We start from the raw sequence: 57,671 nt of genomic DNA on the forward strand, positions 1-57,671 counted from the left end.
ATTGGCCCTTGTAAGTAATGTACTACCGCAGTTATTGGTAACTGTAACACTCGGTGGTGTGGATACTGTGGTCATAGTATAGGATACCGAGGATGAATTGGCGCTCCAACAACCCGTCGAAGTATTTCTAGACCTTAGGTAATAAACGGAACCACTTGTGAGCGTTATTGTTTCGTTCGAATTTGCAGTACTTGTTCCTGAAGCACTGCTCTGCCAATACCAAACATTACCGTTGCCTGAATATTGATCGTACAGAATTCTTTTCAAAGTGACGCTGTTACAGTTCTGGGAATCCACTGTGGGGGTCTGTGGAGTCCCGGGCAAATAATTAATAGTATAGGATACAGAAGTAGATGAACTCCATAATCCAGAACTATTATGTCTAGCTCGAACATAATAAGTACTTCCGCTTGTTCTGTCAATATAACTACCTGAATTGGAAGTTGAAGTTCCTGATGAACTACTTTGCCAATAATAGGTAATACCAGTTGGCGGATTATTCCGGGTAAGTCTCGTATAACCACAATAGTTAACTTTACTCGGCATTGGGGGTGCTGCTGGTGCTCCAGCGGCTTGGGAAACAGTAAATGTACCTATCTGTGATCCATTTTTTACCAACTGGACGCTTCCACTGCGTGATGAGCCAGTAGTGTTGTTGGAAACCGTGACTACAACAGAACTTCCAGAGCGGTAGGCGCTTAGCCAACTTGGTTTTGTGCCTACTTGCCAGTCGAATGAGGAGCCATCGTAACATCCACCCTGGATAGAGGAGCTTTGGGAACCACTTGGTGTAGCCGTGAATGATAAATTTGTACCAGCTGCATAACAACCTCCTTGTGCAGTACCTTCCCAAGAAAATGTTAAGGTTAGCGCAACAATTAAGATTCGAATTATATTTTGTATCCTATTCATCTTCTTAGTATTTATAGGTATAATTTATTTCACTTGATTTCTTAAAACCTCCCGATCCTGAATCGCCAACAAAATCAACAATTTCTGTCTCGGTGCTTTTTAGTCTTCCCATAGCATCATATAGATAATGCGTGGCTAGGTTATTAGCTCCTATTATATGGGAGAGTTCGCCCCATTCATTGTACACATAGGAGGTCATTGATGATTCAATAGGGTGTAGTCTGAAGTCATCAATTATGCCCCCCCCTCCTACAGCTGTTATATAAACATTCGCACCATTATTTATTGAAGTGTAAAAATTTAGTAACCACCAGTCCCCTGCACGAATCATTTCATCATTATTGGGTTGAACGTTTTGGGAGCCATTATAGAACGCTACATTACCTTCCTGTCCATTTTTCACCCAGACAGATATCTTGAATTTTTTGGAGTTACCATCTGACGTATTTACAGTGGATACAAAGGCATTTTGTCCAGATGCCAAGGAAAGTGCGTAGCTCCCTGTATGGGAATCATTGGACGGGGTTGCCGAACCTTTTTGTACTTCGCCTCCATAGGCTCCATTATTTTCATCCTCAGCTCCAGAATAGAAAATTTCATTGTATCCCGCATTCGAAGAAACAATAGGTTTTGAATCCCTATATCCCATTTTTGTACTGAGGTAATTACCATTAATATCTTTACTCTCAATGGCCATGGAATAATCATCATACCTAGTTATTTCGGTTAGCTGCTTCCATTTCGTCCCAGTTCCGGTATTCCAATCAAAGTTGTCCGAAGAACCAACATAGTTTTGGAAAAATCCATCTGTATCCTTAGTCCCGTTCCAGGTAAACGATTTATGCTTGCGCCATATATTATTGCCCCATGTATTGGCCCAGGTTGTTAGTCCTGCACCCACCTTTTTCCAAGAACTGTTTTCGTTGATTTCTGTAAAGGTCAAAGCTTCTTGAGCCAACATATTCACATTTGGCACAGAAGCCCCCAATGGCGTATCATGTACACTTCCCATGGCTGGATAGAATTCGTATGCAGGCATGATGGTTGTGCGAATTTCTCGATTCCTACTATCCTTTGTAGTGGATTGAAGTACTTGACCGCTTAGGAAGTCATAGGTGTCCAAACTTGTTTCCACTGTAATATCCCCTTGTATCGTGATCGTCTTCTCCAATACACTTGGGTAGGTAATTTTACTCGTTGAACTAACGAAATAGGACTCATTTCCATTGTTCAATACCCTTTTAAGACTTTTGTGGGATTCTTGGGTTACCCCAATTTCGCCTTGCCCATCTAAATTCGTTTTATAGGTATTTTCTTTTTTTACTAAAATTTGCGCATAGGGATTATAGCTAGTTACGGATTTTAGCCTACCAATATTCGCCAAGGCACTTTTAATGGTATATTTATTAGCCTTGACATTAGTTTCCAACTGAGAATTTTGTTCTTCCCAAACTTCAAAGGCGCTACCTAGATTAAATAAGGAGGCAGAAAATCTATCGTAAGGCTCCAACGTTTCAAATTCATAAGCAGTAGAGCCCATAATATTGCCATTGTAATCTTTATTGACCATCTTAACATGGCTATATAATACCCCCGGTGATGGAAGTTCTGAAAAGTAAGGCATGGCCCTAGGCTCATCTTTTGAAGGACTAAAAGAAGTTATACCAGAAATCTGACCTGTTACCGGATTAGTATAGTCGTATTCAGTAACGAGACTATTAATACCATCACTCACGGAAACGCTAGTTACACGAACGCCTCCTCCTTTACGTCCATTTAAATCGGTAAGGGCATAATTATTCTGCTCCCCAAAAACACTTAGATTGGTTAAACAGAAACCATTCGGTACTGGCGTACAATTATTATTGCTATTATAGAAGTCATACTGCCAAGATTCACTACCTGCATCAAATGTTACGGCAGATGATGATACAGAAAGTACTTTATATCTTCCATATTCCGTCGTATAAGTACTAGTGCAACAAGTATTATCAGGATACTGTTCGTATGTGGTTTTATTAAATTTGAAATCATAAAAACGATTTACTTCAAAATCACTGGCAATATTTGAAACGTTTCCATTAAAATTGACTGTTAAGGAAAGTCCATTCCTTGTTACCGATGAAATTAAATTATACGCAATTTTTTTTGTGTAGGCCGCTTCCGCGTAATACGAGTCTTCCTCATATTCTACATTAATTGTAGAACCTATAGGGGTTTGTATTTGATCTAAACTCCATACATCCGGGAAATTTTCGTAATGGCCCCAGTCATCAGTTTTATCATAATCATAGGCTACCGCACTGGATTTATAGGAAAATTTATAGGGTGGGATTAGGCTAGCCCCCCCTTTTCCCTTAAAACTAATACTATTCAAAGTAAGACGACCTTTATTTAGAACATCAGAACTAGGGCTAGCAGAAGCCAAAGAGTAGTCATGTCCAAGTACAATTACCTGTTGTGCAGAAGATTCTAGATTTAGCCCATTGAAATCATTTATATCAACAACTTTGTTCGAAGTATTTAGTTCAAAAACGTTTAAACTACTATTTGGAGGGCTTAGATAAAAATTATATCCCGGTCCCAATAGACAGGTGCCTTCCGGGCTGTCTGCATTTGTATTTTTAAAGTAGGTATTTTTATATAATATACCTGTCTTCTGAATACTAAAGGCATTTTCTGCTTGTTTACTGAAGCCATTTAAATCCTCATTTTTGAAAAGAAGTACTTTTTTCAATCGTAATGGATAACTTTTAGGTATATCGAAATAGCTCTGATCCTCCGTACTCTGGGCGGAATACCGATCTATATTGTGACAACCCTGTTGCCCTAAATCTGATTCAAAAAGAAAGGAAGTATCTTCATTATTGCTATTCAAATAATAAAATGTATCACCTGGATGACCGTAAACCTTATAGTTCTGTTGTGGTTCATAAATACTACTATAATTATCATCCCAAAAGCTTCCTCCATTCCATTTCTCAGCATATTTATATTTAGGAACAGAGGCATTATCTTTTCGCAAATCTTTTACAAAAAGAGCGGTATGGGTCCGCGTTTTAATAGCATCGAGATAATATAACTGTTTACGCCCCCAAGAATACGAATAATTAGTGGTTCCATCATTTCCAATCTCCTCATCATAACGACCATTTGGAGTTTGCCATATATATCCATCGCTCCATTTGCCATATTCTAAGTTGACCCAGTACCCGTAGTCATTTCCATTAGGAATGCCATCATTATTTTCATCGATATAATCGGGACCAGTCACTGCTGTTAATAGCCAGTGAGTAGCATAGGGCGTGGTCTTTTGTATTTCGAAGAAACTACTCTCTTTATCAGGAACACCAAATTCGTTTTCGCGGAATGACCTATAAAAAGTTTCAAAATTATAGACCGGAAGCGAATAATGATACGTCCTTCCGTCAACTGTAGTTATACGATACGCGCCAATTCCTTCACCTTCATAAGTGTCCAAATCCGAGCGATCGATTCCATCCGCTTCCAAAAAACCAAAAACGCCATTTCGAATTTCATCATTGGTAAAGGTCTTGATATAATTACCTTCCCTTTTTCTATTAAGCTCTCCGTTGACCAAACTGCTTTGATTATTATAATTCGTTAGGTTTTGTGTTTTATAATAATTCAGCAAATTTTCAGCATTTATAGGGTCATTGTTGTTGTTAGTATTAAGAACTTGTGAGGTTTGGGTTCTCAAAAAGGAAGAGTGTGCATTGCTCATGGTAAAATTGACTTTGCTTACGGCACTCTTGTTTGATTCCGAGTGATTAACATCAGCGTATTCCGACAAATCATTATTGATATATTGAGCATAAAGGTCATCATCGTTCTTTTCTTCGCGACCTCTACCTGAAAGGTTTAATTCCGAAGTAAAATAAGGACTCAATGTTCCTGATAATCCCTGTGCTGTAACTGAATAATTATCGTAACCTGGAAGCACTAGGTTATTATATTTCAATTGGGCATTCCTATCCAGCAGCACGTTCCCTACCGTCTCAGTGTCATATCTTGGAAGGATGGTTACATCCATAAAGTTATTTTCAATTACCTCATTTTTTTCATTTCCAGTCTTAGTTTTAATTGAATTCACTGGATAAAGCATACCTGATGTAAATAAATTATCATACTTGAAAAGACTATGTGTAACCTTGGTTTTGTTATACCCTATATAAAAATAATATAGCGGTAAATAGAAACCTGTTGAAGCGACATTTACATCATAGTCTCCCGAATTAACATCTTGACTAGACGTAGATATTCCCGCTCCAATACCGTTCACTTTACCATTGATGGATAACCCATCCGTACTAAAATTAATACCCATTCCCGATCTTTTATGAGATGCTATTTTACTACCATCAGATGATTCCATCTGAGTCACCGATACTCCTCCGGACAGACCAGAACTATAATTGTAGTTAAGATTTAATCCAACAGCATTATTACCCGCACCTGATGCAAATCCATATCCTACACCTACACCACTAGTAGAAATATTAGCACTATATCCAGCAAAACCTCCGTTTATTCCTACACCGTTAGTACCAATACTTCCCCCTATCGAAGCCACATTTTCACCACCTAATCCAGCACTTGCGGATACATATCCCCCCAAGGATTGGTTAGAACCCCAAGAAGCTCCAAGCCCTACACTAAATGCGTCACTAAAAGTCACTCCTGCACTTATACTATAGTAATTCTGGGTCGTTCCAGTATCGTAATAAAATTCATGAATACTAGTTTTTCCCCAGTCATCCGGGTAGCCATTAACACCACGGTTTATTGCGCCTGGGTTAAGGTTCCAGCCTAGTCCCACCCAAGAAGCTTCTTGCTCCATGGCAATGCCCGCATGATAGGCCAGGGAAATTGGATATCCGCCTTCTGGAGAAGGCACGTTTAACAGGGGAAGAACATAACTCATATCCCCGGTAACTAGGTTAACCATGTCAGTGGCATCAACTGGTTCAAAAGAGGCAGCTTCTGGGGCATTTGGGCCATTATTAGATGCCAATAAATAGTTAACAGGAAATAGGCTCGGCAAAAATGCCATTATAAAGAAAGTAGCCAATATCCTATGTGAAAATTTTGTCTTTGTCATGGTTTAGTTTTAACTAGTTAATCACATTTTTCGTTATAGAAGGTCACAATCTCTTTTATGTCCTTCTTATTAAACTCCTTCTTATGTAATTTTTCTACAAGTAGCGGGCAATCTGAAAAAAAATCGGAAGCAGCTTTTTTAAAGTTTTTTGAAAACAGCTCATTGCTGGCCAAATGTGTAGCAGACTTTTGATTGCCTCTTTTTACATAATAATCAATAATGTTATAGGATTGAATCATTGGGCCTCCTGCACCCATGGGGGTCGCTCCCATAACCATATTTGCCGTAAAATCTTTATACAAGGATATTTCTCCCTTTACCAATTCCTCTAAAAAGATTGAATTATCCCTTCCCTCCACAATAACTGAACGGTACATCTTATCCCCTTTTCTTTTTCCATACCTAAAATGAACAAACTCGATTTCACTTAAATCCAAATAATAGGCCTTTGGTTTGGTGCTTTCCCAAATTTTGATGCGGTTATCCTTCATTTTGCCAACAGCCGTAAATACAGACCCATCTCTCTTACCAACCTTTACCGGTGCTTTTTGGGAGTAACTAATCGAAAAAAGGAAAAAGGAAACCAGAAAAATCCTATAGTTTAGAAATTTCATATTTAAAGATTAAGTTTGGGTTCATGGATAAGCAAATTGGTAGGAATTTTAAAACCAACCTCTCCCGTTTTTAGTCCGATATCTTCAATTGTAAGATGGAAATAGTCATTTTTCAGAAACTCATCGTTTCGAGGATATACAAACATCATATTGGTAGCTTTGCCCATACCATACTCCCTTGGGTATATATAATCAAGTAATTCAAGGGTGTCCCTGGATTGACTAATTAGATGTACCTTTTGTCCCATCCCAAAAGCTAATTCATTCACCATACCTCCAAAGTCAGATTTCCTATTTATAACACTATTAAGAACTTCTTTACCGTTGTTCGATATTGAAATATTGAGGTACATGTACTTACCATATTTACTCCTAACACTATCCAGTTCCTTTTGTGTTGTTCTTTCGTTAATTACTTGCTGAACCAGCATATCTGTAGGTCTATAGGTTAGGGTAAAGTTCAATCCGTTAATTTCCTTTTTTTGAACATATCCATTATCTGGGTCTTGCAAATGAGCGAGTAGTTCTTTCTTAGAATCAAAGACATTTTGGTTACAGGATGACAACAATAAAACCACGAAAAAGGACAACAAGACTCTCTTGAAAAAAAATATTTGCCTATTTACCTTCATATTGTTCATTTAACCCAATTAGTATTTTATTAGTCAAATCAGAAGCCTCTTCCGCATACATGATATTCCCATTTCCGCCAGCTCCAAAAATCATAGGGTATCCATGTTGCTTACCATATTCTTGCACATAATCATTAATATCGTTTATGAGGGTCTGTGTCATTTTCTGGTCTTCTTCCTGGACCTGCTTTTGAACCGCTTGCTGGTAATTATTGATTTGCTGTTGTTTGTTTGCCAACAATTCCTGCTTTAATTCCATTTCCTTTTTGGTCATGGATGCCCTTTCTTTTTCGTAGGATTTTAGTTCCGTTTGCCAGCTGGTAACCAAGCTGTCCACATTACCTTTAATGACTTCCGTTTTTTTGGTAAATGCCTCTCGTTCTGCTTTGGTTCTTTTATAACCTTCAATCAATTTATTCACATCTACATAGACCAATTCATTTTTGGAACTATTGGCTACAAATGAGCTGATCAATACAACTGTTATTATGCTTACAATGGGGATGATTAGTTTTTTCATCTGTTTATTTGTTTGTTTTTAATAGGTTAGATGTAATTATTTAGGGTTAATTAATTCTTGGATTCTAATATTTTTATTCTTTCTTCCTGCCGAATTATATAAAGCGTCAGTTCTTCAATTTTCTCCAATAGCAATCGGTTCATTTCACCTAACTCCACTCCGTTGGTTTCAATTTCAGTGGCAGAGGGTATATTTGGCAAATGGCCATTTTTATCTATATGTTTTTGAACTTCTTCCAGTGACAGCAGTTTATAGTTTTTTGTAAAAACGTAATCAGGCCAGTTGGCTGTTTCTACCTTGATCTCTTTAGCCCTAATTTCTCCGTTTACGGCAAGTTCATAATTACCTGGCATGGTTGTACCAATACCAACTTTACCTGACATATAGTTTATATCCTGACCATTAGCAGACCAAAGTGTTCCACCTTGGTTACCAGGACCTGTACTTCCTCCATCTTCTCCATACAGAAGCGCGCTTAAAGACCATTCTTGCCCGTTAATTTCTTCAATTCTGGGCATGGCTATATGCATACTTTCACCAGCCCCACAAGCATACATAAATGCCCTTATTCTAGTTTTAATTTGTGAATAACCTGTAGGAAATATGTAATCCATGGTTTCATAAGATGCAGGTGGTATTGAAGATTCTGAACCATTTAAAGGGTCATATATACCAGAAGTACCTAAATCAACAGCACCATTTGGTCTAATATGCCCTACAATTAAATACCATTTATCATTGGGCATATCCATCGCTGAAAAATACGGCCAGCTTATTGGGTCTCCATCCTCTGTTTGAAAGTTTTGTAACAAGTTATCATTACTATCATAAGGTGTAAACCCTGTGTAATTTTGACAATTCATATTACCGTTAGACCTTACCCAGAAACTTACCCTATAAGATTTATTTGTATCCAACAATACTCCATTTTCAGAAAAACCACCATTAAATCCAGCATCTCCATCTGCTAATGCTTGCCAAACCACTATAGTTTCTCCATAGGGCCCTACCATATTTATTCTAGAATTTTGCGTATCTAGACCTTGATTCTGATAGTTATCGGTTCTACCTGTTTCACCAGCAACCCAATCATCGGTATGAATTAAATTTTGAGCTTTTACAGTGCTAAAACAAACTACCGTTATTAATAATATTAATAAGCTATTCTTCATTTTTTTACAATTTTATTAATCTGTTTCTTTAATAAATTTATTTCGTTTTGTTGCTTAATCGTATAAAGAGTCAGCTCCTCTATTTTCTCTAAGAGTAACCGATTCATTTCTCCTAATTCTAAACCATTTTCTTCAATTTCTTTTGCCGATGGTATATTGATTAAATGACCTTTTTGGTCTATATGATTTTGAACCTCTTTTAGAGTTGGTAAGGTGTAGTATTCAGCAAAAACGTAATCGGGCCAATTGGCAGTTTCCACTTTTATTTCTTTTGCCCTTATTTCTCCGTTTACAGCTAGATCATAATCTCCTGGTGATGTAGTACCAACACCAACTTTCCCGAAATAACTTGCAATATTGTTATTTTCTGACCACACCGATGATTCTGAAGATGGGGTTTCACCACCGTTCACAACTTTTGAGATACTTAAATTTTTATATGTATTACTACCTGGGGTATTTTCCGTATAATTGGAGTAAAGCCAAATATCTATAGAGCTTATACCACTAGGAACTGTAATGGTTTGATTGTGTATATTGGAATTAGTAAAACTTTCATAAATTAATGCTTCATTGGCAGCATTATCCATATTATATTCTACCCTTGGTTGTCCATTACTTTGTGCAACTTCAATACTCGTATTCAGCTCGTCCCCGGCCTGTAAGGAATTTTCTGCTAAATTGATAGAAATTCGTATCCTTGACCAAGGTTGATTATTATCATTATTGGTAACCGTTAAACCACATTCACCATTATCGTTTATTCCAATTATGGAATCTGCTCCTGCAACCAATTCTGGTGAGCTTATTATAATCGCGTTGGGTCCTGTAGCTTGGTTTTCAAGTGTATTAGGACATTGAGAAAAAGAATTTTGTATACTAATTAGTGTCACTATGAGAACTGTGCTGTTTATATAATTTTTCATAAACTAGATTTGTCTAAAATTTTTAATGATTTCATTTATAGTTCTGATCACTTTGAATCGAATTAAAATATTAGGTTTTTAAAACCAACACTATAATCTCAGTATTGTACAACTCTTAATATTTTCTTAATCAAATCAAAAAAAAATTCAAATTGACATCAACAGCTTTTCGATGACCGACCATAATAAATGTGGATATTACACAGTTATCCGATAAACGGATTAATACAGACGATGAAGTGCATAAAATAGGATTGAAGAAATATTACTATACCAAAAATTAGATGATGGTTTTACCGTTATTTTATAAGAATATTCTTACAAATATGTATTTTATACTGTTTTTTAATACAATTGATGTTTATTATTTAATAGAAACAGCACAAAAAAGAAGATTCCATAAAAAAAATTCAATTTTAAAAAACATTTAGACAATTCTGCCGTTATCAAGAAATAATCAACACTAAATGTTTGAATCAACCAAACTCTTAATTGTAGATGATCACCCAATGGTCATTAAAGGATATCAATTAACACTACAACAAATTCAAGATGATTTCAATTTAGAATTTGATAGTGCCCTAAGCTGTGATGCAGTATTAAAACTTATGGAGTTTAATAAAGATGATTTTTACCAGCTAATTTTATTGGATATATCATTACCTGCCTCCAAATGCAACGCGGCAAGTGGTGGTGAGGATTTAGGTATATATCTAAGAAAGAAGTTCCCGGATACTAAAATTATTGTCCAAACAGGATTGAATGATGTTCAATGTATTTCAAATATATTTTACTCTATAAAACCTGAAGGATTCTTAATAAAATCTGACATCAATGAAGATGTATTAATAACTGCTGTTTGTACTATACTAAACAATAATACTTATTACAGCAATAAGGTATCTAAACTTTTAAGCCCAACTGATTTTGAGGATATTTTTTTAGACGTGTGGAATAGAAAAATTCTTTATCATTTATCATTAGGATATAAAATGAAAGAATTACCAAATTATATTCCTTTATCCTTACCCACAATTGAGCGGCGAAAAAAAGAATTAAAAAAATTATTGGGTGTTCCCAATGGAGGTAACGGTCAACTACTGGAAGTGGCCAGAAATAAAGGTTTTATTTAATTCCAAAACAGTATAAAATACTAAGTTTCATAAGCTTTTGAATGAATTAAAAGGTTTCCCATTACAATTATTACCACTGAAAACGTTATAATAAAATGAAATTTAAAAAATATAAGATTTCAACACTCTTAAAAGGAAAAATTCCTGCATTAAACTTACAGGAAACACTTATAGTTTTAGCTATAATAGGTATTCTCTTATTACTTGCCCTACCTAATTTAATGCCTTTGATTACCAAGGCTAAAAGTATTGAAGCACAAACTCAATTAAAAGCTATATATAATACCCAAACAACACACCGGTATATGTACAGCAAATATTCCAATGATTTAAATGAACTGGATTTTGTGGCTCCCAAAACGGTTAAAGAAAATGGCACGGCCAACTATACATATGAAATCATTAGTGCAGACAATACTTCCTTTAAGGCAAAGGCTGTTGCTATTACTGATTTTGATGGAGATGGAGTTTTTAATGTTTGGGAAATTGATGAACAAGGTAACCCTAAACAAGTAATAAAAGATTGATAACTACTGTCAAAATAGCGCTTTTGGTTATTTTAGCTTTGATAGCTTTTCAAGATATCAAGGATAAAAAAGTGAATTGGGTCTTTTTCCCAATATCCGCTATTATGCTGTTTATTCTTTATCAAAGTCATTCCTCTTTACAGTTTAGTTTCCCCTTTTTATGCATGAACATTATTTTGATAACGAGTATTTTAGGTATCGTATTTGTATATACAAAGTACATAAGAGGCATGAAGTTTTTAAATGTTAGTTTTGGGCTAGGAGATGTACTTTTTTTCTATGCTTTTGCGTTAGGTTTCCCAACTATCACTTTCTTGGTTTTATTTACTTGCTCAATAATGTTTTCTCTCGTCATAAGCTTGTTCAATTCAAAAGATTATAACATTACCGGCGTGCCATTGGCAGGCTTGATGAGTCTATTTCTGGCTATAATCCTTTCAATTGATCTATTACCTTCTACACCCTCATTATATATTCTCTAATGCTATCTAAAGAAGACTTTACTATATCCGCCGATATCCTTCAGAAAATTTCTTCTGAACAGGCCTTTCATTATAGAATTGTACCTGTACAAAACACGGATAAGGGAATAATTTTCAAAACTGATAGTAATGCATTGCATGAACTATTATCAGAACTAAAAATTGTTCTTAATACTTCAGTAATCTTAGAGGAATGTCATACGGAAGAATTACAGAAATTATTGACCATAAACTATAGAAAATCAACCAATAAGGAGGTTAACAAACTAAACTATTCTGATGATTTTTTGGAAAAAATATTGATTGATGCCGAACATATGGGCAGTAGTGATATTCATTTTGAACCCTACGAAAAACGATGTAGGGTACGTTTTAGAATTGATGGTAAACTGATAGAGCAATTTGTTATTCCTATTGATAAATATCCTACAATGGTCAATAAGGTTAAGGTAAAAGCCAACTTGGATATAGCCGAGAAACGCTTACCACAAGATGGACGTATATCCATTAACACTAATGGCAATGAATTTGATATTAGGGTTTCTAGCTTACCAGTCCTTAATGGCGAGAAACTTGTTTTGAGAATACTTAGCAAGGATAGCACCATTATTGATTTGAATAAATTAGGATTTTCAGAACGGGAATTAAAAACCTATCGTGAGGGGTTAAAAAAACCCAGCGGCATAATTTTAATCTCTGGCCCAACGGGTTCAGGTAAAACAACAACCCTGTATGCTACGTTAAAAGAATTAAATAAAGAAGAGGATAATATCTTAACATTAGAAGACCCCATTGAATATACTTTAGATGGAATTAACCAAGTACAGCTAAAGGAAAATATAGGTTTAGATTTCGTAAAGACCTTAAAAACATTTTTAAGACAAGACCCTAATATCATTATGATCGGTGAAATTAGGGATGCAGAAACTGCTAAAGTTGCAATTAAAGCTGCACAGACTGGTCAATTGGTACTTTCAACGATACATACCAATTCCGCATGGGGAACTATTTCAAGGCTTATAGATATGGGGGTTCCCTCATATTTAATAGCTAGTACCCTTAACATGAGCTTAGCGCAAAGATTGGTAAGAAAGTTGTGTTCTACCTGCAAAGTTAAATCAGATATAGAACCCATAGTATTTCCTCCTGAATTTATAATTCCTAATGATTTAAAATTTCACTATACCGCTATCGGCTGTAATGACTGCCATTATACAGGTTATTTAGGGCGAGAAGCAGTTTATGAAATATTACCTATTAATCATCTGTTACGCATTCCAATACGGGATAATCATTTAGAGATACATAACATCCTAAAACAATTAAACGTTTTGACACTTAAGGATAATGCAATTAAACTAATTAGGAATGGAACGACTTCAGTAGAAGAAGCCTATTCATTATTGAAAAGTTAGAAAACTGAGTTATATAAAACATACCCAATTCATGAAAAACCTACTAACAATACTCATGCTTATAGCCTCAATACAATTGTGTGCCCAAAAGTCTGATCGAATTGAGCGTATTAAAAATCAGCTAGAATTATTGGCAATAGACAATTCAGAATTAAATGAAAATTTAAAACTGGAATTTAATGTTAACAATGTTACACTTCCTAATTTCTTATTGGCCATTTCCAAGGTTCATAACCTAAACATGTCAATTTCACCAGATATACAAAACCTTACCATTGTCAATAATTTCAGTAATGTTACTGTAAGTGACCTTTTGGTGTATCTATGCAAAGAGTACTACTTAGATATTGAATTTACAGGTAACATCCTTTCGATAAAAAAATATCTTGAACCTATTGAACCTCCTATAGAAAAGGTTATTCAAGTTGCTTATAACGCCAATGATTTGATAAGTTTAGACTTGAAAAAAGACCCCTTAGGTAAGGTATTTAGAAAAATCATGGACCTGTCTGGGAAGAATCTATTATTTTCAAATGGCTTAGAAACAAAACCTTTAAATATTTACCTTTCAAACGTTCCATTTGAAATGGCTATGGAAAAATTAGCAGCAACAAATGGCCTTGCATTTAGTAAGACAAAGGACGGATTTTACTTATTTGACGCTATTGATGAAATATCTACAAATGCTATAAATTCCAATCAACGCTTGATATTTAATAATTTAGGGTATCAAGTTATAGATACCTTAAGACAAAAATTAGATGTTGACTTAAAAAACACATCAATTGCAGCTCTTATAAAGGGCCTAAAACAAGACCTTAAATTGAACATTTATACAGCTTCTCCACTTAGTGAAGCAGGCAATGTTACTTTTAATGCCAAAAATATTACGTTTGATGAACTTTTAGATCATGTTTTTACAGGAAAAGTTTCCCAAGCAAATACACAACTGGTTTCTGGCAATAGTTTATCCAATAGAAATTCCAGACAAACTGAAGTTCAGCCCCAGCAAGACAATTCTAAAAATTTCACATTTAAAAAACAGGACAATATTTATTTTTTAGGCACCGCCGATCAATTAAGTTTAAGAAAAGTAGAAGTCATTCAATTAATGCACCGCTCAGTTGAATTGTTGGGCAACCCTTCCCAAGTAAAAGGTTCTCGATCTTCAGGTAGAACAAATGAAGGTAGCGTTAATTATTTTGGAACTAATGGAAATACTAACTATCAACAGAATACCTTAGGCAATCAACGTAATATCAATACACAATCATCAAGCAATTTTGGACAATATCAAGATGGTGCTGAAGCTATTGTTAGCATTATACCAGATGAAATTAAATCCGATTTGGATATTAAGGTAGATTACGAACTGAATAGTTTTTTGGTAAGTGGCCCTGCCTCTAATATTAATCGCTTTAAAAAATTTTTAAAAGAAATTGACAAACCTGTACCAGTTGTACTTATAGAGGTCATGATCATTGAAGTTAAAAAATCCGCATCGGTAGAAACGGGAATAAGTTGGGGAATTGGGGAGGCTCCGGTAAATACCCAAGGAAAACTATTTCCTTCTACAGATATAACTTTAGGAGCAAACACCGTTAATAAAATTATTGGTGGATTTGATGGTTTTGGGTCTTTCAACATGGGTAAGGTAATACCTGATTTTTTTGCCAATATTAAAGCAATGGAAGCTAATGGTAATTTAAAAATTCGCTCATCGCCAAAATTATCTACGTTAAATGGACACAGAGCAAATTTGTCAATAGGCGAAACTACTTATTACGTAGTTACCAACCAGAATTTTTTTGGTTCACAAATTCCTACAACATCTGAGGTTCGTAATTATTTGCCAATCGATGCAGAATTAGCTATTGGTATAAAACCCTTGGTTTCTGGTGATGGACAAGTAACATTGGATATCAATGTTATACAATCAGATTTTAATGGTGAACGAATTGAAGACGATGCACCTCCTGGATTGACATCAAGAGAATTTAGCTCAATTATACGCATGCAGAACCAAGATTTGGCAATTTTAGGTGGATTAGAAGAAAAAGTAAAGAATGATTCTGGTAATGGTGTCCCCCTATTATCCAGAATTCCTGTAATAAAGTGGCTTTTTAGTCAAAGAAAAAGAGAAGATGTAAAGCAGAAACTAACTATCCTCATTAAGCCAACAGTAATCTACTAATGCTAAATAAAATTAAACAACATATTATTGAAGGCTCAATTTTTGCAGGCTTGGAAATCAATAGTTCTGAGAAAGGCGAAACGTACAACTTCATTGAAATTAAAAAATATAATTCTGAACTGATAATTTCAAAAAGTTATGTGTTTTTTAAAATGAAGGATATAAAACTATATCTTAAAAAAACAACCCCTCTTTTTGTTTCTATTAATAATAATTCCGTTTTAACTAAACAAATCTCAAACTCCAGTACCACCACGGATACTGCAAAAGTCAATCAAGCTTTTCCGAACTTAGACAGTAATGATTTCTATTGGGAGCTAATACAGAAATCTGAAAACACTGTAATATCCATTGTTCGTAAAGAAATTGTTGAATCAATTATTTTAAGTTTAAAGCAATTAGACCTTGTACCATTCCAATTCTCATTAGGAATATCCAGTATAATAAACTTAGCCCCCTTCATAAAAAATGAATCAGTATTCTTAAACAATTATAAGGTAATATTTGATAACCAAAGAATAATTGAATTTAAAAATATACCGAGCATAGAAGAAACTCTTTACTCTATAAATGGTTTGGAAATACCCAATTCCCATTTGTTATCGTTTGCTCAAATTTTAGGATTCATTAATCATAAAAGACAACAGATTAATTTTAAGGAGAAAAATGACCAATTAAGAAATCATACATTTAACGAAAGAATATTTCAACAAGTCACTAAAAGTACTTTAATATTTTTTGCAGTAATCTTATTAATTAATTTCGTTTTTTACCAGCATTACTTTAATAAAATTGCTGAATTAGATTCGACTATTATTGCCCATAGTTCCCAGAAAGAAAATCTAATTACATTAGAAAATTCAATTAATAAAATACAAGATAGAGTAGAAACATTATCAATTTCTACTAATTCTAAATGCACCTTTTATTTAGATGTATTAGGGCAATCAATTCCTCAAACAATATTATTGAACAATATCAAATTTCAACCCATTTTAAAAAGTGTTCAGAAGAAAAAACCCGTTATTGTTGAAAAAAACATAATTGAAGTCTCTGGTCTAACAAAAGACGCCAATGGTTTTTCTAAATGGATTGAACAATTAGAATCTTTCCATTGGATTCTATCGGTAGAAACTTTAGATTTTGAATTCGTAAACTCCAACACTTCTAAATTTTTAATTGAAATAAAAACCAATGATCAATAAAAAAAATAAACTTTTGTTGTTGAGTATTGGAATTCTATTAATAGCAAGCTATTATTTAGCAATAAAAAATACATTTCAATTAAAAAATGAATATTCTATACTGAAGCGTAAATCAGAACAATTTAAAAATATACCATTAAAACTTGGTATTCTAAATCAGAAAAAAGTCTTCTATGATTCAATCCTTGATAAAATGGATTTAAATGACACATCCATTCAAAATAATTTAATTAGGACAATTAATCAAGAAGCAAAGAAATATAGCGTAAAAGTGATGGATTTGAATCCGCCACATCAATTTCAACTGGAAAATACAATTGAATATACATACAGCTTTGATTTGGACGGTAATTTTACTGATATTCTCAAAATATTATATGAATTAGAAAAACGAGGAAACTTTGGGGAAATCATACATTTAGAATTTGATAAAAAGAAAAATTATAAAACTGGAAGTAATCATTTAAATGCAAGTGTATTATTGCAACTCCATAAGTAAACAATTCATATTTTTTAAGTAACTTCAAATTTATTAACCAAAGTGAACACAAAACTGAACACGTTTTGGAACACAATTTTTAAGTTGAGCGACTTTAAACAGCCTATAAATAGGTGATTTCATAACTTATACGGGAGTTCATAACCCGGAGGTCGGGGGATCGTGCCCCCCTCTCGCTACTAAGATTAAATTCTTTACAAACAGCGGTTTAGTGTTCACTAAACCGTTTTTTTTATGTCTATTTTTCTGATAGTCTTAAGAACCGTACGAAAAATTTAGACAGTTTAGAAATACTTTTTTTATAGAATCTTGGTGTTTTTTTTGCTTGGAGGCCCAATTACCAAAAAAGATGCTCTAAAAAATGAACATGTTCTTTTGAGAAGTTTTTGTATTTTCAATGGTGTCGAAGTCTGAAGCTTCACCGCGTATAGTAACCTTAATTCTCTCTTTTGTTCATTCTAGTTATATCAACAATTTACTGAGAATCAAACTTAAAACGTAGATAAAACAGACTGAACAATGAAAAATAAAATATTAAAAATCTCAGTATTTATATGTGTGATTTTTTTAAATGCCTGTAAAACTGAGAAATCTGAAATTACTGAGAACGATTTTTCATCAGAAGAAAACGTATACCTTGGATACAAACCACCAGGACTAGTTCCTGAACTTTTTATTCCTGAAAAGAGTACTTCTACTGATTGGACGTTAGGAAATGTGGAATCTTTGGATATGAATGAGTTTTACTTTACTTACACAGGGAACAACCCGTTTGAGGATCCTGTAGTTGTGTATAGAAATGAAGGTAGTTCTTACCGTGTAAACAAGTATAGTTTCAAACATAATCCTAGCGATAGTAATATCTTATATTCCAGATGGAATTACATAGAACGTACAGGTAATGGTTGGTCAAAAATAAAAAGTCTAGGTCCAATGTTTGAGAGGGAAGATTGGGGCATTATGGTGATGTCGGTATCCTCTAAAGGCACTTTTGTCTTTGATGACTATAAAAGTAATGACGTAATCCGAATGTCAAGAATTATAGACGGTAAGCGTGAAGAACCAAAATTACTCGGTAAGCATATCAACACAGGTAAATGGACATGCCACCCCTTTATAGCACCAGATGAATCCTTTTTAATATGGGGTAGTGAGCGAGAAGATGGATATGGCAAGTCTGATAACTATATTAGTTTTCGGCAACTAGATGATTCATGGGGCCCTGCCATTAATATGGGAGATAAGATAAATTCAGAGCTCGAAGAAAATGGAGCTTTTTTAACGTTGGATGGAAAGTATTTGCTTTTTTCAAGGCATGAAGAAAAAGTCAGGGAGAATGGTAGTACCTATTGGGAATCCAATAAATATTGGGTTGATGCCAAGATTATTGAAACCCTTAGACCTCAAAAATGATTTCGTGCAAGAACTGATAAGAGTGTGAGAATATATTCGCAACTACTCAAATAGGTAACTGTTGGCAACCATAAATAACGACAACGAAATAAATTATCTTCCAAATAGAGATTTAAAAACTAATATGATCTATGACCAAATATCATTTTAAAAGACAAATTGTATATAGTTTATTCATATTGGTATTTTATAATTCTTGTGATGGACAAGTCAAAACTGAATCCGTAAATGATTTAAAAAAAACAGATACAAGTACTATTGGATCACCTAAACTTTTAAAAATACAAGGTTCTGGATTAAGTAAAAATGTGCATTGTAGCCTCAAGGATAAGCAAGGAAATCTTTGGTTTGGCACTACTGGGGATGGTGTTTATTGTTATGATGGCGAATTTTTCACTCAATTTACCATTAAAGACGGTCTAAGTAATAATTTTGTTTACTCTATTTTAGAAGATAATGATGGAAATATTTGGTTTGGAACTAGTGATGGTATATCTAAGTTTGATGGGGAGAATATTGTACCTGTTCCATTAGAAACAACAGACCCAAATAATACATTAACCGGTAATTTAGATTCAAGAATTACAATTGGGGCTATTATGCAGAGTAAAAATGGAACACTTTGGTTTGGCACTAATAAAGGAGTATATAATTATAAAGAGAACTTGTTCTCTGCTTTTCTCAATAATAAAAGCATTGTAAATAAGAATGGTCTGCACCTTACATCGGTAGAGCGAATGTTAGAAGATAGAAACGGAAATATCTGGTTCTGTTCGGGTATGGAAGGCTTAGAAGGTATTAGCCGTTACGATGGAAAATTCATAACCAATTATAAACCAAATGGTGATGTTTGGGTACCATATTTATTAGAGGACAAAACAGGAAACATTTGGTTCTCGGGAAGAAGTCACGGTTATTTTCGTTATAATGGAAAAACTTTTACAGATTTTACAGAGAATATTGGATTTAGTTTAATTAAAGAAGATAAAGCTGAAAAGATTTGTCTTGAAGAAAAAGTCGGATTTGGTCCAATGTTAGAAGACAAAGCAGGAAATATTTGGTTCACAGGAAAGATGAGTAGGTTTGGAGGTTCAGGAGGAATATGGCGTTATGATGGAAAATCATGTACAAATTTTACCCAAGATGGGTTTGAAGATTATCAGATTTGGTCTATGGTAGAGGATAAAGCAGGAAATATCTGGATAGGAACCAACAATACAGGTTTGTTTCGTTTCAATGGAAAAACCTTTTCTGAATTTTCAGAGAAAGCGCCTAAGTAATAATAATGTATTATGTACTGTAAAAGATAACGGTGAAAATCTGTGGTTGGGGACTTGTTTTAACAATCAAAACTTTGGCGCCCGCTAATGACGTATAAAAAATAAGTCAAATTTAATTACCATTAAGTTCTCCCCTACTCAATCCATAAGCGTTTTATTAAAAAAAATCTCCAATGTTCTCGTTCGAACAGACTTCACTCGAACGCAGCTGTTACGTAAAACAATTTGTGACTTTTTATCTAAAGTATGGCCGTGACCGAAAAAAAGTAAAAATGTGAAAATGTATGTCTTGTATATACTGGGACTTAAAAATAGAAACCACTTTAAAAGAGTTTAAGGTACATATAAAAGGTTCGTGGCCATTGCCTAGGTCTGGGTTCCAATACGCTTGCTAATAATATGTATAATCCTTGCTGACCGAATTTTCAACGGAAAATCTTCGTATTTTTAATATGCTTATCTTAATATGAACTGTTACCTGTAAGCTAAAAAACACCTGTAACAATCATCAAACTAGTGCATATTACCATGGACACTAATTCAAAAATAAAGCGATTAACAATATTGATTACTTGTATTATTCTATCCACTATATCTTATGGACAGACTTCTATAAAAAATATAAACCTTAAAGCTGGAAAATATAAAGTAGGTTTCAAACACTATACAATTAATGATTGTACGAGAACATACAGAATTCATAATGATTTCAATAACCAACTTATTGAGAGACCAATTCCAATTAGTATTTGGTATCCATCGAAAATTGAAAATAATAGTTCCAAACAGCTAACCGTATTAAATTATTTAGAGATTTTAAAAGAAGAGGAAGAATGGAATGACTTGCCAAATTATTTTTTATTGGATTGGTTCCCTTACTTATGGAACACACCTGAAAATAAAGCTCATCTTTCTGAAAAAGTTACTGCTTTTTCAAATTCATATTTTTTAATCGGAAATTTCCCGGTTATAGTTTATGCACCAAGTTACCAAGCCTCATCAATTGAAAATTTTGCACTATTTGAATATTTAGCTAGTAATGGTTTTGTAATCATATCAAGTCCTTCAAGAGGAACAGAAACTAGATGGTTAGAAGGTGGATCTTCAAAAGATATGGAAACACAATCTAGAGATGTGGAAGTTCTTTTAAAAGAAATTAATAAATACGAAAATATAGATGTAGATAGAATAGCACTTATGGGATTTAGCTTTGGTGGCCTATCCAATGTCATTACGGTTATGAAAAACAAGAATGTAAGTGCAATTGTGAGCTTAGATGGAACGGAAAGATATAATTACGCTATATTAGAAAAATCACCTTTTTTTAATTTAGAAAAGTTTTCTGTTCCATATATCCATTTTGCACAAAAAGAAATTCCTGAAGAAGTTTTGAATAGTGATAAAATTCCTGCCGAATTGAATTACAAATTCCAATTATATGACTCCTTGAAATATAGTGAAGCTTACAGCTTTAGATTTCACGACCTATCTCATTCTTATTTTAGCTCTTTCGGTGTTTTATTCGCTAACAGAGATCAAAGACAAGACAAGAGCGATGATAAAATTATGGTTTCCTATAAACTAATGTCGGAACATACCTTACAGTTTTTAAATGCGGTTTTAAAAAATGAAAAGAATGCAAAGGAGTATATTGAAAATAGCCCAGTTAAAAATGGATTTTCTGAATCGTTGTTTTCAAAAAAAATGAAACAAGCCGTAACGAAGGAGTTCGATTATAAAGATTTTAACGATTTGGCGTTAGACCAAGGGTATCAAAATTTAATTCCGTTATATAAAAGAACAATTGCCATACATCCAAATCTTGAACTTCAAGAAGGAATGCTTAACACGTTAGGTTTACGACTTTCATTTAATCCTAAAAAGTTAGAACAAGGTGTTAATGTCTTTTTGTTAGCTTTATACATATATCCGAAATCAGCAAATCTATATGATAGTTTAGCTGAAGGTTATTTCTATAATAATGATTTTGAAAATGCTATTTCCAATTATAAAAAGTCTTTGGTACTAAATCCTGAAAATCAAAATGCAATTAATAGATTAAAACAACTTCAGGAATAGAGCCAGCATGTAACCGTGTAAACAAAATATAAGCGGTATTGAGGTAATATAAAGGGTTATGGCTTGTATCAAACTTTGTGCTTAATTGAAAAGATAGGTTGTAAAATCGTCTACTTTTCATACTCAGGACCATTGTAAACTATTAAACGGAACTATGAAAAAATCGATCTTAACAAATTTAATTGCAATTTTACTGTGTTTTTTATCAACTCAATTGCAAGGTCAAGAATCTTGGATAGACACTTCTATTCATAGTGGATTAATAGAATTAAAAACAGAATACACTTTTAAAACCTTGGTTTCAAATGATTCAATTAAAACCACAGCAGAAACTCTTAAGAACTTATACAAGGCTAAACTATATTTTGACAAAATTTTTCAGACTGATTTAGATTTCGCTGTCCTATTCATTGAAAATAGAAAGTGGAATAAACATGCTTATTTTCCTCCACCTGGTTTACCACAAGCTGGAAAAGGCAATGTAATCCTAGGGCTGGATAAATCAATAGTTTCTTTAGAAGTAGAAAAAATGATTTTTCAATTACCTGAACAGTATTTGGCTTTATTAAAACCTGTTTATGGAGAAAATATAAATTTAGACCTATTTTATCGAGAGACCTTATCAATTCACGAATTAGCTCATCTTTATCATTTTAAAGAAGGTACTAAGCCTCAAAGAAAGTGGTTACAAGAATTATTTGCGACATTGAGTATGTATTCTTTCATAAAAGATAAAGCAAATCCATCTTATCAGTTGATGAATGCGTATCCTGAATTCGTAATTCAATCGGGAGATAGAATGGCCGAATTTAAAACTCTCAAAGATTTTGAAGAAAAATATGTTCAAAAGCTAACACCTCAAAACTATGAATGGTATCAAATGCAACTCTATCGAAACGCAAAGTTAATTTTGGATTCAAATAAGACCGAGATTTTAATAAAACTTCGAGATTTTTTAATAAATACAGACTTAAGTAAAACAAGAGCCTTCAGTAACTCGGAATTAACAACTCGATTAGAAAAAGAAGTTGGAAAAGAAATAGCTGATATTTTAACTAACTGGAAATATAAATAACAATTATCAATAATGTATAACCGTAATGACTTCGGATTTGACTACGCCCTACTCCACACGGAATTGCCAATATCAGTCCATACCGAAAATTAACGTTTATTATTCCGTAACTAGCGTTGTACATTATCGTTAACCTTCATTTTGACCAACCACTAAACCAATGATAAAATTCTTTAAAAAAATTAGGCAAAATTTACTGTCAGAAGGAAAAACGGGAAAGTACCTTAAATATGCCGTTGGCGAAATTATGCTTGTCGTAATTGGAATTCTAGTTGCATTATATATTAACAATTGGAATGAAAACCAAAAAGAAGAAAAGAGTGAAGTATTAATACTCAAATCTCTTCAAAAAGACTTTATTGAGAACAAAAAAATATATTCAGATATAGTTGATAATCAGATGCTTGTTGTTGATAACTGTAAGTCACTTATAGAATGTTTGGAAAGAAAAGATTTAAAATACAAGAGAGATTCTATTATTTCCTTTATCTATTATGGAGCTTTTAATTATTATAGAGCAGAACCTATCTTAGGTAGTTATCAAGCTTTGATCGGAAGTGGAGATTTAAAAATATTAAAAAGCGAAACTCTTAAATCAAAATTAGCGTTCTTCTCATCTGAAATAAATCAAGGATTTGAAGATGAAACATTATCCATGAATTTACTGAATACACTACATTATGAATTTAAATCAATTGGAACGTTATTTTTAGATAATAGAATTAGAAATACTATTGGTTTAAGCAAGGTTAAAAAAAATATAGAGTTACAGGATAAAAAATTAATAGAGTTATATCAAAACCCAAATATTTTACACCCGTTAGCTATGAAAACAGGTGTTGAAAATAATAGATTAAAATTGTATGTTAAAATGTTAGAATACTCCAGTGAGATATTAAATTTGCTTGAGTCTGAACTGGAAGAAAAAAAATAACGAAAGCACAATAACGTAAATAAGACATACTTAGTAATTGTTAATTAAAAAGTTTAGTGCTTAATACAAAGACCGCCAAGTTTTTTATGTTTGGTTCTGCATTTGCCAGTAAATCAAGTGCCATTTTTATATTAAGGTTTATACACAAGTCTCTTCCACAACATTAAAGTAACGATAAGTACATAATTTAAAATTTCTGTGAGTAGAAACCTGATGCAAACTATACATTTACCGGTGGCAACCATAGGAAAAAATCAAGAAAGAACATTAACTTTGACTTGTGCTAAGTCAAATAAGAAATAGTGTATTTTCCAAAATCCTTTGGAGCTTAATTGGACTTCATTTGCTCAATATCAGTGTTGACAATGCAGACCCAAATCCTGAATATATACCTGAAGATTTATCATTTAATGACCAGGAAAGTATTATTGAAATAGTAATTGAGAAGGTTCTGGGTTATGAAGATGCTATTAAAGAATATGATGATCAAGATACAGAGGACCATAACAAAAAAACAAGCATTAAAATTGATTTAACAACGCATTCAATGGTTGTTAATACTATTAATCCTTTGCTATTAAAAGCGGCAAGACAAAAATTTCCAGAATATACCACCAATTTAACAACCGGCTTTTACAAGCTCGATATTCCACCACCAAAGATTTGATTTGTTTTACGACTTGACTTATTCTCACCTATTTAATAGTAGTGGGATAATCCTATAATGCTTAAAAACAAATTAAAATGTATTTAAAAAAATCATTGGTGCTCTTTATAGTATTGGCATCAACAACAAAAACAATTGCACAAATTTTAAAAACTAAAAAAGACATTCTCTATATTCAACAAACAGAAGCTAATCGGCAGCCCGACAAAGTTTTACATGCTGAACCGCTCTATATAGACCTAATTCGTGATTTAGGAGCTAGAAAAGGAGAAAAGGAATGGAACTTAGGCCTAGGTTTGACTGATAACGTAAAATTTGATGCTTATGAAGCGTTAATTGAATATGAATGGGCACCTATTGACAGGCTCGGGTTAGAAATTGAATTACCATTTACTTTTTATGCACCACAAAGTGGAATAGATAGAGATTCAATTCCTCCCAATAGATTAAATAGTATTAAACTAGCAACACAATGGTCATTCTTCGTTAGTGAACCTATGGCAACATCTATGGCGATCGGATACATCAACGAGTTTGAACTTTCAGACTTCAGGAATTTTGGGAGTCCATTTATAAAAGGTAACGTTTACAATCCGTTTTTGGTAATTGCAAAACGTTGGGGAAATAACTTTCATTCATTGATTTATACTGGACCAATGATAGAACAGAATTTCAGTAGCAATAAATTTCATACGACATATGATATCAATACAAGTTTTCATTATATGATAACCGGTACCCGAAATTTCATAGGGGTCGAATTTAATAAAACAATGGACAGTGGTGACTTTGATATGACAGTACGACCTCAAATGAGGTTGGGAATTGCGGACAACTTGCTGGTTGGTATTGTTGCAGGAATACCCGTATATAGAGAAAATGAAAGATTCAGTTCTTTTGTACGGCTAATATGGGAACCAAAGCATAAACATGAGTAAATACACCCAAAACGTTTAAAAAATAGCGGTTTAGATTTGTATCTAAACCGCTTTTATTTCTAATTTGATTATATTGTTTTCTAGATATAAGTGTTTGGTTGTACACTATGTTTTACATATAAACCTTTGTAGTTAACTTAAAAAGCTAAATTGGAAATTAGAGAAGCCCATAAAAGTGATTTTACTATTTCTACTGACAGAAAGAAATTAGATATTGATAGTATTCACAATTTTCTTGCAAAGGAAACGGACTGGAGTAATAATATTCCAAAGAACACCCTGAAAACTTCTATTGAAAACTCATTGAATTTTGGGCTATATTACAAAAACAAACAAATAGGGTTTGCGCGGATAATTTCTGACTATGCAACTATTGCCTATTTAGGCGATGTCTATATTTTAAAGGAATATAGAGGAAAAGGATTAAGCAAATGGCTGATCAATGAAATTATGGAGCATCCTAATCTTCAAGGATTAAGGAGATGGATTCTATTAACAAATACAGCTGAATGGCTTTATAAAAAATTTGGTTTTAAGGAATTACCACATCCAGAATTTTATATGGAGAAACATGACCCCAATGTTTACAACAAATAATAAAACAATGTCTAAAACATAAAGATAATCGCTCAATTTTTGGGTTCAACCACAAGCAGTTGCAAGGCAATTACAATTAATTTTTTGGTTAATATAAATCCTAACAAATAAGCGATCAACAATACTTAAACAAGAATTTTGTACTTCTTATGAACAACCACTAAACCCATGATAAAATTCTTTAGAAAAATTCGCCAAAACTTACTTTCAGAAGGCAAAACGGAAAAGTATCTTAAATATGCCATTGGTGAAATTGTGCTTGTCGTTATCGGTATTTTAATCGCACTTCAGATAAATAATTGGAATGAGAAACGTAAAATTAATAATGCGGAAATTGAAATTCTTCAAAACCTAAAAACGGAATTGAGATATAATCTTAAAGACCTCGAAAATATAAACAAACAACATAAATCTGAATTTGAAGATGGTCTTTTTATTTTAAAATTATTTGGTACGGATATTTCTTCCTTTGCAGAATCAACATTGGATTCCCTTATGTCTAATGCTTTTGCAGGATATTCCTTTGAAGCAAAAGATGGGTATATCAAATCTCTAATTGCATCAAACAAAATTGATTATCTACAAAACGCAGAATTGAAATCCTACATTTCTTCTTTTGAATCTATGGTTATTGATGCTAATCAAGAAGATGGCTACGTTAGAAAACTACTAAATGAACGTTTTTGGCCAGCTACGGATGGTAAAATAAGCGCATTAAATAGTATCTCATCAACAGAAACGTATAAAGAATTTCCAAAAGGAACTTACCCATCAGATTATAAATGGTTCTTTAATAATCGTGAAGTAGAAGATATAACAGCCAATATTTTTGCTTGGAAAAAAGAGAATGTAATAGATGAACAAGCTCTTATAGTGAAGATTAAAAGAATGATTGAGATTATTAATATCGAATTAAATGAAAAATAAAAGAAGTTTATCTAGGGCTATGAAAAATGGTTAATGCGGTTGGTACAGGGAAAATTCTACAGATTTTAGCTTGCCCTTTTCTAATAACTTAATTTTTACCAGGCAAAACCAACCTTACTAGAAATGTAATGCCTAATGGGTAAAGTTAAAGGCATTTCATAACCCTCAAAACAACGAAACCAACTAAGAAATAATAGGTCATAGAATTAGTATTGATAATAGAACTGATCCTTACAACCTTATAATCCGCTAAACCAAGAGTCACTTGTAATAAGCTTTTCTACAACTTAAAAGTGATATTATCATTTTCAGTTATTGTTTTAGGTCAGGCGATCCTAAATAACATGTGAAGATTTCCCTACTGTGATTCTTAATTATATGTTTATTTAAAATTATGGTCCAAAATCAGTTGGTTTTATAATCATAAAGTTTTAATGAAAGTTCGTTTAACTTACCTTTAGAGTCTTCTTTTAAAAAATGCTTTTCCAAAAGATGAAAACCAGTGTACTCTTTATCATACTAATGTATATGTTTCCTTTTTGGAGTATAGGACAAAATCTATCTCCACCAATACAACATTACAGTAGCTATGAATACAATGCCGCTAGTAAAAATTGGGGCATAACAATGGATAATAATGGAGAGTTATATGTGGCCAACAATAATGGCCTTTTACATTTTAATGGGGAAAATTGGACCTTGAACAAATTACCCAATAAGACAATAATTCGTTCAACTGCTTATGTAGATGGTAAGATTTTTACAGGCTCTTATGAAGAGTTCGGGTATTGGAAAATGAATGCTTACGGCTCTTTGGAATATACCTCTTTAACCCATTTAATCACTGACCATGAATTTACGAACGAAGAATTTTGGCAAATTATACAACTGGACAATGCCATAATTTTTAGGTCTTTCTCAACCATTTATCTGTATAAGGACAATGATATTCAAGTATTGGATGCTCCCTTCGTCGTTACCAATATTGCAAAGCACAATGGTCAGATTATAGTTGCCGGCGAACAACGAAAACTTTTTTACATTAAGGATAATGAATTGGCCCCTTATGTATCTCACGATATTTTAGAAGGCAAGACCATTATAGATATGGTTTCCTTTGGAGAAAATTTATTGATTGGCACCAAACTGAACGGATGTTTTTTGCTTGTAAATGGTCAAGTTCAAGTATTGGATGACTCTATAAACAAAGAATTAAAAGAGCATCAATTAAATAAAGTATTGGTTATTGACCAAAACACTCTAGCTTTTGGTACGATTAAAAACGGAATCTACACCTACAATATCAAGCACAATACCTTCCAAAACCTGAATAAAGCGCTAGGGCTTCAGAATAATACGGTTTTGGCCATGTTACAGTTTAAGGAACAATTATGGTTAGGCCTTGATAATGGCTTGGACAAAATACAATTGAAAAATCCAATTACCTATTACACGGACCACTCTGGAGTTTTAGGAACAGTTTATGATCTTGTAGACCATAATGGACAACTTTATTTAGGGAGTAATACAGGTATTTACTATTTTAAAGAAAACCAATTACAATTTGTACCCGGCTCCCAAGGTCATGTTTGGGATTTGGAAATTATTGACGGTGATCTCTTTTGTGGGCACAATACGGGTACTTTCATTTTAAAAAACGGTAAGTTGACCAAAGTGTCAGATATTTCTGGGGGCTACCAAATAGCAAAGGTTCCCGAAACAAGATCTTCCTATATTCAAGGTACTTATACGGGTCTGGCCAGCTTTAAGAAAGATGAAAACGGAGATTGGATCACTAGTAGGGTCTCTGGTATAGATTTTCCCGTTAAGCAATTTTGTTTTGAAAATGCTACAAATATTTGGGCCGCTCATCCATATAAAGGTCTGTTTAAAATAAAAATGGACAATACCCACACAAAAGTATTGTCGTTTACGGAAATAAAAACAGGTTCTATTCCCAACACCTACAATATAAAATTATATAATATTAAAAATCAGATCGTATTATCAAGCGAAGGCAATTGGTACAAATATGATCCTATCTCAGATGTTATTTTGGAGTTTGATGAGTTTAAGGAGTTTAAAAATATGGATCTTGTAAACTACAATGCATCAAACTATTGGTTTTTTGATAATGATAACCAGAAAAAAATAATCCATACCGACCTAATCGATAATCAATTTACCTTGGATGATGCCCAACTTAGAAAAAGATTGGCCATAGAAACCAAGACCATTGTTAATTACAATGATTCCATATATTATTTTACCCTAACGGACGGCTTTGGAAAACTAAATCTTAACCAATTTGAAAATGAGCTAAAAAATGTAGAGCTACCAACTCCCAGATTAAGTTCATTCAAAGATGAAAACACCACCTATACAATAACTAATTCCAATTTTAAAATTCCCTATAACCAATCTAAATCCTTGGGTATTAATTTTTCCGCCGGTAGTTTTAAACAGTATACCTATTATTATGAACTTAAGGGTGCAATTGATCAATCCAACTATTTGGACAATGGTTCCATAAATCTCCAAAATCTACCTTTTGGTGAATATACCTTACAAATACATACAGTAAGTATAGGAAATGAACTTTCGGCTCCAAGAATAATAGATTTCAAAATTTTAAGACCATGGTATTTTTCCAATTGGAGCTTATTTGGCTATTTAGTATTAATCATTGCCGGTATTCTTTTAGTTCGTTGGTATAACAGGCGAAAATTGGCAAAAAAGCATAATCTACTAAAAATTAAAATGCAGCGGGAACAGGATGAGCGCTTGGCCCAAATGGAAAAAGAAAAATTAGAAAAAGAAATTAAAAGAAAACAGACCGAGCTTGCAAGGACTACCATGAGTGTGGCTAAGAAAAATGAACTGATTTTAGAACTTAAAGACCTTATTGCATTAAATCAAGAAGCATTTAGCAACAAACAGCGTTTTAGATCACTATCCAAAAAATTGGATAGCTCCATGAACGAAGATCAGGATTGGAAACATTTTGAAGTCAGTTTTAAAGAACTACATGAAGATTTTTTCGAAAATCTTTTAAAGAAGTATCCAAAGCTGACCCCTAAAGATCTGCGGTTATGCGCTTATCTCAAAATGAACCATACTACAAAAGAGATAGCTCCACTAATGGGAATATCCATTCGTGGTGTTGAGATCCATAGGTACCGTCTTCGTAAAAAATTGAACATTGACAGCTCCCAAAACCTTTCAAACTATCTAATAAAGTTTAAATAAAACAACATTACTCCTTAATCAAAACTACTTCAGGTATTAAGAGTGCGTTAATTATCTACATCATTACTACATCATTACGTTAATTTTTACTAGTAAAAATACGTATCCACTACTGCAAAAGCCCATAATTAAGGGTGTTCAGGCTACACATTATCTTGATGTACTTTTTATGTAGTTCTATATAATTCAACCGCTTCTTGTTTTGATAACTTGCTACTGAAATTAACAACTTGATAATTTTACAACTCAATTTTTAAACAATTATGAAAATAGGAATCAAATTTTTAACATTCTGCATTTTAATGACCCACTTGGCGGTTTTTGCGCAAAATGGAATTTCGGTTTCGGGAACTGTAACTGACAATGATGGTCAACCATTGCCAGGTGCCAGCATTATTATTAATGGTACTACTACAGGAACCCAAACTGATTTTGACGGTCTATATGCATTGAAAGATGTACCGGAAAATGGTACACTTGTTATCAGTTACATAGGATATGCAACACAAGAAATATCTGTAAACGGTCAGACAACTATCAATATTTCCTTGTCCGAGGATTCCCAAGCTTTGGATGAAGTGGTGGTCGTGGGTTATGGTACACAGAAAAAGGCGGATCTCACTGGATCCATTACGACCATTAAAACAGAAGATATCACTAGAACTCCTACTAGTGCGGCCATGCAATCCTTGCAAGGTAAGGTAGCCGGATTACAAGTTGTAAGCAGTGGTGCTCCCGGTACCGGACCAACAATTAGGGTTCGTGGTATTGGATCCTATGTAGGTGGCGCATCTGACCCTTTATATGTAGTCGACGGTACCTTTTTTGATGACATCGATTTTCTTAATACAGAGGATATAGAAACCATCTCTGTACTTAAAGATGCATCTGCTTCCGCAATTTATGGGGTCCGTGCAGCAAACGGTGTAGTATTGATCGAAACCAAATCGGGTAAGATCAACCAAAAACCGGAAATTACCTATAATGGGTACCAAGGGGTTCAAATAGCGCAAAATGTAGTTACCCTTTCCAATGCCGAACAGTTTGCAACTGTGGCAAGGGAATCTGGATCTGCCGCGGAAGCGCAGTCAATAGAAAATGCCATACAACGGTATGGTAGAAGTAGAATAAATCCTAACGTACCTAATGTCAATACAGATTGGTACGATTTAATCTTACGCCATGCCCTACAGCAGAACCACAGTATAGGTGTTGCCGGTGGTACGGAGTCCGTAACCTACTCATTGGGACTTAACTATTTTGAGCAAGAAGGTATTTTAAAAATGAAGAATGATTATGAGCGATTCAATATACGCTCTAAGGTCAATGTGGAAATTACCGATCGCTTGGATATAGGTATCTCTACCCTTTTTAGCAATGCTACTAGATATAGACCGGAAAACACGGCTTTTGCCTTGGCATATTATGCCACCCCCACCATGCCCGTTCTTGACCCATCAAAAACGGAAGCATATCCCAGACCATATGCAAATGCTCAGGATTTAGGATACAGAGGCACGCAGAATCCTTTTCCCGTAATGGAAAATACAGAAAACAGGGATAAGATTAGAAATACCTTGACTACAGTAGATTTAAACTATCAATTAATACCGGATAAACTAACGCTCAAGACTGCGTTTTATCACAACTTTGAAACTACGGAAACTAGGGAAGTACGCTTACCGTACTTTTTTGGAAATGGAAATGCGTTTAGGGAAAATGCAGAGTTGGTAAAAAGAAACCAAACTTTTTCCGAGCAAACATGGGACAATACGTTAACTTATGATGACAATTTTGGCAAACATAATTTAACCGCATTAGCAGGTACATCATATAGAAATAGATCGTATGAACAATTAGAGGCAAAAGGTCTTAACTTCCCTAATGGTCCTGGTATTGGCGATGAATCATATTTCTTGGATTTAGCAAAGACTATTGATGTAGACGGTGTAGGAGATGATGGTCTAAGACAATATTTTTTCTCATACTTTGGGCGTATTGCCTATAACTTTGATAGCAAATACCTTCTTTATGGTACGTTTAGGGCTGATGGCACCAGTAAATACCAAGAGAAATGGGGCTATTTTCCAACCGTTGGTGTAGGCTGGGTCGTTTCGGAAGAATCGTTCATGGAAAACAGCAATATCATTGACTTTTTGAAATTAAGAGCCAGTTGGGGCGAGTTAGGTAATGCCAACGTAGCGGCAAGCACCGGTGGCATAACTTCAACAGAGGTAGATGCCGCTTTTGGGGATGTTCGCTATCCGGGACTTGTAACCAGTAGTGATTTTGAAGCTTTAAAATGGGAGGTAACGGCCGAGACCAATGTAGGTTTGACCGCTAGATTATTCGATAATAAATTAACCATAGATTCTGATTACTTCGTAAGGGAAACCCGTGATGCTGTAATTCCGGTCTCTAGATTGTTAGTACCGGGCGAAACCAGACAGAACGTGGGCGTCATTAGAAACTCCGGTTTCGAAATAGTTGCCAATTGGAATCAGAAAGTATCGGACAACTTTAGCTTTAGTGTTGGGGGTAACTTCTCAACTCTTGATAATGAAGTACTTGACTTAGCGGGTCAAGAAAATCTAACTTCAGGTGGCGACACTGCCCAACGTACAGTTGTTGGCGGCACCATTAATCCCTTCTTTGGTTTACAAGTAGAAGGTGTTTATCAAACAGATGAAGAAATTCTATCAGATCCTGCAGCACAAGCTGCAATTGCTAATGGATTGACCGTAGCGCCCGGCGATTTAAAGTTCGTAGATCAGAATGGTGATACGGTAATCGATGCACAAGATAGAGTGGACCTTGGCTCCTATCTTCCAACGTATTCCTTCGGGTTCAATTTGGGAATGAACTACAAAGCATGGGATTTTAATTTAAATGTAATTGGTCAAGGCGGTAATGTCATCGCCAACCAAAAACGTTTCGCCATTCGCCAAACACCGGACGCCAACATAGATAGGGATTTCGCCGTAAATAGATGGAACGGCCCAGGGAGCACTAATAGTTACCCATCCGCAAGGGGAATTAGAAATCCTTGGAGCAACCAGTTTCTGAACAGCTTTTTTGTAGAAAAGGGAGATTTTGTGAGATTACAGAACGTAACCCTAGGGTATACGCTACCAAAGCTTAATAGCAAGTTCAATCCTGATATTAGATTCTATATCACCGCAGAGCGTCCATTGACATTCTTCAACTATAACGGATTTACCCCAGAAGTTTCAGATGGTAGGGATACCCAAACGTATCCTATACCCGGTGTGTACACATTTGGCGTAAATATTAAAATTTAAACATACAGCTATGAAATATATAAAAGTTAACAAACTAACAGTGCTTTTAGCCTTTCTAGGTACTGTACTAATGGGTTGTTCAGATGAGCTGGACCAACCGGAACTGAACAATAATTTCGCAGGAGGAACGGACTTCTCCCAAACCGATGATATGATATTTTCATTGATCGGGGTATACCAATCTGTCGCTGATAGAGGTTGGGAACAACCCTTGGTTGTTTCCACTAGAGGTGATGATGTCAATGCCGCCGGTGATCAACAAGGGTTAAAAAACCAAGACCGTTATGTGTACGATAATTCATTCTTTGGATCAAGAACCTTATGGGAAACTTATTATGGTGATATCATAGGTGCACATACCGGTATGGAGCAGATAGAACGATATATGGAGTTTGCAGATGATGAAGGCATTGCCTTAGGTAACCAATATATTGCAGAGGCAAAAGTATTGCGCGCCGTGTTACTCTTTCAATTATCCCAAGTATATGGTTCGGTATTTATTCCAACTTCATCAGATTTAAATGATTTTGCAGATGTGACATCGGTACCTAGTAAGGATGAAGTTATGCAACATATCTCTGACCAAATGGACGAAGCAATTCCGTTCTTACTTGACCTCAGACCAAATGAGCATACGGATTTACCTGGTGGGGTTACCAAATACACCGCTTTAATGCTAAAGGCAGAGGCCAATCAAGAATTAGAAAATTACCAAGCCGTAGCAGATGCTACAGGTGAAATTATAGCTTCGGGCAAGTTCAGTTTGTTCCCAGATTATTATGAGTTGTTCAAAACTCCCGGTAAACTAAGCAACGAAAATTTATTTGAATTTCAATATTCGGATTTCGGCAACGGTGAAGGTGAACGTGTAAGTCACTTGTACGCTCCTTATGGTCCTAACTCATGGAACCCAGAAGTTGATGGTTCCAGTAACGGATGGGGATTCTTTGAACCTACCTTAAAATATATTGAATTTATGTTGGACAGAGGCGAGACCGATCGTCTGGAAACTTCGGTTTTCTTTAGCCAAAAGGGTATTGACAGTTTGATCGCCACAACGTCGTATACGGCAGAAACCCTTCCTTCGTTTGTATCTCCCGTAACTAGGGATGGTGATGAAAATACATCAACGGTTCGTTCAATATTTTCCAGTGGTAAACATTATTTACCTACCAATCAATTAATACCGGGCCGTACGGCTTATGGTAGTAACAAGAACAATATTGTTTTCCGTTACTCGGAAACATTGTTAATGTATGCAGAAGCTTTGGTTCAAGGAGCCAATAACTCAGTAATGACTGCAGATGAGGCGGTTAATCAAGTACGGGCAAGAGCCAATATGGCTCCATTAAGTGGTGTTACACTAGATCAGATCGTAGATGAAAAATATGCAGAGCTTTCAATGGAATGGGGAAAACGCTTTTTCGATATGGTAAGATTGGGCAGGTATGATGAGCTAAGTTACGATGGAAGAACCTTTACGGAAGATAAGGCCTTTGTAACCTATCATCAAGATCAGATAGACGAGTTTCCAATATTAGGTGAAATAGCAAACTAAAAAAAACAACCATGAAACATTTTAAATACGTAATTACCCTCTTGATGGCCGCCTTTCTTTTGGTTGCCTGTGAAGATGGTATTGATTCACTAACCGAGGTTGACCCAGGCGCGGATGAAACGGCTCCCAGCATTACAATTATCTCCCCTACTGAAGGTTTAGCGGTAAAGGTCAATGAAGAACTGGCAACGATTACCATAAAATTTGAAGCAAAAGATGATATAGAATTGGCTTCGGTACAAGTAGCCCTGGATGGTACTATTTTAAAGACCTATTCAAACTTTCTGGATTATAGGAGACTTGTGGTAGATGATTTGGTTTATGACCAACTGGCGGACGGTGATCATGTGCTCACCGTAACGGCAACAGACCTAGAAGGCAAAACAACAAATGGCACGGTCAATTTTACAAAAGAACCTGCCTATGTCGTTAAATATCCTGGAGAAATTTTATATATGCCCTTTGATGGCGCTTACGTTGACCTGATCAGCTTTGAGGAAGCCCAGGAATTTGGAAGTCCTTCTATTAGTGAAGATAATATTGCCGGAGACGGATCATACCAAGGGGCAACAGATACCTATCTGACCTTAGACCCTGAACGCTTCAAGAATGCAGAATTCAGTGCTATCTTCTGGATGAAAATAAACAGTACTCCCGATCGCGCAGGTGTATTGACTATGAGTCCACCTTTAGTGGATGGCACCAATAACGACCTTACCAAAGGATTTCGTTTTTTCCGTGAAAACGCTAATGGCAATCAACGCTTTAAATTAAATGTTGGTTCTGGTGATGCCGGTACTTGGTTATACGGTGGTGAAGCTGCAGACGTAGACCCTTCTACCGGAGAATGGGTAAACTTCGCTTTTACTATTTCCGGTGCTAAAGCTGTAGTATATATTGACGGTCAAATTGCTAGCGAGGGTGCTTTTAATGGAATTGATTGGACGGATGTCAATGTGCTATCCATCATGTCGGGCGCTCCTAACTTTACACAATGGAACCACTGGTCTGACGAAAGTTTAATGGATGAACTACGCATCTTCAACAGGGCTATATCCCAAGAAGAAATTCAGCAAATAATGGCAGATGATTCTGGGGAATTTGTATCAACCTACCCTCCTACGTTCAACGGTGAAATGTTTTACATGCCTTTTGATGGCACTTACAACGAACGTTTTAGAAACATTGACGCTACCGTTATAGGTACACCAGGTTATGCCGGTGAAAGTGTAGAAGGTGATAACGCCTATGCCGGTGCAACAGATTCCTATTTAACGTTTCCAACGAATGAATCCGGACCGCTTACTACAGAGGAATTTAGTGCAACTTTTTGGTACAAACTAAATGCCGACCCAACCCGTGGAGCAATTTTGGTTATGGGTCCAGAAGATGTGGATAACGCAGCTTATCCCGATGTACAGAACAAACGTACCAACGGATTCAGGTTTTTCAGAGAGGGCGATGCCACACGCCAAGTATTTAAGTTGAACGTGGGTAACGGTGAAGCAGATTCATGGTTTGATGGTGGCGATGCCGCTGCACTGGATCCTACCACCACAGACTGGGTGCATTTGGCCTTTACCATTTCTGGAACCGAATGTGTGGTCTATTTTGATGGTGAGGTTGTTTCTCAAGGCAATTTTTCAGGTGTGGATTGGACTGGGTGCGATATCCTTTCCATTGGATCAGGAGCCCCAAGGTTTACGGAATGGGGACACGGTGCCGACCTAAGTTTTATTGATGAGCTTAGATTATACAACAAGGCATTGACCCAACAGGAAATTCAAGATATAAGACAAGCAGGTCTTTAATAAATAGTGTAGTTTAATTAAGTTAATGTAGTAGATTTTTATGAGGTTATTTTTAATTTCAATGACCGTTGCAGCTTTGTTAGTGGGCTGTAACGGTCAATCCTCAAAGTCCAAGGACAATGGGCAAGAGGAGTCCAAAAAACTTACGGAGATTACGGATGAACAATTATTGGATTCCGTACAAAAACAGACCTTCAATTATTTCTGGGAGGGTGCAGAACCCACATCAGGTCTGGCAAGGGAAAGAATTCATTTAGATAATATATACCCGTCACATGACAAGGATATTATAACCATTGGTGGATCAGGGTTTGGTGTTATGGCCATTTTAGTAGGTATAGAAAGAGAATTCATAACACGCGAAATGGGTTTGGAACGACTGGAAAAAGCGGTAGATTTCCTTGATAAAGCCGATCGTTTTCATGGTGCATGGCCACACTGGTTGACCCCAGATGGCAAAACGACCCCGTTCAGCAAAAAAGATAATGGTGGAGACCTTGTAGAGACCGCATTTCTTATAGAAGGCTTGTTGACCGTTAAAGAATATTTCAAAAACGGTAATGAACGAGAGCAAAAATTAGCCCAACGAATACAGCAATTATGGGAAGATGTGGAATGGGATTGGTATACCAAAGGTGAAAACGTATTGTACTGGCACTGGTCGCCAGAATATGAATGGGATATGAATTTCCCCGTGGGTGGTTATAATGAAGCGTTGATCATGTACATTTTGGCAGCGGCATCTCCCACCCATCCAATAAAAAAAGAAGTTTATGACAAAGGTTGGGCTAGAAATGGGGCTATAACAAAAGATACTACATTTTATGGTCTACCCACTGTTTTAGATCATTACGAGCATGATGCCTCTCCGGTAGGCCCAATGTTCTGGGCACACTATTCTTTTACAGGTTTAAACCCTAAAGGCTTAAAAGATCAATATGCAGATTACTGGGAATTGAACCGTAACCATACCATAATACAGTACAAATATGCGGTAGATAACCCTAAGAATTATAAAGGTTACGGAGAAGATTTATGGGGCCTCACATCAAGTTACTCCATGAAAGGTTACGCAGGTCATAGACCAGATAGGGATATTAGCGTTATTTCGCCAACTGCGGCACTTTCTTCCATGCCATATGCACCTAAAGAGAGCATGGCATTTTTAAGAAACCTGTACACCAACCATGATACGCTTGTGGGTAAATACGGCCCATATGATGCGTTTAGCTTAGAAGAAAATTGGGTGTTGCCCAGATATTTGGCCATTGATCAAGGACCTATTCCGGTGATGATCGAAAATCATAGAAGCGGACTGTTCTGGATGCTTTTTATGACCAATGACGATGTTCGTAACGGATTGGACAAACTTGGGTTTTCAGTTGTATCTCCAAAATGAAGGTAACAAACCTACATAGATGCAATAAGAATAACTTCCAAAAGATACTTGTTGTATTTTTTGGAGTACTGACGATGTCCATAGTGGCCTGTTCAACATCGGAACCCGATGCCCCAACTGGGCAATCTGAGCTACCGGAAATACCTACAGAACCAGAACCAGACCCTGAAGTACCCGATATTACAGATGAGGAACTTTTAGACCTTACCCAACGAGAAACCTTCAAATACTTTTGGGATTTTGCCGAGGCAAACTCTGGTGCTGCGCGTGAACGTTTTCACCCCATTGAACCATCAAACGACCCAAATACGGTTAGTGTTGGCGGTACCGGTTTTGGTTTAATGGCTTTGATTGTAGGTGTAGAAAGAGGTTTTATAAGCAGAAACGAATCTGTAGTACGTATTGATCAAATCTTAAGTTTCTTGGAAACTGCTGATCGTTTTCACGGTGCATGGCCACACTGGTTAGACGGCACCAATGGTACCGTTAGACCTTTTAGTGAAATGGACAATGGTGGCGACCTTGTAGAAACCGCATTTTTGGTGCAGGGCTTGATCTGTATTAAGGAATATTTTAAAGATGGTGACGAAACCGAAAAATCTTTAGCCGATAAGGCAGATGCACTATGGAAAGGGGTTGAGTGGAACTGGTACACGCAAGATAAAAATAGCCTTTACTGGCACTGGAGTCCTAATTTTGGTTTTGATATCAATCTAGAATTGAAAGGATATAATGAAGTAATGATTACTTACGTAATGGCTGCCGCTTCACCAGAATTTTCTATTGAAAAAGAGGTATATACCAATGGCTGGGCATCTAACGGAGCTATTACAGATGCTACTAGTGCCTATACTATTCCGTTGATTGTGGATCATGCAGGAAACTCCACTAATGGCGGACCATTATTTTTTTCGCACTACTCTTATTTAGGACTCAAGCCACATAATTTGAACGACGAATTCGTTGATTATGGTGCTGCGGCCATCAACCATGCTAAAATCAATTATCTGTACTGCGTAGATAATCCTAAAAATTTCATCGATTATGGCGAAAATTGCTGGGGATTAACAGCCAGTTATTCTAGAAATACTGATGGTACCTTAGGGTATAACGCACATAGCCCAAGTAATGACATAGGTGTAATATCACCAACAGCGGCAATCAGTTCCATTCCTTACACTCCAGAAGAATCTCTAAAAGCGCTACGCTATTTTTATCAACATAAAGATAAATTATTGGGACCGGCAGGATTTTATGATGCTTTTAGTCCGCAAAACAACTTTTGGGTTGCTAAAGCTTATTTGGCGATTGACCAAGGACCTGAAATCATAATGATAGAAAACTACAGAACAGGCTTACTTTGGAATCTTTTCATGCAGAATGAAGACATTCAAAACGGTCTTGACAAACTAGGTTTTACGTATGAAAAATGAACACTTACTTCTCGCCCTTATTTTTATATGCAGCTTTACAGCTTTCGCACAGGATACCGGTTCTTTTGAAAAGAAAGCATTGATCATAAAAGGTGATACATTGCCATATCGAATGCTATATCCTGAAAATTTTGACGCGGAAAAAACATATCCGTTAATCTTATTTTTACATGGTGCGGGTGAAAGAGGCAATGACAACCAAAAACAATTAACACATGGTAGTGCTCTATTTCTTAACCAAAACAATAGAACCAAATTTCCCGCAATTGTTATTATGCCACAATGCCCTAAAGATGATTATTGGGCTCAGGTAAACGTAGATCGTAGCAACTACCCTGTTCAATTGGACTTTCAATTTAAAAAAGGACCAACCAAGGCAATGGACCTTGTGCTGCAATTATTGGAAAATTATGAAAAAGAAGACTTTGTAGATAAAAACAAAACTTATGTCATGGGGCTTTCTATGGGCGGTATGGGCACCTATGAACTTTTAGCAAGACAACCAGACCGTTTTGCTGCCGCAATTGCAATATGTGGAGCGGGCGACCCAGCTTACGCAACAAATTACGCGAAGAAAATTCCTGTATGGGCATTTCATGGTGCTCATGATAACGTTGTTGCCCCTTTACAAACAATGGAAATGGTTAGTGCTTTACTACATGAGGGAGCTTTCCCCCGGCTTACCTTATATGATTTTGCCAACCATAATAGTTGGGATCCTGCTTTTGCAGAACCAGATTTATTACCATGGCTTTTCTCTAACTCCTTGAACAAAGAATAAAAGGTCATTAAAACCGATATTTATGTCTCATACCTATAAATTAATACCATTACTCCTATTGTCTTTTGCCATTTCTAAAATGTCTGCGCAAGAAACCATACCTGAAGTTGAAGCCTTATTGAGCAAAATGACTTTAGATGAAAAGATAGGACAGCTAAATCTATTGACACCTGGTGGCGGTATTGCTACGGGGTCTGTTGTAAGTGAAAATGTTGAAGCAAAAATAAAAGCTGGTCAAGTAGGTGGTTTATTTGGTGTATCAGGACCAGAGAAAGTTAGGCAGGCACAAGAAATAGCGATAAAAAATTCTAGATTAAAAATCCCTTTATTAATAGGTTCCGATATTATTCACGGTTACAAGACCACCTACCCTATTCCATTGGGTGTGGCTTCTAGTTGGAATATGGAACTAATTGAAAGTGCCGCAAAAATGGCTGCAAAAGAAGCTACCGCAGATGGTATTAACTGGAATTTTTCGCCAATGGTAGATATTTCCCGTGATGCCAGATGGGGAAGAATTTCTGAAGGTTCTGGCGAAGACCCATACTTAGGATCGGCTATTGCAAAGGCAATGGTGAAAGGTTACCAAGGTAAAGATTTAAAAAATGAATTTACCATGATGGCCACGGTTAAGCATTTGGCATTGTACGGTGCCGTTGAAGCTGGGCGTGATTATAATTCGGTTGATATGAGTAAGGTGAAAATGTACAACCAATATCTACCACCGTACCAAGCAGCTGTAGATGCCGGCGTAGGTAGCGCCATGACATCTTTTAATGATATTGACGGTATACCTGCTACTGGGAATAAATGGTTGATTACGGACCTATTAAGAAAGCAATGGGGCTTTAAAGGTTTTGTTGTTTCTGATTATACTTCTGTAAATGAAATGACCGCGCATGGATTGGGAGACCTGCAAGCTGTTTCTGCCCAAGCCATTAATGCGGGACTTGATATGGATATGGTGGGCGAAGGTTTTTTGACCACACTTAAGAAATCTGTACAAGAAGGCAAGGTAACCGAAGAAGCCATTACAATTGCCTGTAGAAGGATTTTAACCGCAAAGCATCAATTGGGACTGTTTGATGACCCTTATAAATACTCGGACACTTCAAGACCTAAAAAGGATATCCTTACCGCAGAAAACAGAGCAGCTGCCAGAAAAATTGCCACACAATCCTTTGTACTTCTCAAAAACGAGAACAACGTACTTCCTTTACAAAAAGATGCTAAAATCGCATTGGTTGGTCCTTTGGCAAATGATAAAAACAATATGCTGGGTACATGGGCACCTACGGGAGACCCTCAGTTATCCATTCCTGTTTTAGAAGGTTTAAAAAATGTAGCTCCAAAAGCTAAGATAACGTACGCCAAAGGGGCTAATATCACCAATGACCATGAACTGGCTTCACGTGCCAATGTTTTTGGGCTACGCGTAGATATTGATAAACGATCGCCAGATGCCATGATTGCAGAAGCTTTGCAAAACACTAAAAATGCAGACGTCATCGTTGCCGTGGTCGGGGAAGCTTCTGAGTTTGCAGGGGAAGCAGCTAGTAGAACCGAAATATCAATGCCTCAGAGTCAAAAAAAATTAATCAATGCCTTGGCAGAGACCGGCAAACCTGTGGTACTGGTACTTTTTAGTGGAAGACCACTGACCATCGCAGAAGAATTTAACCTACCGGTAAGTATTCTGCAAGTTTGGAACCCTGGTGTTGAAGCCGGTAACGCTATTGCAGATGTGCTTTTTGGAGATTATAATCCGTCAGGTAAATTAACGGCAAGTTGGCCTAGAAACGTGGGGCAAATTCCCATATACCACAGTATGAAAAATACAGGAAGACCAGCACCTACCCATACATTTGAAAAGTTCAAATCCAATTACCTAGATAGTGAACTATCTCCCCTTTTCTCTTTTGGTTATGGGCTGAGTTATACCACATTTGAATATAGTGCAATAGCTGTTGACAAGAAAAAAATAGCACAAGATGAAGCTGTAAATATCTCGTTTACCGTAAAAAACACTGGTAATTATGATGGTGAAGAAGTAGTTCAACTCTACTTAAAAGATGAGGTCCGCAGTATAACACCTCCAAAAAGACAGCTTAAAGGTTTTAAAAAAATATTCCTGAAAAAAGGGGAAAGCCAAAGAGTGACTATCCCCCTTTCTGCAAATGATTTAAAATTCTATAACAGTGAATTAAAATTTGTAGCTGAACCAGGGAAGTTTATTGTTTTCGTAGGTGGAAATTCCAATGCTGAGATGTCTACTGAATTTGAACTGGAATAAATCTTTGATCCAATATTTAGAATAAAATTGAATTCGACTATGCGACTAGGCATCCTAACGCTTATAGGCTTATTGACCATTGCTTGTAACACCAAAATAAATACGAGTAAAAAAACCGCTGAAAAACCAAATATCGTATTTATCATGGCAGATGATCACGCCATTCAAGCAATAAGTGCTTATGGCCACCCCATCAGCAAATTGGCAAATACCCCTAATATTGATAGGATTGCCGAGAATGGAGCCATATTCCAAAACAGTTTTGTTACCAACTCCATTTGTGGTCCTAGCAGAGCAGTTATCCTCACCGGAAAACATAGCCATATCAACGGATTTAGACAAAACGGAGATCACTTTAAGGGTAGTCAGCCCACATTACCCAAAATGCTACAGCAATCCGGTTATAACACCGCAGTATTCGGTAAGTGGCATTTACATGGTTATCCGGAAGGATTTGATCATTGGAAAATTATTGTAGACCAAGGAAACTATTATAATCCTGATTTTATTGAACATGGCGATACAACCCGTGTAGAAGGCTATGCTACCGATATTATTACCAATGATGCCTTACAGTGGCTGCAACAGGGCCGAACAGATTCTCTTCCATTTTTTCTAATGGTACAGCATAAGGCCCCGCATAGAAATTGGATGCCCGCACTGCGACATGCAAACCTTTACGATTCTATACAATTTCCATTACCCGATAGTTATTTTCCTGATTTTAATAAACAATGGGCTTCTAAAGAGCAACTACAGACCATATATAATGACATGTACGAAGGGCATGATTTAAAAATGACCCAATCTTTTGGGAGCATACAACTCCTGAACAATCCATGGACCACGGACTTTGATAGAATGACCCCAAAGCAACGTGACGCTTGGGACGCCGCTTACTTAGATAAAAACAACGACTTTCATAAAGCTCACTTAACCGGTAAAGATTTGGCCATCTGGAAGGGTCAGCGTTACCTTCAAGATTATATGGCAACTATTGCCGCAGTAGATGAGGGTGTCGGCAAAATACTTGATTACTTGGAAGAAAGCGGTCTTGACAAAAACACACTAGTGGTCTATACTTCCGATCAAGGTTTTTGGATGGGTGAAAATGGTTGGTTCGATAAACGTTTTATGTATGAAGAATCTTTTAAAACGCCATTACTAATGCAGTTACCTGGTACCATAAGACCAGGAAATAAAATCAGTGCCATGGTGCAAAATCTAGATTTCGCCCCTACTTTTTTAGAACTTACCGGGTTTTCCAATTTAAGTAAAGACATGCAAGGAGAATCTTTTTTCGGATTATTGAACGGGACACTTAACGAAGACGATTACAGAGATGTGGTTTACTATCATTATTACGATTACCCTGCATTTCACATGGTGAAGAAGCATTACGGTATACGAACAAAACGTTATAAACTAATACATTTTTATGATGATATAGATACTTGGGAGTTATACGACCTTGAAAAAGATCCAAATGAAAAAATGAATTTGATCATGAATACCGATTATGCCCAGGTCTTACATAGAATGCGCATTAAACTGGATAGCGTACAAACACATTACAAGGTTACCGAAACTGAATTTAAAAAAGCTCCTAAAGAAAAAGTGGACAACGCCTACGAGCAATTTAAACGATTAAGGGGCACTCCGGCTTTTGAATAATTGCTCCAGCACTACATCTTCTAAAGTACTGTTATGAAAACAGTTGAATCATATTCTTCAACCTGTAATTAAATGTGCTATATTTAATGGTCTTGCATATATAGAACGTCATGTTTTATAAGATTTAGCTTTCCTAATCCATAGAAAATAGCAGAAAATAGTACAGATTATGTATATGGGGAGAATCAAAAAGTTTATCAGGTGCTACCTCTTTTTCATTCGTTCCAAAGCAGTATAAATACCAAACATGAAAATTTTAAGAAAATTTAGACAACGATTACTTGAAGAAAGTAAATTCAGCAAGTATATCATTTATGCTATTGGAGAAATAGTATTGGTGGTCATTGGTATTTTAATAGCGTTAGCCATTAACAACAAAAATGAAGAGCACAATAATATTGAACAAGAACAGGTAATTTTAAAACAAATTAGAGCAGACTACAGATCAAACCTTCAACAGTTGGAAAACAAGATTGAAATGAGAAGAAAGTTGATTTCAGAAAGCCTTACAATTTTGGATATCACATCAAATAATATTTCCATAAGTCAAGATTCCCTTTCAAAAATATTTGCCACCTTTTTTATGGATCCCACTTTTGACCCCATAGAAAATGATTTAATGAATCTGGAAAACATTAAATTGATTCGAAATGATAGTTTAAAACAACTACTCTCCCATTGGACATCGGATTTTAAAGCCTATAGTGAATCTGAACAGATACAACATGAACATTATATTTCCGAAATCATTCCGTTTATGAAAGAAGTTGGTATAATGAGAAACGCCAATCATGTATTTTGGAAAGCACAAGAATTAAGAATGGGCTTTTTGGACCAAGGACAGAATACAAAAATTTTAACCTTGGGTAATAGTCCAAAAGCTATAGACGTACCTTCCATTTTAAATGATTATAGGATTGAAGGGTTGGCAACCTTTATTTTTACATTTTCCCAAGTGTGTAATTTAGAAGGGGAAACACTTAAGAATAAGATGCTCACCACATTGGATATGTTGGAAAGCGAAATTATGAACTAAGGAAAACTGGACTAAAATCAAACAAAGTTTTCCACACTTATTCCAACAGCTTATCCAATGTAATAGGTAAGTTGCGCACCCGTTTTCCAGAAGCATCAAAAACGGCATTGGCAATTGCAGAGGCAACTCCAACAATCCCTATTTCCCCAAGTCCTTTTGCCCCTAACGGATTTACTATATCATCATGCTCTTCCACGAAAAGTACATTTAGCTGTTGAACATCGGCGTGGACTGCCATATGGTACTCCGCAAGATTGGCATTCATGATTCTACCACTGCGGTCGTCTATCATACCCTCTTCTTCCAAGGCCATACCTATGCCCCATGTAATAGCACCCAAAATTTGGCTCTCTGCCGTTTTAGGATTAATGATTCGTCCACCTGCAATTGCACTGGTAACCCTAGGTACAGTAATCATACCTAAATCCTTATCAACATGGACCTCAACCATAACACATGAATGTGCATAAGAAGAATATTGTTCTTGGCGTACTTCAGGCTCTAATGCATTTTCAGCCTCAATAGAATCAAGTCCGGCCGTTAACAATAAAGTGCTCATATTGATCAATGTACCGTTTGGAAAAAGCAATGTTCCATCAGTACAGGATACCTCATCATAATTAACATGATCCAAATCTTCGTCAACGTTTACCTTTGCCAGATCTATCAATTGTTTTTTTAAATGATTACAGACCGCCTTTACCGCGGAGCCTACTGAAGATACCGTCCAGGAACCCCCTTCTATAGGTGCTTTGGGCAATGAGGTGTCTCCTAATTGAAATGTAATTTCTTCCATAGCAATACCCAAGGTATCCCCGGCAATCTGTGACATCACCGTATAAGTTCCGGTACCAATATCCGCAGTACTTGAACTGACCACTAATTTACCCGAAGAAGTAAGTACAGCCTTAGCAGATGATTTTTGTTGCATAGCTTCCCAACATCCTGTTGCCATACCGTAACCCACCAATATGGAATCATCTTTTATTTGTGTTTTCGTATGTCTATTATACCAGCCAAAATGCGATGCCGCCTGCCGGTAACATTCCCTTAATTCTTTGCTTGAAAAGGGTTTGTCCTCATTTTGGTCCTTATCCGCATAATTTAAAAGCCTAAATTCCAACGGGTCTATATTTGCTTTTATGGCAAGCTCATCCATTGCACATTCCAAGGCAAACATACCCGTAGCTCCTCCTGGAGCCCTCATATCCATTGGTGTATAGACATTTACGGGTATTAGACGATATTCCAGTTTAACATTATCGCACTGATACATCATACCGGACCAATCTACGATAGTTTCATTATATTTTTCAAATTTTGAGGTTTCCCCGTATGCCTTATGAATAATGGATTTCAATTTACCTTCCTTGGAAGCACCCATTTGTAGTTGTTGAATACAGGCAGGTCTATGACCAAAGGAAAACATTTGTCGCCTTGTCAAAGAAACCTTTACAGGTCTTTGAAGTTCACGTGCTGCCATGGCCGCCAAGAACAGCTGATACTGAGGACGAAGTCCAGAACCAAAACCTCCGCCCACGTAGGGTGATAATATTTGAACATTTTCCGTATCCAAGTTAAATATTCCGCATATATATTCCTGGCTACTGTTTACACCCTGTACTTTATCATATATTTTAAAGGATTGAGTTTTTGCGTTCCATTCCGCTATAGAAACATGAGGTTCCATAGGATTATGGTAATGTCTAGGCTGACTGTATTCCACATCTATCTTTACAGCAGCGTTAGCATATGATAGTTCTGCATTACCTCTATCCGGTGCGGTATCCTCTACACCCTCCGTGGTTGCATTGCCCATATTTTTTTTAATGTCCGTAGTACATTCTTCTGCTAAATACTCCACCTCAACCAAGCCGGCGGCATAACGTGCCAATTCAAAGCTTTCCGCTACTACCAATGCAATAGGTTGACCGTTGTATAGTACCTGGTCGTTATACAAAGGTCTAAAAGGATGACCGGGTGGGGACAACGGGTCCGTATAATCAACATTTTGCCGTACATCATCCGGTAGGTTTTCGTGGGTGAAAATGTCAAGTACGCCATCTATCATTTTTGCCTTACCGGTATGTATAGCCACAATTTTTCCATTGGCAATGGTACTGTTCACCACATAGCCATGAACCAATCCTTCAGGTTTAAATTCGCCCGCATAGGTTGCCGACCCGGTAACCTTCTTTACTCCATCTACCCGTTTCCTAGATTTTCCTATATATGCCGTATCCATTTGCAATTGTGTTATAGTGTCCTGGCCTCGTTCAAAGCCCTAATTATTGTTTTATGCGCCAACTTTATTTTAAAATCATTATCACCAAAACCTTGGGCCCCGTCCAATAATTCTTCAGCTAGTTGTTCAAAATTTTCGTTATTGGCCTCCTTACCCACAAATTTCTCTTCCACTTGCGGCAAACGCCACGGTTTATGGGAAACACCGCCTAAGGCTACCCTTATGTTCTCAATACGATTATCCGTAAGTTTCATTGCCGCTGCTACTGAAACCAATGCAAATGCATAGGAAGGTCTATCACGGACCTTGATATAGGCAAAATTTTGATTATATGTTTCTGCAGGTAAATCAATGAAGGTGATTATTTCATTAGACTTGAGATGGTTATCCTTTTGCGGAGTATCACCAGGTAGTCTATGAAATTCCAAAATTGGTATTCTGCGCTCCCCTTCCCCACCTTGCACAACAATCTCCGCATCCAAGGCCGCCAAGGCCACGCACATATCCGATGGATGTGTAGCAATACAGGTGTCGCTAGTCCCTAAAATAGCGTGAATTCTATTAAAACCCCCAAATGCGGAACAACCGCTTCCTGGTTCTCTCTTATTACATGGTGTGGCCGTATCATAGAAGTAATAGCAACGAGTACGCTGCATAAGATTTCCACCATTGGTTGCGGCATTTCTTAATTGCGCTGAAGCACCGGACAGGATGGCTTTGGACAATAAAGGATAGTTTTTTTCCACTAACGAATGGTACGCCGTATCCGCATTGGTCACCATTGCGCCCAAACGTAATCCACCGTTAGATGCTTCTACGATTTCTCGATAAGGCAAACGATTGACATCTAACAGGTAGTGCGGATTCTCTACCCTATATTTCATTAGGTCCAACAAATTGGTGCCTCCAGCTATGGGTTTTGCATAATTTTTTTTGGTCAGGTCATCTACCGCTTGCCCTATATCCACGAACCTACTATAGTTAAAATCATTCATATCAGTTATTTTTTGCTACCATTGCTTCCGCTACCTTAAAAATATTGGCATAGGCGCCGCACCGGCATAAATTACCGCTCATAAGGTCCCTGATTTCCTCCGGTGTTTTTCCTTTGCCCATTTTGAGCATACTTACCATTGAACATATTTGTCCTGAAGTACAATAACCGCACTGAAAGGCATCGTTTTCAATAAAAGCCTGCTGCACTTGGTGTAAACCATCATCGTTGGCCAGACCTTCTATAGTTACGATTTCCTTATCATCGTTCATAACCGCCAATGAAAGACAAGAATTTATGGCTTTACCATCTACTAGGACGGTACATGCTCCACATTGGCCATGGTCACACCCTTTCTTTGTACCTGTTAAATTCAGGACTTCCCGTAGAGCGTCCAAAAGAGTAGTACTGATGGGTATGGTAATTTGATGTTTTTTACCATTAATGTGTAGTTCAATATCATTTTCGCTTAAAAATCCCATGGTCTATATTTTAGATAAAGTACAGAACCACCATGGACGAAGAATTTATTAATTGTGATATCATAAGTTACACACCACATGTTATTTATTCTAAGCTGAGCAATGGTTTTGCACGATGCATAAAATTAGCCTTACCCTAGGTTTTGCATTGTCCTATAAAATGTTTTATTGACCCATTAAGGAAAGTGGGTTTGCATTCTTTTAGAATTTATGGAACACCAAAAAATAACCGTATACTACAATGAAAATGAAGATATTATAGGGTACGCCCAATGGTTAAGAGTTCATTCCATTGGGTAGTATATCTTGGACTTCTGTGCTCTTTGATAAGTGCCCATTCCTTATCGCGGTTACCTACAGTGGCTAATTTAATCTTATTTTTTCCATACCTATTGTTCAGATTATCAATTACATTGGTAATTGCTTCACTTTCACTTTTATGGGGGGTATGGAATAAATTAGTCTGCACTTCGTTTTTTTGTACTAGCTGCGTTAAGTTGATGCCCACTTTTTTATAGCGATATCCTTGCCGGAATATTTGGCGAAGACCTTTAAGCGCTTCTTTGGTTAATTTTGCGGTACTATCTGTGGGGGTATCCAAGGTAATGACGATTTTATTACGGTATTGCTTATCTACCGCACTATGCTCATTGGTCTGTAAGGATACTTCAATCTGTGCTGCAGCGCTTTGTTGCTGCCTTAATAGATCAGCTACCTCAGCAACATAGTAACTACATGCTTCCTCTATCAAAGTATAATCAGTCAATTTATAGCCAAAAGATTTTGCGGTTCCTATACCTTTCTTGGCATTGGGTTGCAACACGAGTTCCAGACACGGAATATTGTTCAGCTCCCGCCACAGGCGCTCTCCAATTACCGTCATCTCTTTCCTTACCCAAGCTACGGGCATATTGGCAAAATCCAATGCAGTGCGTATATGGTTGTTCTGCAATCGAATAGCATGCTTTTTGCCTATTCCCCATATATCCTGTACCAAAAGATTGTGTAAAAGATATTTTCTTTTTTCTTCAGAATCCACAATGTAGATATTATTGTTGGATGCTACTTTCTTGGCATACTTGTTTGCCAGTTTGGACAGGGATTTGGTCTTTGCAATTCCTACACCTACAAGTATGCCGGTGTTTTTGACAATGGTATCCTTCATTCTTTGCGCCAATGCTGTTAACTCTGCTGGGTCATAATGAGACAAATCCACAAAACTTTCATCAATACTGTACTCTTCTACCAAAGGAGAAAATTGATGCAAGGTCTGCATTACCCTTTTTGACATATCACTATATAACGTGTAATTGGAAGAGAAGTAAGTAACCTTATGGGCATTTAACAATTTCCTGATTTTAAAAATAGGTTGAAACATAGGTATTTCCGTCAAAGCCTTGGCCTCCTTATTGGCCGCAATAATACACCCGTCATTATTACTTAATACTACTACAGGTTTATTTTTAAGGTCAGGCCTAAATACCTGTTCGCAAGAAGCGTAAAAACTATTACAATCTACCAACGCAATCATATAACCGATTTTATGATATAGGTTATTACGCCCCATAAGTTTAAAGGATCTCCTGCTTTACCTACACGCATGATATGAAATGCATCATCCACACTGGCCAAGATCAACTGCGCCGGTTTAGGAACCAAGGACTTATCTACAATAAGTACATCGTTCTTGGCAATACCGAAAGTTTGAAAGGAATCGTCTGCCACCCTAATAAAAAAGGTGGCGGACGAATTGCTTACCAGTGTTTCGTTCAAATCTATTCTGGGTTCATTATAATGCGTTGCAGGACTTGAAAATCCCGTTTGGGAAGGCCGCTGCACCCTATAGCTTTTATCCGCTTTCTTGACTAACCGTAATTCTTCGTCCCTCATAAAAATTCCTGACTCATTAGCAAAATTTAAAATACTATCTAAATATTTGGATTTATTCCAAAATTAAGGATATATTCCAAATAATATAATTATTTTTATAAAGAGTTATTCACTAATCCTGATAAGGGAAACTAAAATAAATTGATTTTAATTAAAGTAGAACTATACAATCCCATAACGGATACGGTTAATTATTAAATAGTTAGAGGTAGTTTACTCCACGGTACAATAGTAACTTCACCTATAAAACATAAATAATAAAATTATGGGTACTAAATATAAAAATGACGAATTAGGCTTAACCAATGAAGTTCAACAAAATCAAGGATTAAAAACAGCTGAGGATGTGGACAGCACAAATAAAAAAGAGGTAGGTAATCCTGTAAATAATGGTGGAGTAAATATTGATGCTGATGATGTTCATCTAGAAAAACAATGGTTGGCGGTAAGAGATGAATACCTTGCCAAATTTCCGGAATTAAATGAAATGGAAGAGGAATTTAAAACGGAGAACATTGGTGCGCTCATTCAAAGTATAGCACAAAAAAGAAAACAATCTCCACAGGTCATTGCGGAAGAAATACGTTCTTGGGAATTATCTCACTAAACTCTAAAATAATAGATGTTAGTTGTAAAAAAAGTTAGCAATACACTGCTTTCAATAGATAAAATATATGCTATATGAGATCAATTTGGAATGGTTCCATAAGTTTTGGACTGGTATCTATCCCCATAAAATTATTTTCTGGGTCTGAGGACCGAAAATTGGATCTGGATATGTTGGACAGCCATGATGGTGCAAGGATACGATATAAAAGGGTCAATGAGGATACGGGAAAGGAAGTTGAGTGGAAAGATATAGTCAAAGGATATAAAAAGGATGATACCTATATCGTTTTGGAAAAGGAGGATTTTGAGAACGCCAATATGAAAAAAAGTAAGACTATTGATATTGAACAGTTCATCATGGAAGACGAAGTGTCCGATGTGCTTTTTAAAAAACCGTATTTCATTAAACCGCAAAAGGGAGGTGAAAAGTCTTATACACTATTGCGAAATGCATTGAAAAAAACAGAAAAATTAGGAGTGGCCACCTTTGTAATGCGCCAAAAGGAGCACCTTTCCCTAATTGGGGTATATGAAGATGCGCTGGTACTACATGTAATTAGGTTCGAGGATGAAATAAGGGATACTGGGGAATTGGAGCTACCCAACACCAAAATTGCCAAAAAGGAATTGGACATGGCAATTTCATTAATAGACCAATATACGGAAGAGTTCAATTTTGCAAAGTTCAAGGATGTATACAACGAGCAACTTTTAAAAATTATTGAATCTAAAGCTACCGGTAAAACAAGTAAAGCAGAAAAATTCGAAGCAAAACCAACGCCTGCAAAAGATTTAATGGCACAATTAAAAGCAAGTTTGAAAAAACGTGAAAAACAAGCATCATAACCTTTGAGTCTAAAGATATATAATGATAAAAGAGACTTTACCGCTACCCCCGAACCCAAAGGGGAAATAGTAAGTGGTGCCCACACCCAACGATTTGTAATACAACGACATCAAGCCTCTCATTTGCACTACGACTTACGATTGGAAATTGATGGCACCTTAAAAAGTTGGGCAATTCCCAAAGGGCCATCCATGAATCCGTCAGATAAACGATTGGCGGTAAGAACGGAGGATCACCCTATACCCTATCTTAAATTTCAAGGCACAATTCCAAAAGGTAATTATGGTGCAGGTATAATGAAAATATGGGATGATGGCATATTTGAGATTGATCACCTGGAAACTGATAAACCGCTTTTGGAACAATTGGCGATAGGCAATCTTAAATTATTCTTCCATGGAAAAAAAATTAAAGGTCGCTTTGCTTTGGTACGTACTACCCCAAAGGGAAGCAGTGAGCAGTGGTTGTTATTAAAGAAAAAAGATACGTATGCCATTGATGCTTTCTATAATGCAGAAACATTGGTTCCGGTAACGGACCGCAATATAAAAGAATACCCACAAAATCTGCATCCTGGTCGCGTTGTACAACCCATGTTGGCTACAAGTACCAAAACCATTTTCAATGATCCCAATTTTATCTATGAACTTAAATGGGATGGTTATAGGGTTATTGCTCATGTAGCTGAAAGTGGTATCCTTTTACAATCCAGAAACGGTATTAACTACAATACCAAATTCTCCAAATTATATGATGAACTTCAATTATTGGACAATGAAGTTATTTTAGATGGTGAAGTAGTTTTGGTTGATTACAACGGTGTGTCGCAATTTGGGGAACTTCAAAATTATCCTGATGCCAAAGGAGAATTAAGATATTATGTATTTGATATGCTGTATTTAAACGGACACAGTATGTTGGACTTAACGTTACGTGAACGAAAAAGCCTGATACCCGAAGTACTTGAAGATTTAAAGATCAGCAAGTATTGTGACCATGTGGAAGGAATGGGAACTGCATTGTACCAAAAGGCTATTGAAGTAGGTATGGAAGGAGTAATAGCTAAGGAAGCTAATTCTACATACACCCTTGGTTATAGAACGGACAAGTGGTTAAAGATAAAAGGAATTCAAAGCCTGGATGCCTTTATCTGCGGATATACGGAATCATCTAACAGTGCGGAACGTGTAGGCTCCCTTATTCTTGGAACAGAAGAGGATGGCAGGTTAATCTATGTTGGTAATTGTGGTTCTGGGTTTTCCACTGCACAGCGTAATGAATTATATAATGCACTTTTACCACTGAAAACCTCTGAATATCCGTTTGATAAAAAAATATCTTTAAAGGGACGAAAGGCACATTTTGTGCTACCGCTTATAGAATGTGAGGTAAAATTTACGGAACGTACTAAAAATGGTTTATTAAGAAATCCGGTATTTAAGCGCATAAAGAGCACAATACCAACAATGGGCCAGGAGCCAAAAGCCGTACATAGTTCAACTGGCCCCAAAAATGTTGGAAAGGAGACGTTAGTAGTCGATGGCTTTAAAGTACCCATTAGTAATTTGGATAAAATATATTGGCCTAATTCCGGATTAAAAAAGTATGATCTAATTGATTACTATGTACAGATTGCAACCTACATTCTACCACATTTGAAAGATAGGCCCCAAAGTCTACACAGGCATCCCAATGGCATACAACAAGAAAGTTTTTATCAAAAGGACAATGAAAATTTGCCAGATTGGATAGAAACTATCCCTATATATTCCAAATCATCCAATAGGGATATCAATTATCTATTATGCCAGAACACGGCTACATTGCTATATATGGCCAATTTAGGTTGTATTGAAATTAATCCTTGGAGTTCAAGAATACAGCATTTGGATTATCCAGATTATGGAATAATTGATTTGGACCCCCCTAAGGAAATGGATTTTAAGAAGGTGGTAAAGGTGGCAAAAGAATTTAAAAACCTACTTACCGGGATAGCCGCCCCAAGTTTTTGTAAAGTTTCGGGATCAAGGGGCATTCACATTTATATTCCCATGCAGGCTGCCTACACCTATGAAGAGGTGCGTAATTTCATAAAACTATTGTGCCATGTCATTGAAGAACGGTTGCCCTCATTGACTACCATGGAGCGTACTATAAAAAAACGTGAAGGAAAAATTTATTTGGACTATTTACAAAATAGAAAGGGACATACGATCGCCTCTGTACATTCCGTTAGGCCTATTGCCAATGCCCCTATTTCCGCACCTATTTATTGGGAAGAATTGAACGACAAATTAAACCCCCAACGCTATGTTATGAAGACCTACCCTAAACGACTGGAGCAAGAAGGAGACTTATTTAATCTTATAAACAATACTGAATTTGATATGGCAAAGGTATTGACGGAATTAGAATTTAGATAATGAGCAAATTAAAACTATATTATTAGGTCCATAGTTTACCAAACCTTTAACCACTACCCCGTCATGTATATTTTAATTAATTTTGTAAACAAATCAACCTCACCAAAAAATTCACCAATTCTATTTAAACAGAGCACGTTTTCACTGTTTATGATAGCATTTGTTTTAACGTACGGGCATATTGCTCTGCGGTCATTTATGTACTGAACAAACTTAAATGCATTTAAAGGAAGAATTAAACAAGGGCCAATTAAAGGCCGTAACCTATGCAGGTAAACATTTACTTGTACTTGCCGGTGCAGGTACAGGAAAAACGCGTACCATAATTGCACGGGCATCCTATCTAATTGAAAATGGGGCCGATCCATCAAAAATTCAAATTCTGACCTTTACTAAGAAAGCGGCCAATGAAATTGTTGAACGTGTAAAGGCCGGCCTGCCACAATCCAGTGGACGCACATTGAACGGAGCTACCTTTCATTCTTGGTGTAACCAATTGATCATTAAATACCCCAATCTATTTGGGGCGGCCAGTTTTACCGTAATAGATCCTGACGATCAATTGGGAGTCATGAAAATGGTTGCCGGTCATCATAATGAGGCTTACGGAAAACTACGCATAAAACCTCAACAATTACTGGATGTCTATTCCTATGCCCGGAATACCAAAAAAAATCTGACGGAATCATTACGCACTTTGATTTATAAGGGTAAACAGGACAAGGATACCGAATATGAGATTACGGCAATGAAGCCCAATGTAGAACTGTTGCTCCGAGCTTATCAAAAGAAAAAAATGGAGCAAAGGTATTTGGATTATGACGACCTGTTGTTGGTTGTGGCCACACAACTAAAAAAGAATCCCGAGGCAAGAAAACTACTTTCCCAAGATCTGGATTATCTCTTGGTAGATGAAATGCAGGATACCAATCCGCTGCAATGGGAACTGTTATCACCTTTCATTGAAATCTGCAGTTTGTTCTGTGTGGGAGACGATGCGCAGTCCATCTACTCTTTTCGAGGAGCTGACTTTAAGAACGTACATCAATTTAAAGAACGTGTAAAAGAATCTGAAGTCTATAAACTGGAGAAAAATTACAGGTCTACCCAAGAGATATTGGATATTTCCAATTGGTTATTGGATAAATCGCCAATTGCGTATGATAAAAGATTACAGTCTATTAGAGGAAGCGGTGAACTGCCTATTTTATTAAATGTAAGTGATGAATGGCAAGAAGCCAATTGGGTTGCCGATGAGGTCTTAAAAAATTATACGGATGAGGACAGAAAATTTTCTGACCACCTCATATTGTCCCGTTCACAATTTTACACCAAATCATTACAGGCCGTATTCATTAGACGAAAAATACCTTACATCACGTATGGGGGGCGTAAGTTTTTGCAGGCCGCCCACATAAAGGATTTGGTCTCCTTGCTACGTATTGTCAACAATCCATACGATGAGATTGCATGGGTTCGCTTTTTAACCTTTTGGGAAGGCATTGGTGAGGTAAGGGCATCTAGGATTATGGCCGTTATCATTGCAGATGAAGGTAAGACCGAAATACCAACTTTGTTGGAAAGTGCGATACCCGGTAAGGATGGACAAAAAATATCCCAATTGTACCATGCCGTACAAAAAGAAAAGGGCAAGGTGGGAAAAATGGTAGATATTGCATATGAGGCCATGTCATTGGGCCTAGCCTTTAGATATAGAAAAGATTGGGTGGAAAAACGAAAGGGTGATTTTCCTGTGTTAAAATTATTGGCGGATAGTTATGCAAGCCTTGGTGAGTTTATTGGCGAGGGCCTTCTGGACAATGCCGAAAAAATGAACGGTGCACCTGTGTTGAGCGAATCTCAATTGGCAACTTCCGAGAATAAGGACCATGTAATAATATCAACCATTCATTCTGCCAAAGGTCTTGAGGCAGATGTATGCATTGTATTGAACGTATCGCCAAAATCATTTCCGTCAGCATGGTCATTAGATGATACGGATGCCATTGAAGAAGACCGGCGGGTCTTATATGTAGCACTTACAAGAGCCAAAAACAGATTGATCATCACTAGAAATACGGCTTCCATTGCCGCTATTCACGGTAAATCAATTCCGTCCAATACAGGACAGGCTACAGATGATGCCGAAACCTATTTTCTTACCGGACTACCGGAAAAACTGGTTGAACAACAAACCATTGGCCAAGATTTCAATAAGGTAAAGGACGCACCGGAACCCAATCAAATAGATCTTTCCTCTGGAATGGATTTTAGTTAGTAAACAATGCCAGATAAAAATTTTGCCGTCATTTCCATGACCGTCTTTGGGAAAAAGCCTAACCCGCTACGAATAGTACAACTAGAAATACAAAAGGTAAACGG

The 57,671-nt window shown here is 36.2% G+C and carries 42 protein-coding genes (1 of these 42 running past the window's edge); 30 read left to right on the top strand and 12 right to left on the bottom strand.

The genetic code is table 11. The features are described from left to right. From CHB68_RS18435 to CHB68_RS12675, 7 genes are all read right to left on the bottom strand, one after another. The coding region (locus tag CHB68_RS18435; protein WP_143815207.1) for a BACON domain-containing protein at positions 1–912 on the bottom strand (912 nt) is incomplete at its 3' end. Positions 913–916: 4 nt separating this feature from the next. Then, positions 917–6,034, bottom strand: a complete 5,118-nt coding sequence (locus CHB68_RS12650; protein ID WP_143815208.1) for a hypothetical protein — start codon at positions 6,032–6,034, stop codon at positions 917–919. A gap of 17 nt (positions 6,035–6,051) precedes the next feature. Beyond that, positions 6,052–6,648, bottom strand: a complete 597-nt coding sequence (locus tag CHB68_RS12655; protein WP_089261281.1) for a hypothetical protein — start codon at positions 6,646–6,648, stop codon at positions 6,052–6,054. Between the two features lie 2 nt (positions 6,649–6,650). After that, complete coding sequence (locus tag CHB68_RS12660) at positions 6,651–7,280, bottom strand: hypothetical protein (RefSeq protein ID WP_143815209.1); 630 nt, start codon at positions 7,278–7,280, stop codon at positions 6,651–6,653. Then, a complete protein-coding gene (locus CHB68_RS12665; protein WP_089261283.1) occupies positions 7,267–7,800 on the bottom strand; it encodes an OmpH family outer membrane protein in 534 nt (177 codons plus the stop codon). The genes CHB68_RS12660 and CHB68_RS12665 overlap by 14 nt, the downstream gene beginning before the upstream one ends. 50 nt (positions 7,801–7,850) lie before the next feature. Next, a complete protein-coding gene (locus CHB68_RS12670) occupies positions 7,851–8,972 on the bottom strand; it encodes a hypothetical protein (RefSeq protein ID WP_089261284.1) in 1,122 nt (373 codons plus the stop codon). Next, the gene (locus tag CHB68_RS12675; protein ID WP_089261285.1) at positions 8,969–9,898 is read right to left on the bottom strand and encodes a hypothetical protein; all 930 of its coding nucleotides are present in this window, start codon (positions 9,896–9,898) and stop codon (positions 8,969–8,971) included. Before CHB68_RS12675 ends, CHB68_RS12670 begins: the two co-directional genes overlap by 4 nt. Before the next feature lie 467 nt (positions 9,899–10,365). On the opposite strand from CHB68_RS12675, the gene CHB68_RS12680 reads away from it, so the two are divergent. From CHB68_RS12680 to CHB68_RS12805, 25 genes are all read left to right on the top strand, one after another. Continuing rightward, a complete protein-coding gene (locus CHB68_RS12680) occupies positions 10,366–11,031 on the top strand; it encodes a response regulator (protein WP_089261286.1) in 666 nt (221 codons plus the stop codon). Between the two features lie 95 nt (positions 11,032–11,126). Then, complete coding sequence (locus CHB68_RS12685) at positions 11,127–11,558, top strand: general secretion pathway protein GspG (protein ID WP_089261287.1); 432 nt, start codon at positions 11,127–11,129, stop codon at positions 11,556–11,558. Between the two features lie 481 nt (positions 11,559–12,039). Continuing rightward, on the top strand, positions 12,040–13,455 hold the full coding sequence (locus tag CHB68_RS12695; protein WP_089261289.1) for a GspE/PulE family protein: 1,416 nt from the start codon (positions 12,040–12,042) through the stop codon (positions 13,453–13,455). Between the two features lie 31 nt (positions 13,456–13,486). Then, positions 13,487–15,649: a type II secretion system protein GspD gene (locus tag CHB68_RS12700; RefSeq protein ID WP_089261290.1), complete on the top strand. Its 2,163-nt coding sequence runs from the start codon at positions 13,487–13,489 to the stop codon at positions 15,647–15,649. Continuing rightward, a complete protein-coding gene (locus tag CHB68_RS12705) occupies positions 15,649–16,854 on the top strand; it encodes a hypothetical protein (RefSeq protein ID WP_089261291.1) in 1,206 nt (401 codons plus the stop codon). Before CHB68_RS12700 ends, CHB68_RS12705 begins: the two co-directional genes overlap by 1 nt. Continuing rightward, complete coding sequence (locus tag CHB68_RS12710) at positions 16,844–17,353, top strand: hypothetical protein (RefSeq protein WP_089261292.1); 510 nt, start codon at positions 16,844–16,846, stop codon at positions 17,351–17,353. Before CHB68_RS12705 ends, CHB68_RS12710 begins: the two co-directional genes overlap by 11 nt. A 519-nt stretch (positions 17,354–17,872) precedes the next feature. Next, positions 17,873–18,766, top strand: a complete 894-nt coding sequence (locus CHB68_RS12715; protein WP_089261293.1) for a hypothetical protein — start codon at positions 17,873–17,875, stop codon at positions 18,764–18,766. Between the two features lie 131 nt (positions 18,767–18,897). Next, a complete protein-coding gene (locus CHB68_RS12720) occupies positions 18,898–20,046 on the top strand; it encodes a ligand-binding sensor domain-containing protein (protein WP_089261294.1) in 1,149 nt (382 codons plus the stop codon). Between the two features lie 528 nt (positions 20,047–20,574). Next, positions 20,575–22,125 (top strand): tetratricopeptide repeat protein, encoded by a 1,551-nt coding sequence (locus CHB68_RS12725; RefSeq protein WP_089261295.1) that lies wholly within the window; start codon positions 20,575–20,577, stop codon positions 22,123–22,125. A 154-nt stretch (positions 22,126–22,279) separates the two neighbouring features. Continuing rightward, the gene (locus tag CHB68_RS12730) at positions 22,280–23,200 is read left to right on the top strand and encodes a hypothetical protein (protein ID WP_089261296.1); all 921 of its coding nucleotides are present in this window, start codon (positions 22,280–22,282) and stop codon (positions 23,198–23,200) included. A gap of 160 nt (positions 23,201–23,360) precedes the next feature. Further along, positions 23,361–24,134 carry a DUF6090 family protein gene (locus tag CHB68_RS12735; protein WP_089261297.1) on the top strand — a complete coding sequence of 258 codons (774 nt, stop codon included), beginning with the start codon at positions 23,361–23,363 and terminating at the stop codon, positions 24,132–24,134. A gap of 280 nt (positions 24,135–24,414) precedes the next feature. After that, a complete protein-coding gene (locus tag CHB68_RS12740; protein WP_089261298.1) occupies positions 24,415–24,801 on the top strand; it encodes a hypothetical protein in 387 nt (128 codons plus the stop codon). 77 nt (positions 24,802–24,878) lie between these two features. Then, positions 24,879–25,739 (top strand): HAEPLYID family protein, encoded by an 861-nt coding sequence (locus CHB68_RS12745; protein ID WP_089261299.1) that lies wholly within the window; start codon positions 24,879–24,881, stop codon positions 25,737–25,739. Between the two features lie 150 nt (positions 25,740–25,889). Then, positions 25,890–26,336 carry a GNAT family N-acetyltransferase gene (locus tag CHB68_RS12750; protein WP_089261300.1) on the top strand — a complete coding sequence of 149 codons (447 nt, stop codon included), beginning with the start codon at positions 25,890–25,892 and terminating at the stop codon, positions 26,334–26,336. Between the two features lie 168 nt (positions 26,337–26,504). Then, positions 26,505–27,263 (top strand): DUF6090 family protein, encoded by a 759-nt coding sequence (locus CHB68_RS12755; protein WP_089261301.1) that lies wholly within the window; start codon positions 26,505–26,507, stop codon positions 27,261–27,263. Positions 27,264–27,755: 492 nt separating this feature from the next. Continuing rightward, a complete protein-coding gene (locus CHB68_RS12760) occupies positions 27,756–30,512 on the top strand; it encodes a helix-turn-helix and ligand-binding sensor domain-containing protein (protein WP_089261302.1) in 2,757 nt (918 codons plus the stop codon). 263 nt (positions 30,513–30,775) lie between these two features. Next, positions 30,776–33,814 (top strand): SusC/RagA family TonB-linked outer membrane protein, encoded by a 3,039-nt coding sequence (locus tag CHB68_RS12765; RefSeq protein ID WP_089261303.1) that lies wholly within the window; start codon positions 30,776–30,778, stop codon positions 33,812–33,814. 10 nt (positions 33,815–33,824) lie between these two features. After that, positions 33,825–35,372: a RagB/SusD family nutrient uptake outer membrane protein gene (locus tag CHB68_RS12770; RefSeq protein ID WP_089261304.1), complete on the top strand. Its 1,548-nt coding sequence runs from the start codon at positions 33,825–33,827 to the stop codon at positions 35,370–35,372. A gap of 11 nt (positions 35,373–35,383) precedes the next feature. Then, positions 35,384–37,183, top strand: a complete 1,800-nt coding sequence (locus CHB68_RS12775; RefSeq protein ID WP_089261305.1) for a LamG-like jellyroll fold domain-containing protein — start codon at positions 35,384–35,386, stop codon at positions 37,181–37,183. Positions 37,184–37,223: 40 nt separating this feature from the next. Next, complete coding sequence (locus CHB68_RS12780) at positions 37,224–38,582, top strand: glucoamylase family protein (RefSeq protein WP_089261306.1); 1,359 nt, start codon at positions 37,224–37,226, stop codon at positions 38,580–38,582. Then, the gene (locus CHB68_RS12785; RefSeq protein WP_245838935.1) at positions 38,579–40,015 is read left to right on the top strand and encodes a glucoamylase family protein; all 1,437 of its coding nucleotides are present in this window, start codon (positions 38,579–38,581) and stop codon (positions 40,013–40,015) included. Before CHB68_RS12780 ends, CHB68_RS12785 begins: the two co-directional genes overlap by 4 nt. Further along, the gene (locus tag CHB68_RS12790; protein WP_089261308.1) at positions 40,005–40,796 is read left to right on the top strand and encodes a carboxylesterase family protein; all 792 of its coding nucleotides are present in this window, start codon (positions 40,005–40,007) and stop codon (positions 40,794–40,796) included. The genes CHB68_RS12785 and CHB68_RS12790 overlap by 11 nt, the downstream gene beginning before the upstream one ends. 22 nt (positions 40,797–40,818) lie before the next feature. Beyond that, positions 40,819–43,089: a beta-glucosidase BglX gene (gene bglX, locus CHB68_RS12795; protein WP_089261309.1), complete on the top strand. Its 2,271-nt coding sequence runs from the start codon at positions 40,819–40,821 to the stop codon at positions 43,087–43,089. A 39-nt stretch (positions 43,090–43,128) separates the two neighbouring features. After that, entirely contained in the window at positions 43,129–44,763 is a 1,635-nt protein-coding gene (locus CHB68_RS12800) for a sulfatase family protein (protein WP_089261310.1), read from the top strand. A gap of 247 nt (positions 44,764–45,010) precedes the next feature. Continuing rightward, positions 45,011–45,799 carry a DUF6090 family protein gene (locus tag CHB68_RS12805; protein ID WP_089261311.1) on the top strand — a complete coding sequence of 263 codons (789 nt, stop codon included), beginning with the start codon at positions 45,011–45,013 and terminating at the stop codon, positions 45,797–45,799. Between the two features lie 37 nt (positions 45,800–45,836). Here the strand turns inward: CHB68_RS12805 and CHB68_RS12810 are convergent, their stop codons facing one another. The 5 genes from CHB68_RS12810 to CHB68_RS12830 all read right to left on the bottom strand — a co-directional run bounded on the left by CHB68_RS12810 (position 45,837) and on the right by CHB68_RS12830 (position 51,410). Further along, positions 45,837–48,044: a xanthine dehydrogenase family protein molybdopterin-binding subunit gene (locus tag CHB68_RS12810; RefSeq protein ID WP_089261312.1), complete on the bottom strand. Its 2,208-nt coding sequence runs from the start codon at positions 48,042–48,044 to the stop codon at positions 45,837–45,839. Between the two features lie 11 nt (positions 48,045–48,055). Beyond that, complete coding sequence (locus CHB68_RS12815; RefSeq protein ID WP_089261313.1) at positions 48,056–49,039, bottom strand: FAD binding domain-containing protein; 984 nt, start codon at positions 49,037–49,039, stop codon at positions 48,056–48,058. A 1-nt stretch (position 49,040) separates the two neighbouring features. Then, positions 49,041–49,520, bottom strand: coding sequence for a (2Fe-2S)-binding protein (locus tag CHB68_RS12820; RefSeq protein WP_089261314.1), 480 nt, complete (start codon positions 49,518–49,520; stop codon positions 49,041–49,043). 256 nt (positions 49,521–49,776) lie between these two features. Then, positions 49,777–51,051, bottom strand: coding sequence for a Y-family DNA polymerase (locus tag CHB68_RS12825; RefSeq protein WP_089261315.1), 1,275 nt, complete (start codon positions 51,049–51,051; stop codon positions 49,777–49,779). After that, positions 51,048–51,410 carry a S24 family peptidase gene (locus CHB68_RS12830; RefSeq protein ID WP_089261316.1) on the bottom strand — a complete coding sequence of 121 codons (363 nt, stop codon included), beginning with the start codon at positions 51,408–51,410 and terminating at the stop codon, positions 51,048–51,050. Before CHB68_RS12830 ends, CHB68_RS12825 begins: the two co-directional genes overlap by 4 nt. Before the next feature lie 265 nt (positions 51,411–51,675). Here CHB68_RS12830 and CHB68_RS12835 point away from each other — a divergent pair, with 265 nt between their 5' ends. The 5 genes from CHB68_RS12835 to CHB68_RS12855 all read left to right on the top strand — a co-directional run. Continuing rightward, positions 51,676–52,017, top strand: coding sequence for a hypothetical protein (locus CHB68_RS12835; RefSeq protein ID WP_089261317.1), 342 nt, complete (start codon positions 51,676–51,678; stop codon positions 52,015–52,017). A 74-nt stretch (positions 52,018–52,091) separates the two neighbouring features. Continuing rightward, a complete protein-coding gene (ku, locus tag CHB68_RS12840) occupies positions 52,092–52,865 on the top strand; it encodes a non-homologous end joining protein Ku (protein WP_089261318.1) in 774 nt (257 codons plus the stop codon). A 3-nt stretch (positions 52,866–52,868) separates the two neighbouring features. Next, positions 52,869–55,289 carry a DNA ligase D gene (gene ligD, locus CHB68_RS12845; RefSeq protein WP_089261319.1) on the top strand — a complete coding sequence of 807 codons (2,421 nt, stop codon included), beginning with the start codon at positions 52,869–52,871 and terminating at the stop codon, positions 55,287–55,289. 217 nt (positions 55,290–55,506) lie between these two features. After that, positions 55,507–57,567, top strand: coding sequence for an ATP-dependent helicase (locus tag CHB68_RS12850; RefSeq protein WP_089261320.1), 2,061 nt, complete (start codon positions 55,507–55,509; stop codon positions 57,565–57,567). A 6-nt stretch (positions 57,568–57,573) separates the two neighbouring features. Next, positions 57,574–57,671, top strand: partial view of an exonuclease domain-containing protein gene (locus CHB68_RS12855; RefSeq protein ID WP_089261321.1) — the beginning only. 1,285 nt of this gene lie beyond the right edge of the window; only the first 98 of its 1,383 coding nucleotides appear in the window; its start codon is at positions 57,574–57,576; its stop codon lies beyond the right edge, outside the window.

The sequence above is a fragment of the Maribacter sedimenticola genome, from assembly GCF_900188415.1.
Lineage (GTDB): Bacteria > Bacteroidota > Bacteroidia > Flavobacteriales > Flavobacteriaceae > Maribacter > Maribacter sedimenticola.

Coding starts and splice junctions, on each gene's coding strand:
- CHB68_RS12650 (WP_143815208.1), bottom strand. CDS start 6,034: ATGACAAAGACAAAATTTTCACATAGGATATTGGCTACTTTCTTTATA.
- CHB68_RS12655 (WP_089261281.1), bottom strand. CDS start 6,648: ATGAAATTTCTAAACTATAGGATTTTTCTGGTTTCCTTTTTCCTTTTT.
- CHB68_RS12660 (WP_143815209.1), bottom strand. CDS start 7,280: ATGAAGGTAAATAGGCAAATATTTTTTTTCAAGAGAGTCTTGTTGTCC.
- CHB68_RS12665 (WP_089261283.1), bottom strand. CDS start 7,800: ATGAAAAAACTAATCATCCCCATTGTAAGCATAATAACAGTTGTATTG.
- CHB68_RS12670 (WP_089261284.1), bottom strand. CDS start 8,972: ATGAAGAATAGCTTATTAATATTATTAATAACGGTAGTTTGTTTTAGC.
- CHB68_RS12675 (WP_089261285.1), bottom strand. CDS start 9,898: ATGAAAAATTATATAAACAGCACAGTTCTCATAGTGACACTAATTAGT.
- CHB68_RS12680 (WP_089261286.1), top strand. CDS start 10,366: ATGTTTGAATCAACCAAACTCTTAATTGTAGATGATCACCCAATGGTC.
- CHB68_RS12685 (WP_089261287.1), top strand. CDS start 11,127: ATGAAATTTAAAAAATATAAGATTTCAACACTCTTAAAAGGAAAAATT.
- CHB68_RS12695 (WP_089261289.1), top strand. CDS start 12,040: ATGCTATCTAAAGAAGACTTTACTATATCCGCCGATATCCTTCAGAAA.
- CHB68_RS12700 (WP_089261290.1), top strand. CDS start 13,487: ATGAAAAACCTACTAACAATACTCATGCTTATAGCCTCAATACAATTG.
- CHB68_RS12705 (WP_089261291.1), top strand. CDS start 15,649: ATGCTAAATAAAATTAAACAACATATTATTGAAGGCTCAATTTTTGCA.
- CHB68_RS12710 (WP_089261292.1), top strand. CDS start 16,844: ATGATCAATAAAAAAAATAAACTTTTGTTGTTGAGTATTGGAATTCTA.
- CHB68_RS12715 (WP_089261293.1), top strand. CDS start 17,873: ATGAAAAATAAAATATTAAAAATCTCAGTATTTATATGTGTGATTTTT.
- CHB68_RS12720 (WP_089261294.1), top strand. CDS start 18,898: ATGACCAAATATCATTTTAAAAGACAAATTGTATATAGTTTATTCATA.
- CHB68_RS12725 (WP_089261295.1), top strand. CDS start 20,575: ATGGACACTAATTCAAAAATAAAGCGATTAACAATATTGATTACTTGT.
- CHB68_RS12730 (WP_089261296.1), top strand. CDS start 22,280: ATGAAAAAATCGATCTTAACAAATTTAATTGCAATTTTACTGTGTTTT.
- CHB68_RS12735 (WP_089261297.1), top strand. CDS start 23,361: ATGATAAAATTCTTTAAAAAAATTAGGCAAAATTTACTGTCAGAAGGA.
- CHB68_RS12745 (WP_089261299.1), top strand. CDS start 24,879: ATGTATTTAAAAAAATCATTGGTGCTCTTTATAGTATTGGCATCAACA.
- CHB68_RS12755 (WP_089261301.1), top strand. CDS start 26,505: ATGATAAAATTCTTTAGAAAAATTCGCCAAAACTTACTTTCAGAAGGC.
- CHB68_RS12760 (WP_089261302.1), top strand. CDS start 27,756: ATGAAAACCAGTGTACTCTTTATCATACTAATGTATATGTTTCCTTTT.
- CHB68_RS12765 (WP_089261303.1), top strand. CDS start 30,776: ATGAAAATAGGAATCAAATTTTTAACATTCTGCATTTTAATGACCCAC.
- CHB68_RS12770 (WP_089261304.1), top strand. CDS start 33,825: ATGAAATATATAAAAGTTAACAAACTAACAGTGCTTTTAGCCTTTCTA.
- CHB68_RS12775 (WP_089261305.1), top strand. CDS start 35,384: ATGAAACATTTTAAATACGTAATTACCCTCTTGATGGCCGCCTTTCTT.
- CHB68_RS12780 (WP_089261306.1), top strand. CDS start 37,224: ATGAGGTTATTTTTAATTTCAATGACCGTTGCAGCTTTGTTAGTGGGC.
- CHB68_RS12785 (WP_245838935.1), top strand. CDS start 38,579: ATGAAGGTAACAAACCTACATAGATGCAATAAGAATAACTTCCAAAAG.
- CHB68_RS12790 (WP_089261308.1), top strand. CDS start 40,005: ATGAAAAATGAACACTTACTTCTCGCCCTTATTTTTATATGCAGCTTT.
- bglX (WP_089261309.1), top strand. CDS start 40,819: ATGTCTCATACCTATAAATTAATACCATTACTCCTATTGTCTTTTGCC.
- CHB68_RS12800 (WP_089261310.1), top strand. CDS start 43,129: ATGCGACTAGGCATCCTAACGCTTATAGGCTTATTGACCATTGCTTGT.
- CHB68_RS12805 (WP_089261311.1), top strand. CDS start 45,011: ATGAAAATTTTAAGAAAATTTAGACAACGATTACTTGAAGAAAGTAAA.
- CHB68_RS12810 (WP_089261312.1), bottom strand. CDS start 48,044: ATGGATACGGCATATATAGGAAAATCTAGGAAACGGGTAGATGGAGTA.
- CHB68_RS12815 (WP_089261313.1), bottom strand. CDS start 49,039: ATGAATGATTTTAACTATAGTAGGTTCGTGGATATAGGGCAAGCGGTA.
- CHB68_RS12820 (WP_089261314.1), bottom strand. CDS start 49,520: ATGGGATTTTTAAGCGAAAATGATATTGAACTACACATTAATGGTAAA.
- CHB68_RS12825 (WP_089261315.1), bottom strand. CDS start 51,051: ATGATTGCGTTGGTAGATTGTAATAGTTTTTACGCTTCTTGCGAACAG.
- CHB68_RS12830 (WP_089261316.1), bottom strand. CDS start 51,410: ATGAGGGACGAAGAATTACGGTTAGTCAAGAAAGCGGATAAAAGCTAT.
- CHB68_RS12835 (WP_089261317.1), top strand. CDS start 51,676: ATGGGTACTAAATATAAAAATGACGAATTAGGCTTAACCAATGAAGTT.
- ku (WP_089261318.1), top strand. CDS start 52,092: ATGAGATCAATTTGGAATGGTTCCATAAGTTTTGGACTGGTATCTATC.
- CHB68_RS12850 (WP_089261320.1), top strand. CDS start 55,507: ATGCATTTAAAGGAAGAATTAAACAAGGGCCAATTAAAGGCCGTAACC.